Origin of the sequence: Nocardia yamanashiensis NBRC 100130 (assembly GCF_001613325.1) — a bacterium.
Taxonomy (GTDB): Bacteria; Actinomycetota; Actinomycetes; order Mycobacteriales; family Mycobacteriaceae; genus Nocardia; species Nocardia yamanashiensis.
This window is the reverse complement of the sequence record NZ_BDCD01000020.1, coordinates 227046-280970: the sequence shown is the minus strand read 5'-3', so window position 1 is coordinate 280970 and position 53925 is coordinate 227046. Positions and strand designations below refer to the sequence as shown.

The window sequence follows — 53925 nt, the reverse complement described above, 5'->3', positions numbered from 1 at the left end:
AAACGCCCGGTCCCATTCCGAACCCGGAAGCTAAGGCCACCTGCGCCGATGGTACTGCACTCGACAGGGTGTGGGAGAGTAGGACACCGCCGGAACATCATTCGAAAAGGCCCCCAGCCAACGCTGGGGGCCTTTTTCGTTTCTCCTGCAATGATATTCACGTGCGAACGCTCCTCGTAATCCTCCTGGTCCTCACCGGCCTAGCAGTAGCAGCCGACTTCGGCGCCGCGGCCTACGCCGAAAAAGCCGCATCCGAATCCATGCGCAACACAGCCAACCTCGGCTCCGACCCCTCCGTCGACATCAAGGGCTTCCCAGTCCTCCTCCAAGCCGCCCAAGGCAAATACGACGAGGTAGTCGTCAAAGCCAACCACGTAGGCACCGAAAAGTTCGGATTCATAGACGTCGAAGCAACCCTGCACGGCCTGGAGCTCCCCATCAGCGACCTGGCCGAGCGTCAGCTCCACAAGATCCCAGTCGACCGCCTCGAAGCAACCGCCCGCTTCAACGCCCTACGCCCCATGGTCCTACTCGACGTAGCCGGCCTCCTCCCATTCGGCGTGGTCCCCACCGGAATCCGCATGGAAGGCACCACCGTCGTCGTAACCGGAAGCGGCACCAACGTCCTCGTCGACATCGACTCCCTGAAGGGCAAGTCCTGACCGTCGCTCAGGTATGCCGCGCCGCGGCCAGTATCCGATGTTCGGAAAGGTGAGCCAGGACTGACTGATTCGCCTCCCACCCATCAGGGAATTTGACCGCCACACCGAGATGAACAGGTTCGGTGGACGGATGTGCGTCGAGGAGTTCGGGGATGCCAGCGCGACCCACGACTATGCAGGCATGACGGTGGCGAGAGGTGAGAACGCAGAGACGACCGGTCTCCAGATGGAAGGCGGTGGCATCCCGGCGGCCCGAAAGCGGATGCAGGACCAGGGTTACGTCGTACTCGCGGCCTTGGAGCCGGTTGGCGGTATCGACTGTGACTGACTCCGCGACAGTGCCCTGAAGAGCGGTGCGGATGGCGGCGGCCTGGTCGCGGTGAGCGGTGCCGACGGCGACGCGGTCGGCGGTTACCGGATTGGAGCCGCGTTCGGAGTGGACTACGGCGCCGCGCTCCAGCAACCGAATGGTCAGGGCGGCAACGGCCGCCACCGCTTCGCTGTCGGTGCGAATGGTGTGCCGGGCGGGTAGTTCGTACCAAGCCCATCCGCTGAGTGCGGCTTCGTCGAGCGCGCTGTCCAGCGGTCCGCCCCATCCACCCGCGGTGGTGAATTCCATTCGGCGCTGGTCGGGTTCGGTGCCGGCGCGGAATTCGGTGAAGGGGTAGAAGGCTTTCGAGACGACGGCCGCCGCGGAGGCGGGTAGTCGCCAGGAGACGGGGAGGCGGTGGACGGGGATGTCGGGGTTGTGGGCGAGCAGGACGCTGACGGCGCTCATGGTGGGGTCCCAGGAGAGGCCGGCCCAGCGGGCGGTGTCGACCGTCGCGAAGGGGTCCAATTGGCCCGGGTCGCCGACGAAGAGGGCGCGTTCGAAGCGGCTGGAGATGCGTAGGAGCATGTCCGAGCGCATTTGGTACGCCTCGTCGACGATGGCCCAGGACCAGTTGCCGTCTTGTACGGTGGCCCATTTGGCGGCGGTGCCGATGAGGATGACGCGGTCGGTGAGATCGGCCGGACTCTTGGCGATCTTCACGTTGGCGTGGGCGAGGATGCGTTCGGCCGGCTCGTACGTCCCGGCGGAGACCCGCCCGATCAGCATCTCGGGATCTTCGCTCGCGAGCCGATCGATAAGGTCGTCGACCTGTTCGTTGGTCTGCGCCACGATGATCCGCTGATCGCCATCCTTGGTCAGATGCCGCGCCGCCCGCACCACCAGCGTGGACTTGCCCGCTCCAGGTGGCGAATCCACCACGACGGCCCGGTCGGCATTCCGGTCGAGATCCGCCAGCACCTCATTGACGACCTGATCGGCGGTCTTCACGCCCATTCCTCCTGCGGCTCAGCATTTTCCGGGGTCCATTCCGGTGGGGGACCGCCATGCGTCCACGGAGTCTCTTCGCGCGCAGGCAGTTTCGGCGGCGCCTGATAGTCGTCACCGAACGCGGCGAAGCACACCCGGTCGCCGGCCTCGGGGACGGACCCCGCTTCGGGAATCAGCTTGCGCCCCATACCACCCGACAGCTCGAGCGTGATCGCACCGTCCTCCACCGACACCACGGTGCCCTTTTGATTCCGCCGCTCGACACTGCACAGCTTGACCCCGGGCTCGGCCGTGAACGGATCCTCGGTCTCGACCACGATCCGCGGCCGCAACGTAGGCCGCTTCCCGCTGCTGTCAACGCGATTCGGATCGCTCATCACCACAACCCCGCGAAAAGCCTCCCCGTTCAACCGCCGCTCCGCCATCACCCGCGGATCGTCATACGCCCGTTGAGCTTCCAGCGCGTCAAGGGCCTGCTCCCGATCGAGCAACCGCCGCACCGCACTCACCGCGTGATCCCGCCGAGCCTGTGGCACCCCTTCTTCGATGCTGTCCATGAACCGCGAGAAACTCGCCCGATCCCGATCCCACCGCTTGCCCACGCTCGCACCCTCCGGCAACGTGCGCAGCAATTCCAGCCCCCGCCACATCAGGTGCCAAGTCGGCTCCACCTGCTGCCGCACCGAATGCTCGAGCCGCTCGATCGCCACCGTGAAGGAAGCCTCGTCGGCGGCATCGTTGAACGCCGAAATCAGCGGCGCCAGTTCCTCATTGTCGTATCCGGGGTCGGTAGCGGGCCCGGCCGGCGGCGACCGCAACGGATCTTCCGCAATGGCCGCCGCCTGCTGCCCGGTAAGCCCGTCGGGCGGATCGATCCACCCGAGCAACGCCGCCAGATTCCCATCCTCCAACGACGACTGCCCCGAAGCCCAATGCCCCGACAGCACACTGGTCATCGCGCAAAGCACCGAAGACCCAGGATGTTCGGCCCGATCCCCGAACCACGTCAACCACCGCCCCAGCAAAGGCACACTCTCCGGCAACGGATTCGGCCCATCCGCCTTCAAGAACCGCAGCCTGCGCCCCAGCTTCTGCAGCAGCGCGACTCCACCCGCATTCGGCACCCACACCTGCGGCGCATCGAGACACCGCCGAAAGGTCTCCCCGTCCTTCCCGACGATCTCCTCGGTATCCGCCAGAAACGACGAAAGATAAGGCAGCAGAACATCACTCAGCTCAGCCGCGAACTTCAACTGCAACACCCGGTCCCGAGGCTGCGGCACGAACAACAGCTTCGGCTCCGCCTCATCGAACCCCAGCATCACCGCCAACGGCGCCGCCGTCTCCCCGGCCATCCGCAATGGCACCATCACCAACGGCTGCAATGCCGAATGACAATGCCGCACATCGGCAATCCGTTGCGCCCGCCCCGCCCGCGTAGCCTCCAACCGCGCCAACGCAGTCAGCACGCTCACCCGGCAACCTCCTGCCGCAGCCGATGCGCATTCCGCAGCACCCGAGCGATATCCGCATGCTCCGGCCCGGCCGCCACCGACCCATCCGCCAGCCCGAGCACCGTTCCGATACTGTCGATCCCCCCGAGCTGATCACAAACACTGCGCCCCAGCATGTCCACCGACCCGCAAGCCCGCGCCTCATCCCGGCAGAAGAACGCCAGTTCACAACTCTGCATGCACTCCGGCGCATACCGCCCCTGCACCGCCCGCATGGCCTCACCCAGCCCCGCCCCGACGGTGAACGTCATCCCCTCCGGCAGCACACTGACGAGATCCTTGATCGAAGTAAGCCTCGATAGCTGACGCGAGATGACCGCCAACTGCTTCCGCACATCCACCAATTCCGCCGTAGGCCGGTTGGTGAAGTCCTTCGTGCAAACCAGAATCACATTGTGCGACACCCGATCCGGTGATTCCCCCAACTCCTCGACCAGCTGCCGCAAAGCCAGCACATACACCGCGGACTGCCGCGCCGCAGCCGCCACCTGAGCAGGATCCGCCTGCCCATCGATCACCGCGAACGCCTTGATCTCGACAATATGAAACTGCCCCTCGATCTGCACCGCCACCAGATCCGGCTCCAAGAACGCCGGCGCCCCCGCGATCTCCACCCGCAGCATCGGATGATCGAACATGGTCCCCTCACCCGTCCGCAACGCCCGCCCCACCAGCTGCCGAGTCCGCTGAAACCGCACACTGTTCCCGGTGTTCTCACCCACCGAGTTGAGATCGTCATAAGCGACTTCAGGAATCGTCAGCCCTAGTCGATCCCGCAACAACGCCACCAGCTCAGCACACCCGTTTGCCTTCACCATGGCCTCGAACGCATTCCCACGCGTAATCGCGAACTGCGACTGCCCAAACTGCGCCGGAAACCCGAGTCCCTGCGCCATAGCAGCCTTATCCACCCCCGCCGCATCCATCACAGCCCGCCGAGCACACCCCGGATTACTGGTCAACGCCGCGATAGTCCGCGCGTTGTGCCGGCAAGCCGGTGCGCCACCACGCAATTCATCCAGCCGCGCCAGCAGATCGTTCATCCCGCCGAGCCTCCTGCCCGCTTCTTCGCCGTCATACCGAACCGTGTGCCGAACAATTGCGCAGCGGGGTCGCTCAACTGGTTCGCTGCTCGCTGTGCAGCATCCCACCGCTGTACGACATCCGCGTCCCGATGCACCGCCAACTCGTTGCCGGCCGCTTCGATTACGGCGTCGGTATCGACTTCGAGACTGGTGTTCCGGACCCCCGGAATGGTCGATGACAACTGCCGAAGCACTCGATGCCCGGACGGACCGACCTTCCCGACCGCCGAAATATGTTCCGCTAGACGGATAACCCCCGTTAACAGATCGACCCGTGCACTCAGCGGTCCAACAACCCGCCGCTCCAATGGCCACGTGCTCAATGCCAGCAGCCCACGTGCGGGAGCGAGCAGATCGACTGTCAACGCTGAACAGACGTAATAGGGCCGCCCGAAAGGCGCCGCCCGAAAGGACCGTTCCTCATCCCGCCTCAGGCTCGTCAACCGCGCGGCCACCAGTTCGCCGGAGAAGAAGCCCTCGTGCACGGTGAGTACCAGCCGAGGCGCGGCGGGCACCGACAGCAGCGTGAGCGCCCGATGCACATGCTCACGTACCGGAACGGATGGTGAGGAACCGAATTCCTCCTCAGTCAGATCGTCGACGGTGCCGAGAACAGCTGCTTCCCAATCACTTTCAGCCTGGCGGAGTTGGGCTCGCACTTGTCGGGCCATCGTGCGATTCCCGCCGGATACAGCCCGCCGGACCGCGGCACGCAGCTCGGATATTCGCTCTTCCAATGCATCCGGTGAATCACTCACCGCGCTGACGATAGCTGGTCGTTCCAGTGTTTGCCAGTATTCTCCTGGGTTTACCTGTGACCGGCCGCTGCCACGGAAGCTGTTGGAGGACGGTGGTTCACTGCAGGCTTTCTGCTCGTCCATGGTCCAATTGATCTTGACGGCCCGCCGGGCACCGAGACCATCTCGTTGTTGCCCCCAACCCGTGCACGAATCCGGTTTGGGTAGGCGGGGGTATGTAGATGGCGTTAATGCGTGGAAGTGTGCGACAACTGCTGGAAATGGCAAGGTTCAACCGCTTGCCGGTGCAACTGCTGAAACTGGCGACGTCGGAGTGGGAGCAGGCCGTCGGGATGGGAGAGGTCCGCTCGTGGCGGAACAGCTTGAGTAGATTCCTCGACGAACTGGATCGGGCAGGCTTCGGCGATATCGAAGTACTGCTCGAACACAAGCTGCCGCACAGCCCGAAGCGGGTCGATGCGATCCTCTGCGGAGTCCGTCCGGGTACCGGGGCGCCAAGCTACGTGCTGGTGGAACTGAAGCAGTGGTCGAAGGCCGAACTGGTCGCCCGGGATCTGGTAAAGGTGCCCTACTACGCGGATTTGGTCCTGCATCCGGTCGCGCAGATTCGTGAGTATTGCCGCTATCTCATGGACTTCACGCCCGATCTCGAGCGGCGGCCTGACGTTCTTCGTGGCATCGCCTACATGCATAATGCCTCGTTCGCGGAGGTTGGCTCGCTGCTCGAATTCGAGCAGGGCGATTTCGGACAGCTGTTCTTGGCGGACGACGAGCCGCGTCTGCGAGACTTCCTCGCTTCGGTCCTGAACCGCGAGGCGAGCCGAGAATCGGCCTACGAAGCCGCCGATCAATTCCTGAGCTTCCCGAACCGGCCGACGAAGAAGCTTCTCGACCTAGCGGCCGAGGAGATAGCGCGGCGCGAGCGGTTCGTCCTGTTGGATGAGCAACGAGTCGCTTACGAGACGGTCGCGCTGGCGGTCAATCGTGCATGGAAGGCATACCGCGGGTGCGGAAGCGGTGCTCCGGAGAACCATCAGCAGACGGTGGTCGTAGTCGTCGGTGGCCCTGGTTCCGGCAAGAGCGTGATCGCCCTCAGTCTCATGGGACACCTCGCCCGGCGCGGAGCGAAGGTCAACCATGCGACCGGCTCGAGCGCCTTCACGAAAACGATGCAGAAGGTGGTGGGCACCGAGGATTCCCGAAGCGCGTCACTCTTCAAATATTTCAACAGCTATTCCGGATCGCGGGCGGACGAGCTCGAAGTGCTGATCTGTGACGAGGCGCATCGGATCCGGACGGTCGGCTCGTCGGCTCCGACGGGACAGAGCGGCGAGAGGCGTCGTCGGAGCCAATTGGAAGAGCTGATCGACGTTGCGATGGTTCCGGTCTTGTTCCTCGATGACAACCAGGTGGTCCGGCCCGGGGAAGCCGGTTCGCTCGCCGCGATCAGAGCGGGTGCCGAAGCTGTCGGCTGCCGCGTCGATGTGGTCCACTTGAGCAGTCAATTCCGTTGTGGTGGTTCAGATCTCTTCGAGGAATGGGTCGACCGACTACTCGGTCTCAGTTCGGAGCCGTCGATCGCTTGGTCTGAACTATCCGCGGACGTCGAGGATGAGTTCGTGGTCGCGGCCGCCGCAACGCCCCGTGCGCTGGAAGCATGGGTTCACGATCGTCACGACCGGACCGGCGGCACCGCTCGGCTGTCCGCTGGGTTCTGCTGGAAGTGGAGTGACAAACCGACAGGCTCCAACGCCGACAGGAGACTGGCGTCCGACGTCCGGATCGGGGACTGGAGCCGGCCGTGGAACGCGCCCCCGGGGTCGCACCTCACGGGCGTGCCCGATTCGTACTATTGGGCGTTCGAAGAAGGGGGTATCGGGCAGGTCGGCTGCATATACACCGCGCAAGGTTTCGAATATGACTGGGCCGGGGTGATTTTCGGTGACGATCTCGTTCGCCGTGGCGATCGTTGGCTGGCACAGCGAGAGCGTTCTCAGGACAGCGCGGTGCGGAAGGCCGATGACTCCACCTTCGCGGCGCTGATCCGGAATACCTACAAGGTGCTGGTTACCCGGGGCATGCGTGGCGCGTGTATCTATTCAGCCGACGCCGAGACTCAGAACTTCTTCGAGCGGATGGTCGGTGTCGTTCGCTAACCTCGACGTCGCGGCCCGCCGGGCACCGAGGACCACTTCGTTGTTGCCCCCACCCGCACGTCGGTTTCGCGCGCCCAGGTGGGGAAGGCAAAGTGGCTCTGGTTCGTGGAAGTGCAAAGTACCTGCTCGTCGAAGCCCAGGCGGATCGTTTGCCTGAGCTGTTGAGTGAGCAGGCCAAGTATCAGTGGGAGCACAGGGTAGGGCAGGGCGAAGTGTTGTCCTGGATGCGGAGCCTTCCACCGCTGCTGGCTCGGTTGGTCGATGCGGGTCTCGGGGATATCGAGGTGCTGCTCGAACACAAGCTCCCGCACAGCCCCAAGCGCGTCGACGCCATTCTCTGCGGGGTAGACCCCCGTGGCGGCGAGGTCAGCTACGTGCTGGTAGAGCTGAAACAATGGTCCAAGGTGGAACTTGTTGCCGCAGAACTGGTTTCGCTCGCCGCATATCCGAACCCTGTCCTGCATCCGGTGGAGCAGGTACGCGGCTACTGCCAATACCTCGTGGACTCCACACCGGCGCTTGCGGATCTACCGCATTCGGTGCACGGCCTGGCGTACCTGCACAACGCGAGTTCCAGCCAGATTCCCACGTTGATGAAGTATCGGCAGGACCGGTTCGGCCGTATGTTCACTCAGGATACCGAGGCCGAGTTGGTGGATCATCTTCGTTCGGTGCTCGACGTGGATGGCGGGCGTGACCGAGCACAGGAGTCGGCGGATCGCCTGCTGCGATTCGCTCATGGTCCGAGCAAACCGCTGTTGCGTCTGGCCGCCAAGGAGATTCAGGATCGCGAGCAGTTCGTGCTGCTCGATGAGCAGCGGGTCGCGTACAAACTGGTTGAGCAGGCTGTTGCGCGAGCTCGTGCCGAGCGCACCCAAACCGTGGTCGTGGTGCTCGGCGGACCCGGTTCGGGCAAGAGCGTGATCGCGCTCAGTCTGCTCGGCGAGCTGTCGCGGCAGGGGCGAAAAGTTCACCACGCCACAGGATCCAGCGCATTCACCAACACGATGCGCAAGGTCGCGGGTAGCCGCAACACCCGCGTCAAGACGATGTTCAAGTACTTCAACAACTATGTCGGCGCGGCACCGCGCGAACTCGATGTGCTCATCTGCGACGAGGCGCACCGCGTCCGGGAGAACAGTGTCAATCGGTGGACCGGAAAGGAAGCCCGGGCGTTGGCTCGTCGGCAGATCGACGAGCTGATCGATGTCGCGTGGGTGCCGGTGTTTCTGCTGGACGAGAATCAGATTGTGCGTCCCGGTGAGATGGGATCGCTAGGCGAGATCACGGCGGCGGCGATCGCGGCCGGCTGCAAGCTGGAAGAAGTACGCTTGGACGGCCAATTCCGCTGTGGCGGTTCGGATGCGTTCGACGAATGGGTACGCCGGCTGCTCGGCCTGGATCCACTGCCTCCGATCAGCTGGAGCCGATTGACGGCAGGCACCGACGACGACTATTCGGTCGCCAGCGCGGCAACACCGGACGCGCTGGAGGCATGGATCTCACGCCAGCGCGAAGAGCACAGCGGCACAGCGAGATTGACGGCCGGATACTGCTGGCCGTGGAGTGATCCCGTCGGTTCATCGGATACAACTCACCTGGTCGACGATGTCGCGATCGGTGATTGGAAACGGCCATGGAACGCCAAGCCGGGCAAGCGCATACCCAACGCGCCCGAGTCGTACTACTGGGCATCCGATGATCGAGGGTTCGGTCAGGTCGGCTGCATCTATACCGCCCAGGGATTCGAATACGACTGGTCGGGAGTGATCTTCGGTCCTGACTTCGTGCGGCGCGGCGATCGCTGGGTTGCGCGTCGCGAATTCTCCGAGGACCCAGCCGTCAAGAAGGCCGAGGAGGCGCACTTCGGTGCACTCATCCGCAACACCTACAAGGTGCTTCTCACGCGCGGCATGGAAGGAACCTGTCTCTACTCGACAGACTCCGAAACTCAGCGGTTCTTGGAGGATATGAGCCGCTAGCCGCGGACCGGCTCGGGTCGCGCCCCGCGCTACCCGAGTTCGGAGTACTTAGCTGCCCGTCCCCGCGCCAGATCCGCCGGATATCGGGCTTCGTTGAACTCCAGCTTTTTCGTCACCGCGGCGGCCAGGTCGATATCCAGCACGGTCGCAAGCCTCATCAGATAGATCAGCACATCGGCGACTTCATGCTCGACCTTGGTGCGGTCTTGTTCGTTTTCGCAGAGCGCCGCGCTTTCATCCGGGGTCAGCCATTGGAAGAGCTCTGCGAGTTCACCGACCTCGCCAGTCAGCGCCAATACCAAGTTCTTCGGAGTATGGAAGCGCTCCCAGTCGCGACGCCGGGAGAAGTCTGTCACCAGGTCCTGCAGCTCGTCGAGGGTCATGTGCATTGTCTACCAGGCGGGATTGGGCGCGGGCAGGTCGACTGGAAACCGCCGATCGCCGCTTGTCGCTCCGGGCGCGAGTCTGGCACCCACGAGTCTCGTGCACGAGCCGGTTTCGAATCTCGTCGACTGACCGACTCGATCGGCCACACGGAACGTGCTGAGCTCGGCGGGGGCCCGATGCGGTCCAGGCTGATAACGCCCCGATGCCGGCGCCGATGAACCAGCAGACAATTTCGCTGATCATCTCTCCTCCTTCCAGATTCGGCTAGCGAGCGGACCAGATGTTCCATGTCGAGCGGCCGTGTTCAGGTAAGGAACCAGCGCAGTGAAGTAGCGTTTTGCTTCGCAGTCGTCGGCGCAGTCACGGTGTCGGTTCAAACCATGCTGCGCCGCTTCGAGGTTGAGGATCGGGTAGTCCGGTACTTGATGGAAGATCGGGTTGTCGGCCATGGTTCAGCTCCCGATGTGCGGTGTGTCGGCTGGCACCAGCTTCCCCGCTGCAATCAGCAGTTGCTTGGCCTGCGCCTTGGCCGCGCAGACGGAGATCGGACAGTGCTTGTGGTGCTGCATGATTCGATGTGCGCGCGTGACCGTCAGTGACGATCGAGGTACAGCGTCGTGGCTGGCCGGCGGGAGGGAGAACATTTTCCGTCACCCTTCGATGAAACCCGATGTCGGGGAGGTGGTTTAGATGACGGATTCAGTAGACGCCGAGCGCCGGGCTGTAGGAAGATTCCAGAACCACAGCTTTCGGTTTTCCTTCTCATCTTCCAGAACTCAGGAAGAAATCATTCCAAAATGATGTAGCACCGATAGTGAGGCTAACGGAATGACTGGATCGACCGTTCCACGTCGGATGTTGGGTCGTCAACTCCGTCGTCTGCGCGAATCAGCGGGAGTCAGTGTGGCTCGGGCCTGTAAGGCCATTGAGGTTTCGCCACAGACGATGTGGCGAATGGAGGGTGGTCAGTCGGTCAAGTTGAAGGCGATCTACATCGAGGCGCTCTGCAGGCTCTACGAAGCATCCGATGACGACACCGCAGCGTTGCTCGGGTTGATCGAGGAAGCGCAGCGTTCGGGGTGGTGGCACTCCTACGGTGATTCTGTCCCAGCACATTTCGATCTCTATCTGGGGCTGGAGGAAGCGGCTCGGCGGCTCACGACCTGGCAGCTGACCTTGCTGCCGGGTTTGCTTCAGACTCCGGAGTATCGTCGCGCGATGCTTTGGACGGTGTTCCCGGGTACGCCGACGGCGGCGATCGAGCATCGTGTCGAAATGACAGTCAAGCGGCAGGAAAGGTTGCGGGACAAGGATTTCACGCTCGCGGCCATGGTCTCGGAGGCTGTGCTCCATCACCAGATCGGCGGAGCTGCCGTCATGGCTGATCAGCTCAGGCACTTGGCAGCGGTGGGGGAGGCGCGCAACATCTCGATTCGAGTCGTACCGCAGCAGGTCGGTTCGCATCTCGGATTGCAGACGGGACCGTTCGTCCTGTTGGAGTTCCCGGCGCACGCATCTCCTGACTCGCGGCTGAAGTGGATCGAACCGCCTGTCGTCTATGTCGAAGGTTTCACCGGTGCGCTCTACCTCGAGAAGGCCGGCGAGATCGACCGATACCGCGGCGCTCTTGTGGAAATCAGGCGACTTGCGTTGGATGAAACGGACACTCGGGACATGCTGGTTCGAGCAGCGAAGGAGTACGCCGTATGAGCAGCGGGTACGGTGCGAAGTGGTTCAAGAGCAGCCGGTCTGCGCAGCAGGACGCGTGCGTGGAAGTTGCGCACTTCGAGGACGGAACGGGTGTTCGTGACTCGAAATGTCCGGGAGGCCCCGAACTGATCTTCGGGGCTGAGGAGTGGGTCAACTTCAACGAAGCCGTCAAGGCTGGAGCGTTCGACCGGCCTTAGTGGTCGCATGCCGCCGGCACCTCTCGACGAACTCCGCCGCGCTGGTCGGTTCGTGCATGAACCGCCCGAAGGTCGACTGGTCGATCTCGAAGAACTTTTCGTAGTCCACGATCCCGGCACTAACGGGAATCGACAGGTAGTACGTTCCTGCGGTTCTTTCGATGCCCAGGGAGAACTGGAGCTCTCGGGAGAAATACCTGTCTTCGAACCTCAAGGTGTCGCCTTGACGTAGGGGAGGAAAAGCTTCGCCAGGTCGACACCGTGGGCGCAATTGTCGGCTGACCAATCAGTAGCGAAGAGCCCCTCCATCTTCAGCGTGCCTCCGGGTACGCCGATGAGAATCATGCAGGAGCGTCCCTCCAGGTCGCTTACATCCGCGAGCCTTCCATCGAAGGAGTTCGAGAGTGCTGTTCTGTCGGTCTTGGCCATGCCTGAGTATTGGTTCCGAACCCACTCGATGTTCCGATTTGTAACGGCCATACTGAAGGACTTGCCTCGTGCCGAGAGTTCCACCCAACACCCATTCGATGACGAATTGGGCAGTGTCTGATCATTGTCCGGATAGAGGGATACGGATTCCGGTTTCAGTCCTTGCTGCGCGAAGAGATCGGCGGGGATCGCATCACAGGGATTCCTCAACGCCACGCGCGAGTACGCCTCAGCCGCCGTTGTTGTCGTGCTCGGGCCATCTGAGCCGTCCGTCGCACTGCAAGCGCTCAGCGCACCCGCTATCGCCGCGCTCGTCAGCACAGTGCGAATGGCACGTATCGAAGGCGCCACGCCATGTCGGCGAGTCTGAGCCATCACCGGGATGTGACAGCGAGGTAAGGGAGGAATGTCCTCGCCAAATCCAGTGCGCGATCGCAATTCTTGACGGACGGGTCGGTGGTGAAGCGACCGTCCATCTTGAGAGTGCCGCCGGGGATTTCCACCGCGATCAGGCACCAATCTGGGCTCTGTTCGTTGACGATGGCCTTCTTGCCATCGAGTACGAGCTCTGGGTTCGGGCTGCCGGTTTTCGTGTTCTGCTGGTAGACGTGCTCAACCCAGGCGAAGTCTCGATTGGTGACCCCGAGATCGAAGTGTTGTGGCTGGCCGGGTGTCAGGAACTGCATCGAGCAGCCGTTCGATGACGAGTCGGGCAAGCTGGAATCCTTATCCGGATACAGCGTGGTCGGTTCTGATTGTATTTGCTGTTGTGCCAGCACCGCGGGTGGTATGGAGTCGCACGGATTCGCCAATGCCGCACGGACATACGGAGAGGCGCTGGTCGAGGTAACAGTGGGGCTTTCTGGTGACGATGTGGTGCCGCAGGCGCTTGCGACGCTCACCGCAACGGCAGTCACCAGCAGAGTGCGAACCGTGTTTGTCATCCTCGCCCTTCGAGCTATTTGGTTGGTTCGACGCCGCCGGTGAACCAGGACTTCAGTTTGTCCGTGTTCGTCACCAGACTGCTGCCGACCGTGTCGTTGTAGGCACCGCCGTAATCACCGACATATCCGTCCACTCTGGCGTCGGGCACGTTGGCGTGGCTCAGGTATTCCTTAAAGTTCTGATTCGCGGTCGCCTGAGAAGCGTACTGGAGTTTGTACCCTGCCGTCGTTCCGCCAGCACTGGTTCACAGACGTAGTGCAGGCTGGAATCCTCGACGTGCATTAGGGGGAGAGAACTCAGTCATCGACGCAAGGAGACGATGACGTCATGGTGAATTGGACGCCGACGGGGTAGTCGTCTCGATGGGCAGCGACGCTGAAGCCGCGGCCGTCGTGGTAGACGCGATTTACCGGGTCGTCGCCGGGGATCGGGTTGGGGGTGAGGGTGAAGCCGCGGGTCGTCATTGAATCCAGTTGGGCCAGAGCCCGTTCGACGAATTCAGGCGATGGGTTGGTGACGGTCTTCTCGTAGAGCGGCGTCCAGGGCGGGCCCTCACTCTTCAGCGTTTCGGGATTGGTGCGGCAACCATTGCCGCGGTTGACCATTGTCGTATCCACCTGAACCGGGTCCGGCCAGATGTGTTCGAAATTCTCGACGACAATCCGGGACGCTTCGGCGTAGTTCATGCTGGTGGACTCCTTGATGGAACCGTGGTCGTCAGCGGGTGACGACTGGTTGCAGGCGGCCAGAAGCGATACGGCTGCCAGCGTGGCGAGAGCGAGGACTTTTTTCATCGCACCTTGATCGTCGGGCCGAGCTGTGGATTGTCGGTGATGTGTGGGTTCGCGTACGGATTGATATGTGCGTAGGGGATTCTCGAGGCCGCGAAGCCTTCCGCGAAGTTGAATGTCTCCTTCGCGCCGTCACCGTCATCGCCCAAACCCACGTCGACGGCGGAGGACTCGATGCCGCGTTCAACATACTCGGTGACCTCGGTGCCGGCGATGACCCCCACGATGTTCTTGAAGGCCGTCGACTTCGGGTCGTCCCAGTATTTGCCATGCCCGTCGGGGCCGAAAACGACGTCACCAGGCTTGTGACCGTCTCTCTCGGAGCCGTAGAAGCCGGTGTCGAGTCGCGTTACGCCGGGGATCTCGTCGGGATCGCCATTCAAGGGATTGCCCGCGTGCGGATTTCCGGGGAGATGGAGGCCCGAGACGGTTAGCCCGTCTCGAGGGTAGGACTGCGCGATGCCGATGGGATCTGCGGGCGCGGTCATCGAAAACCGCTGCACAGCGGCATTCGGATCGTGCCATTCGGTGCTGTAGATGCCGGTGCCGGCCGATGACGCGAACAGGATCCGATCCGCACGCAGGCCGAGCTGTTCGGCGGTGCCGACGGTCGACCCACCATACGAATGCCCGACGTACGAGACCGGCGTCCCCGGGGCCTGTGCGGCAACTGCTCGATCTACCTCGTGCCCGAAATCCACCAGCCGCGGCGCCATATCAGCGGCGAATCGTGGGCTGGGCGCGCCATTGCCGAGATCGGATAGGCCCTGCGGGAAGTCGCCGTCCATATAGAGGAAGATCGGGCCGCCGGTTTTGTCCGCGAGATTCCACGTCGAATCATGGTTGGAGCCCGAACCGTTCAACGTCGTATTGGTGCCGGGAACGATCACGCCGACTCCGGGCACACCGGGCTTCAGCTCACCGATCATCTCGATCATGCGGCCATTGCCGGCGGGGTCGAACAGGACGAACTTCCGGTCGACCATATTGGTGCCCGGGGTCGCACCCGGACCGACCGACACCGGCTTCGTATCGGGGTTGTCGGTGACCGCGGGATCGGGCATGGGTGCGAGCATCGCCTCGAGTTGTTTGATGCGTGCCGGGTCCGGGGTCGGCTTCTGCTGCTCATCGAACAAAGCGGTCCGAATATTGATCTCGTTTGCCGAGATCCGCATGTCGAACGGAACACCGTTCATATTCCCGAGCTTTTCGGGCGCGGCGATCACCAATTGCCGCTGATCATCGGCACTGAGTCCGGCCAGGAATTCGGCCCGCTGGTCCGGAGTCATGGCGGCCAACCGAGTTACCACGGCATCGGGATCCAGGTGGCTGCCGTCGGGAAGGGCAATGTCCTGCTGGCCATCTCGGATGGCGGCCAAGTCGGACTGGGTATCCCGGAGGCTGTTGCCGAATGTCGTGTCCACTCGTTCGGCTTCGTCGAGGCCGCTTCCGATACTCAGCTGGAATACGGCAGCTTCGTCGGCCTTCTCCGAATCGTCGGACGAGACACTGCCGTCGTCGCCGACAGTGAATCCCTGGCCTTCCGCGAGCTTCTTCTGCTGAAGCACGTAGTCACGGGCATGTTGCAGGCCTTTGTACGCGTCATCCGCGTCGTCGGCCAACCGCAGCAACAGATTGCGGACCTCATAGCCGTGGTCCACCTCTTCGTCGATCCGCCGCGTCGCGGCGTCGCGGGTACGACCTCGCCAGTCTTGGGCGGCGGACAGGGCACGCGAGCAGTCGCTGACCGAGCTGTACAGGGCTCCGGCGTTATCGCGTGCCGCCGATGCGGCCTTACTCAACCCCTCCAGCTGCCAGCCCTCGAGCTGTGAAATCGACGGTCGCATCAGCGGGGACTCAGCCCGTCGATCGCACCGCCGATCTCGGCGTCCTTCTCCTGAATATCGGTGGCGAACCTGTCCACCAGGTCGGCGAGGGTGTTGAAGCGTGTCACTATCGACCCCATCGCCTGCGCTGCGGGGTCGGCCGAGTCTCGTACCGCGGCGAGCACGGCACTGCCCTCACCGGTAGCTTCCGCTAGCGCTGTCCACACCAGGTTGCCGATCTCGTCGGACTCTCTCCGCCACGTCGCAGTCATTCCCGTCAGCTGTGCTGGAAGTACACCGAGTATCGGAGCGCCGGTGGGGCAGGAGGTTGGCTGTGTGATTGTCGGTGGTGAAGACGGATCCGGACTCACTATTTCCCCTGTTGGATGCCTTCTCCGGCAAGATTCCGACCCGAAGGTACGTGCTGGAGCGAAGTAGCCAAAGGGTAGCCAAATAGCTGCGAAGATGCCAGCGGCCGTGGTTCTCGGCACAGCTCGAGACGCCGAGGATCAGCGTTCCAGCGACGCGGTCGATGGACTCGAAGCGGCGCTAATCGGAGCGGTGACGGGCGGGTCTGCTCAGCCCTGCACCCGGCACTCCCACACGTAATCCCGTGCCCGGCTCCGGGCCACCATGATCTGCCGCGCAGCCAGTTCCGGGTCGTCGGGAAGGGCGGATTCGCGGACTATGTGGAAGACGGCCGCGAAATCCATGCCCTTGGCTCGGTGGACGGTGCCTACTTTGATCCGGGTGTCGTCCGTGCCGTCGTAGTGCTCCAGGGACAGGGTGCGGAAGCGTTGGCGGGTCAGGAAGTCGCGGATGTGTTTCGCGTCGCGGTGGTTGGTGATGATGGCGATGTCGCCGGGGGCGAAGCCGCAGGTTCGGATTCGGTGGAGGAGGGCGGCTTCCAGGTCTTTGGCGGGGAGGGATTCGAGGGTGGCGGTGCCTTCGGGGAGGACGGCTTCGCTGTCGCGGAGGGTGTAGGCGGGGGAGCCGTCGAGGTCGTCGACGGTGTCGGTGGCGTTGATTTGCTGGGCGAAGGTGAGGATGGCCTCGCGGTTGCGGTAGTTGATGCGGAGTTTGGCGCCGCGGCCGACGATGGGGATGCCGGCGTCGCGCATGCGCCAGCCGCCGGGGTAGACCTGCTGTTGGCCGTCGCCTACGAGGAGCAAGGGGGAATCGGGGGTGCCGCCGGCGATTTGGTGGACCAGGCGTAGTTCTACGAAGGTGAAGTCTTGGACCTCGTCTACTACTACCAGGCCGTAGGGGTCGTCCAGCGGGGCGGCGCGGAGTTCTTCGGTGGCGGTGGTGATGAGGTCGTTGTAGTCGGAGAGGCCGCGGGCGGACAGGAGGGCTTGGTAAGGCTCGTACAGTTCGTGCCAGACGATTTCCTTGCGGCGGCCATCGAGGGTGATGCCGTGGCGGCTGGTGCGGTCTACGCGTTTGTATTCGGCCAGGGTGGTCAGGCCGAGTCCCTTGATGATGCGGTCGATTTCGTCTTGCCAGTAGGAGGGGCTGGGATGGATGGGGGTCAGCAGGTCGCGGGCGCCCCACCGCCAGATGTCGGCGAAAGCGGTCCTGAACTTGCCTTCCTCGGGATTGAGCGGCTTGCCGCGCTCTTTGAGGAATTCTCTTGCCCAGGAGTGCAATCCGATGAAGGTCGCGCGGTCCGCGGCGTGCGGAGCCAGTTGGGCGAACCCTGATCGATGGTAGGTCGGCAGGGTTTTCACGAAGCTGGTGAAGAGCAGGCGGCCGGGGTTGCGCTTCGCGAAATGCGCCATACGGTGCACGGCGACCACGGATTTGCCGGTGCCGGCGGGGCCGCTGAAGCGGGCCGGGCCGTTGAACTTCCGGTACACCAGGTCGAGCTGCTGGGGGTCGAGGAAGGTCATCCAGTCCTTGAACGGGCGGGTCAGCATGCGGTGGCGTTCGCTGTCGCGCAGGTCCGTGGAGTCGAAAAGCCCTTCGGTGACCGTTGTTTCGGCGCTCGGCGCGTCGTCGGCCGAGAGCAGTTCGAAATGGTCGGATCGGGCTGCCACTTCGAAGGCGATATCGCGGGCGCGCTGGCGCGTCAGTTGTGCGGCCTGGCTGAACAGGTGCTTCGGCAGGCTGGTCGGATCCAGGACGGTGTAGGAGCCGGAATCGGCTGGAGCGGCGGGTCGCTCGGACAGCACCAGCAGTTCGATCATGTGCGGCACGTACCGGTGTTGTCCCGCGGTCACATTCGCGAACAGCTCTTCGGCTTTCACCCGAATTCGCGTCAGGTGTTCACGTTCCGGGACGTGATCGGCGAAGACGAACGCGAACACCCCGGGCGGGCCGATCGCGAACGCTCCGGCCCGGCCTGTGGGCGGGAAGGTCTCGCCGCGGTGGACGAGCACATGCCATCCGCTCTGCATGAGCGGCGCGGACAGGAACAGCCGATGCGTGCGGGACAATGCCCGGAACGTGCCCAGCTGTTCCTCGACCCACTGCCGCCGCTTCTCGCGCCGCATGTCAACCATCGGATCAACCCCTCGATACCTTCGCGGCCCCCTGCGCCGCGAATCGAGTATGAGTGAGATGTCCGCAGAAAGACTGTGGTTCAAGGAGATTGGCGGGCTCGGCGCTGGCCGTTTAGTGCGAGCGGAGGCTCAGAGGACGTTGCGGAAGGGCTGCCAGGTGGCGTCGGAGGAGACGAACAGCTGGACGTTGGAGTCCGGGATGTTGGGGAGGGCTTTGGTGCCGGGGAACTCCGCGCGGCGCAGGGTGAGGCCGACTATGACGGGTTGCCAGGTGCGGTTCAGGGAGCGCATGTGCTTCTCGATCTCGGTGAGGGTGCCGATATCGCCGAAGACGTCATAGCTGATGCCGTCTTTCAGGGCCTTCCACTGCGTGAGAATGATCGGGTAGCTGTTCACGTCGGCTTCGGTCGCCGTGTTGTAGGCGATGTCGTAGCGGCGGCCGGGGGCGTTCCATTCGCGTTCGAAGTTCAGGCCCTGAGCGGCATTGCCTTGATGGAGTTGCCAGCGCAGGAACTGGACGACGCACCATTGTTCCCAGCCGCCGTTCTTGGAGAAGCTGACTACCTCGTTGAGGGCGACCGCTTCGGCGGCGGCCCATTGGGTGAGATCACTGAAGAGATTGTCGATCGTAAGTTTCCGCATCGTGTCCTCCGCGGTGCTCGTGTCCCCGAAATCATGGTAGGGCGGATGAAATTCGCAGGGACGCGGTTCATCTGACGGATCGTGCCATCCTTGGGCACGTCGGCGAGCCGGGTGGTCGGTCCGGTTATGTGTCCCAGCCGAGCCGGGCCGGGGGCCGTTCCGAATATCAGGTCATGAATGATCAGCCGTTGATTCCGGTGGGGGACATCTGGCGCATGACGGACGCGTTCGGCACCCGGATCGCGATCATCGCCGGATTCGGGCTCGGTGAGGAACAATCGGTGTATTGCCTCGATGTCGATGTGTGCGCTGAACCCGAGATATTGGGTGCGGGCGAGTTCGCCGCTCTCGAAGATGCCGTGCAGGCATGGCGATTCACCGTGGGCGATACCGCGGCCGACTCCCGCGCGGATGTCGTGAGTGATCCGCAGTGGCTGACAGGTGTACTCGAATACGCCGCAACAGATCTCGACAATGATGCCGACCGTGATGTATCAGATAGGGCTCAAGCGCTCACGCGGAGATGGCGGGACGAAGGCGTGCAGCCGAAATCGGATGAACCGCTGTCATTGTCGGACACTTCGCAGATCGTGGACGTCTTCATCCGATGGCATCGCGAACGCTTCAAAACCGCGGTCGACGTCTCCGCCGCTGTCGCCCTCGCCTGGCATTGGCACACGGTCGCGATTCGCGGCACCTGGGGCCGGATTTCACCCCACCGTGCCGCTCACCTCCGAGCCGTCATCCACGGCTGGGATCACAACGAGATGGTCCGCGCGGCAGCCCTCAAACTACTGCCGCGCTGGGTCCTTTTCCTCGGCGAATGCGGTAAATTGCCACCGTCACTGGTGCAGTCGGCCGTCGATGCGGCAGCCAAGGACGCCTGCGCGTCGTGTGCGCATCAGTGCTGCGACGACACCGAAGTCACGCCGACACCGAGTCCGGCCCTTCCAGAATCACCTTCCGAATCGCCTGCAACACAACGGCCCGATGCGGAATGACCAGATGTCCCGGCTTCGGCTCGCTGACCCAATGCCAATCCGCGGGATGATCCGAACTCGGCAACATCACCCGAGACCCGCGTGCCGGGAACGTAACCCCGTAGGCGGTAAGCAAACTCCGCATACGCACCGGCACCCCGTGATACGGCGTCGGCGCCGCCACCAGAAACGCCCATCGCCGATCCCGTGGATCAGCCACCGCCGGCGTCGCGGGCAATTCCGCGAGCCGATCTCGCACCTGCGCCCCCATTCCCGCCGGAATCTCGATCGCCTCCACCTGTTCCCCGCTGGTGAGATATAGGCGAGCGGCGAACATCTCCACGGGTAGCCCGAAGCGGGAATGCAACAGGTGTGCGGATTCGTGTGGCGAGCAGCATGATTCGAACATCGGAACCTCCGGAAGACGGTGTGGTGTGCACCCGGCGGCGGGGACGCGGCGGATATTTGCATGGACCGGACGCGAAGGCTGGAGAACTTCGCGTCGGATCCGCGGCGTGGGGCCCGAATGCGGAGGGTTGGGGCCCTTCGACCCGGCGCCGGGTGCAGAAATATTGTGCGCCCGGATGTTTGCCATCGGAGTGACGTCCTGATGGCTATCCGATGACCGGCTGTAACGTCGCGGTAGCCGAACGTGCCAGAGTGGCTGTGAGTTGATTCACCGTACTGGACGGCCTTGTTTTTAGTGTGAACCGCATTGGCACGTAACCGATTTGGTTGTCGGTGGGGTGCTCTACGGTGAATGCGGTCGATGCGTCGAACGGCATTGGAGCGGAATGAGCAACGCTGTCCTGTCCCTCGTGGTGGTGCTGAACAAAGTCGAGGATCGTCTTGCGGTGTGGCATGTGAATGTCGGGCGGCCGATCGGGCTATCGCGATTGTCCGGAGCTTGGGTGCTGGGGGCGGAACGGGAAGAGGTGGCGTCGTTGACCGCGGGGTATCGGGCGTTCGATTGCGGGGAAGGCTCGCTCGACGGGCTCGAAGTCGCCGGGGTGATCGATTTGGATGCCACCGTCGCGGCGGCCCGGGCGGAGGTTGCCGCGGTGGATGAGGCGTTCACCGCGCATCAGGAGCTAGGGAACAAGCTGGTTCGGCCGCAATGGCCGGAGATCGGTCATCCGCTCGAGACTCGGTTGCCTTCGAGCGAAATCGATGAGGCGGTGCGCCCGGTGCTGGCTGCCGCTCGGGGGATCGCGGACTTGGCGGATGCGTGGGCGGCGTTCGAGTCATTGCGGACGGCTCGATCGTTTCTCGCGGATCTGGGCGGGAAGGTTGCCCGGCCATTGCCACTCACGGTTCGGTGAGCCGATCGGCGGCGTAGTGGTCAGTCGGTGGGATACGAGTGGAAGGGGCGGGACCGATAAGCTCTGACGGGTGACCGACGAGAAGCTGCTGCAGGGACCCATTCATAACGTCCACGTTGAGTTGGGCGCCACCTTCGCACCGTTCGGGGGGTGGGAGATGCCGGTTTCCTATGCGGGGACCGTGGGGGAGCACACTGCCGTGCGCACCAATGTGGGACTTTTCGATGTCAGCCATTTGGGGAAGGCGACCGTCAAGGGCGCGGGGGCCGCGGCGTTCGTTAACTCGGCGCTGAGCAACGACCTGAATCGGATTCGCCCCGGGAAGGCGCAGTACACGCTGTGCTGCACGCCCGAGGGCGGGGTCATCGATGACTTGATCGCCTATTACGTGAGTGACGACGAGATTTTCCTCGTGCCCAACGCGGCGAATACCGCCACCGTGGTGGCCGAGCTGGTGAAGGCCGCGCCCGAGGGCATCACGGTGACCGATGAGCATCGGGAGTACGCGGTGTTCGCGGTGCAGGGGCCCAAGTCGGCGGAGGTGCTCGAGAAGCTGGGGCTGCCGACCGAGATGGAGTACATGGCGTACGCCGACGCCGAGTGGGAAGGGCGACCGGTTCGGGTTTGCCGGACGGGCTACACCGGCGAGCACGGGTACGAGTTGCTGCCGCGGTGGGCGGGTGCCGAGGCGGTGTTCCGGGGGATCCTGGCCCAGGTCGAGGCCGCCGGGGGACAGGCTGCCGGTCTGGGCGCCCGGGACACCCTGCGGACCGAGATGGGTTACCCGCTGCACGGACATGAACTGTCCGTTGATATTTCGCCGCTGGAAGCGCGCACCGGGTGGGCCGTCGGCTGGAAGAAGGACGAGTTCTGGGGCAAGGCCGCGCTGGAGCAGGAGAAGGCCGCAGGACCGAAGCGGATTCTGCTGGGGCTCAAGGCGATCGACAAGGGCGTGCTGCGGCAGGGCCAGACCGTGATGAAGGGGGACGCGAAGGTCGGGGAGACCACGTCCGGGACCTTCTCGCCCTCGCTGAAGATCGGTATCGCGCTCGCGCTGCTGGATACCGCGGCGGGGATCGAGCCCGGCGACGAGGTCGAGGTGGATGTGCGCGGCCGGCGCTTGCGCTGCGAGGTCATCCGCCCGCCGTTCGTTCAGGCCAAGACGGCGTAATCACTGAGATCGCCCGCCTGCCAGGGGTTTTCGGACCGGCGGGCGGGCGATCGTCGTTTCAGCACCAGGTGCCGACCACCGAATCGTCCTGCTTGCACTCGGCCTGCGAGAGATTCGCCGGACGCAGGGTCATGAACATCTGCCGCATGGTGTCCGCGGTGGCGGCGTCGGAGACGTCCTGGTCGGCATAGATCACCATCACAACCGACTGACCGTTATTCGCTGCGATGGCCACCGCGTGCAGCACCGCGCTGGCGGTGTTCTTGCAGTCGTAGGGCGCCGCATTGGCGATGGTCGCGGTGACATGCGCGGCCGGTCGGCCCTGGATGGTGAGCTCCTCGGTGCCGCTCAAGCTGATCTGACCGGCCACTTTGCCTTCATCGGAAGCCGCCACCTTGGCCCAGTTGTCGGCGACGGCGCGCGCCGCATCAGCCGGAATGCCCAGCCGGGAACCGGTCACCCCGGCGATAGCGCGCGGACTGTAATCGCCGCACGCCTTCTCCCTGAAGTTCGACGCCCCACTCATGACCACCCGATTCCCGCCGTCCTCGAACCCCACGATGGTGGTCGGCGTCCGGACATTCCAGTCGGCGGGCACATCGTACGCGGCATTGCGCGAGATCGAATACGCGGTCTGCCAGCCCGGGACCACGGCGGGGATGACCGCCTTGGGCGCGGTCGTCGTGGTCGGCGTGGTGGTTTTCGGTGCATGGGTCGCCGTGTCCTGCGGCCCGTAATTGTCTGCGGGAAGCGCGTTTCCATTGACCACATGATCAGGTTGCAACGCCGCCACGGCCAGCACCGCGATCAACGCCACCACCGACACCAGGATCAACGCGAGCAGCCACGGCCGGGTCGACCGGGGCGGTTCGGGTGTGGCGGCGTATTCGGTAGGCGGCTGCTGATACACGCCGTCAACCCTATCGGCGTGCCGACCGCCCGGCTCGATTCCCGGGTTTGCCGCCGGGTGCGGCGCGGCCCGGGATACCGGCTCCCACCTCGCGTGCCCGGCGATTTAGACTCCAAGCCATGACTGTTGCCGCGAAGTTCAGCCGTGTCTCGCATCCCGCACCGAGTTCTGCGGAGCGGCGGCAGGAGATTCTCGCGGCGCCCGGCTTCGGGCGGTTCTTCACCGACCACATGGTGTCCATCGATTACGTGGACGGGCAGTGGGTGAACCCGACCGTCGAGCCGTACGCGCCGATCTCCATGGACCCGGCGACGATGGTGTTCCACTACGGTCAGGCCATTTTCGAGGGGCTGAAGGCGTACCGGCAGGCGGACGGCAGCATCGCCACCTTCCGCGTCGACGCCAATGCCGCGCGCTTCCGCCGCTCGGCCGCCCGCATGGCGATGGCCGAGCTGCCCGACGAGCTGTTCATCGAATCCGTGCGCCAGCTGCTCGAGGCCGACGCCGACTGGGTGCCCGCCGCCGGCGGCGAGGACGCGCTGTACCTGCGGCCGTTCATGTTCTCCACCGAGGTCGGCCTGGGCGTCAAGCCCGCCTCCGGCTACAAGTACCTGCTGATGGGCTCCCCGGCCGGCGCCTACTTCGCGGGCGGGCTGAAGCCGGTCAAGGTGTGGCTGTCCACCGAATACGTGCGCGCCGCTCCGGGCGGTACCGGCGAGGCGAAGGTGGCGGGCAACTACGCCGCGTCGCTGCTCGCCCAGCGCCAGGCCGCCGAGAAGGGCTGCGATCAGGTGGTGTGGCTGGATGCCTGCGAGCACCGGTACGTCGAGGAAATGGGCACCAACAACCTGTTCTTCGTCTTCGGCAGCGGCTCCGACGCGCGCCTGGTGACGCCGGAACTGTCCGGTTCGCTGCTACCCGGCATCACCCGCGATTCGCTCATCACCCTCGCCGCCGACGCCGGCTACGCGGTCGAAGAGCGCAAGATCTCCGTCGACGAATGGCGCAAGGGCGTCGAATCCGGTGAGATCACCGAGGTTTTCGGCTGCGGCACCGCCGCCGTCGTCATCCCGGTCGGCTCGGTCCGCTCCGCCGAAGGTGAATTCACCATCGGCAACAATGGCGAACCGGGCGAGGTCACCATGGCCCTGCGCGACACCCTCACCGGCATCCAGCGCGGCACCTTCGCCGACACCCACGGGTGGATGCGCACGCTCGCCTGAGCTGACAGCAGAACGAAATCCGCCCGCCCCGAAAGTATTCGGGGCGGGCGGATTGCTGTGCGGGATGTGGGCGTACGGCTCGGCGTGCACCGCTGTCCAATTGGTCAGCTGGGCATGAACATCTGCCACTGTTCGAGGGTCTGTGGGCGCATCACGTAGTTGTGATCGCGGATGTGCGAGAGGGCGGCGGACGGTTCGTCGGAGTACCAGTGGCCGGGGTATACGACCGGATCTCCTTGCAGCCCAGCCAGATAGCGCAGGCTGCGGAACATGTCGTCGGAATTGCCGCCGGGGAAATCGGTGCGTCCGCAGCCGTCCACGAACAACGTGTCGCCGGCGATCAACCGGTTCTCGAACAGGAAGCACTGGCTGCCGGGGGTATGGCCGGGCGTGTGCAGCAGTTCGATCTCGAAGCCGCCGACCTTCACCTTGTCGCCGTGGGCGTGGCCGGTCAGCTCACTGGGGGCGATGCCGGTCACATTGGCGACCCACGGCAGCTCTTCGGCGTTCACGTGCACCGCCACATCGGTCTTCTCCAGCAGCTCCTTGACCCCGCGCAGCGTGAAGCCCAGCATGGTGCCGCCGACATGATCGGGGTGGTGGTGCGTGGCCAGCACCCCGGTCAGCCGCATATCGTCCGCGGCCGCGATATCGACCAGCTGGCTCGCCTCGTACGCCGGATCCACCACGACGGCTTCGCCGGTTTCGCGATCGCCGATCAGGTACGCGAAGTTCCGCATCTGCGTGGCGATCGGATCGCCGACTGCCCAGTCGCGCCCGGAGAGCAGCTGTCGAAAATACAAACGGTCGGAAGCCATGCGGTAAGAGTAGCTAGGCGGCAAGTTGCGTCCCCGCAGTACACCGCTCAGTGACCGTGCGCAGCCAATTGGCAAAGAACAGGCGGGAGTGGGCGGACCAGTCGGCGGCGATCTCGGTGTAGTCGGCGGGCAGCGGCAGCTCGTCGAGCAGGCTCGGGTCACGCTGGGTGCGAACCAGTTCGGCGTGCGCGGTCAGCCGGGCATACACGTCGGCGGGGAAATAGCCGCGCGGAATGTCGGGGAATGACAATGTGGGATCGGCCAGCCAGCGCCGCAGATCGCGCCGGTATTCGCGAGCCATGGTGTCGCACAGGTACTCGGGATGACCCTGGATGAACAGCATCCCGTCGGGGCCGGCGGCGAGCTGCCATTCGGCTTCGGCGGAATCCAGCAGGATGGGCACCCCGGCGGCGCGCAGGTCCGCGGAAAGCATTGCGTTCCAGCGGGAATGGGGCACGAACACGGTCTCGGGCAGATCCGCGGTCAAGGGATCGGCCACCACCCGATGCTCGAAACACCCGTGCTGCCGCCGCGTCAACCGCTGCCGCTCCAGCCCGTACAGCAGATGCAGGGCGGCGTGCGCGGACTGGCAGGAGAACAGCAGGGACGCCCCGGCGCACTCGCGCAGCATGGCGTCGATGATCCGCAGGCACGGTTCGTCCGCGATATCGGCGGTGGTGGGTTCGCTGCCGCTGACGATCAGCGCGTCCATGGCGGCCAGCCCGGCCCAATCCACATCCTCGACCGGTCCGCGCGGATCCACCCCGAAAACCGTTGTCTCGAAATGGAATCCACCGGGGCCTAAATACTGGGCGGCCCCTTCCAGAGCCTCCAGGAATACCCGGCGAGTCATGCTCTCGGGTCGCAGCGAGATCAAGTCGACAATGCCGACCCGCACCACCATCATCAGGTCCTTCGAAATAAAAGAGTGTGCGCGCAGAAAACCGCACGCTGATCAACGAGGATCAGCGTGCGGGATGAACTTTTCAGGCAGGTGTCAGCGAAGAATACTTTCGATCTCGGCCGCCGCCTCCGAACCGTACGCTTCGCGCAGGCGCTTCAGAGCGACGTCGTGATCGAGGGTCCATTCCTGGGTGCCGACGGTTTCCAGGATGTGCACGGCGATGAGCGAACCCAGCTGCGCCGAACGCTCCAGCGACAGGCCGGCGGTGTGGCCGGTGAGGAAGCCGGCGCGGAAACCGTCGCCGACGCCGGTCGGATCGACCTTGGCGGTGTCGGGGACCACGTCCACGTGCAGCTCGGTGCCGTCGCGGTCGACGATCTTCGCGCCCTTGGAGCCGAGGGTGGTGACCCGGATGCCCACGCGCTCAGCTACTTCGGCTTCGGTGAGGCCGGTCTTGGACAGCAGCAGGCCCCACTCGTATTCGTTGGTGAACAGGTAGGCGGCGCCGTCGATGAGCTTCAGCGCCTGCTCGCCGTCGAGGCGGGCCAGCTGCTGGGAGGGGTCGGCGGCGAAGGGGATGCCGGCGGCGCGGCACTGCTCGGTGTGCAGGACCATCGCGTCGGGGTCGTTGGCGCCGACCAGAACCAGGGAGATCTCACGGTCCGCGGCGAGATCACCGATATTGATGTCGCGGGCCTCGCTCATCGCGCCCGGGTAGAAGGAAGCGATCTGGGCCATGGACTCGTCGGTGGTGCAGACGAAGCGCGCGGTGTGGGCTTCGGTGGAGACCTTGACGGCCGAGCAGTCGACGCCGTTGTCCTGCAACCAGTTCCGGTAGTCGGCGAAGTCGGGGCCGACCGCGCCGACCAGCAGCGGGGTCTGGCCGAGCAGGCCCATGGCGTAGGCGATGTTGCCCGCCACGCCGCCGCGACGGATGACCAGGTCGTCGACGAGGAAGCTCAACGAGACGTGCTGCAGCTGGTCGGCCAGCAGCACATCGGAGAATTTCCCGGGGAATCGCATCAGATGGTCGGTCGCGATGGAGGCGGACACGGCGATGGTCACGGCTGTGGATCCTTCGGTGACATGCGCGCACACCAACATTCGACGTGCGGACGCGGGGGCCGGGTAGGGGAGGGCAGCCGAGAGTGGCCGCACTTAGAAAATACAACGCCCGTTCCCGGAAAAGAACTGTCCGGGACGGTTTGTGTTCAACTCTCGAAGGTTGGTTCAACTCTCGAGACTCTCAGGGGCTTCGCCCCCGAACCCCCAGGGGCATGCTCCGGGGGTTCGCTCTCGAGCCTCCAGGGGCATGCTCCGGGGGTTCGCTCTCCGAGCCTCCAGGGGCAGGCTCCGCGGGCTCGCCCCGGGAAACCCCGGGCCGGAGCGCTGGAGGTTGCGGCTGGCGCCGCTGAGCACGAGTGGGCGTTGGACACACAACAGCGCGGAACCTCCGAAGGGATGTTCCGCGCTGGATGCGTTATGTCAGTTGAAGCTGTCGCCGCAGGCGCAGGAGCCGGTGGCGTTCGGGTTGTCGATGGTGAAACCCTGCTTCTCGATGGTGTCGACGAAGTCGATCGAGGCGCCCTGGATGTAGGGGGCGCTCATGCGGTCGACGGCCAGCTTGACGCCGCCGAACTCGACGACCAGGTCGCCGTCGAGCGAACGATCGTCGAAGAAGAGCTGGTAGCGCAGGCCCGCACAGCCACCCGGCTGGACGGCGATGCGCAGCGCCAGATCGTCGCGGCCCTCCTGGTCGAGCAGCGCCTTAGCCTTGGCCGCGGCAGCATCGGTCAGAGTTGCACCGTGAGTGGTGGGCTCGTTCTGCACAGTCATGGACTCTCCTAAAAGGACCTGTTTTCAACCCGTGAAATGCGCACGGCTCGGTGGCTGTCAACGCCGCTTCGCGGGCGACTATTCCCAATCCTACGCGGGAGTGATTCGGCAGGAAGGACCAGGGATTGCGGTCGCCACGCGATAGCCGGTGGGGTGGGCGACACAACAATCGGACGGACCAGGTTTTTCCGGCGGGCGTGCCATCGAATAGCCTGGTCGGCGTGAAGTTCTTGCGCCGCGAGTCCAATCCCGCATCCGAGTCCGTCAGTGCCGACGCCGGTGGTGCCGCGACGGTCGCGGACAAGCCGGTCACCCTCGGTAAAGGGCGGCCGACCCCGAAGCGCCGCGAGGCCGAGGGCCGCCGTCGTGGCCCGGTCGCGCCCGCGCCCAAGACCTCGAAGGAGGCGCGTGACCGCCGCAAGGCGCTACGTGGGTCCAAGGAGGATCGCAAGGCCGCGTCGGCCGAGCGCAAGGCGAGCATGCAGGATCGCCGCGCTCGCATGCTCGCCGGTGAGGAGCAGTTCCTGCTGCCCCGCGACAAGGGCCCGGTGAAGGGCTACGTGCGCGATATCGTCGACGCCCGCCGCAATCTGCTCGGCCTGTTCATGCCGCTGGCGCTGGTGCTCATCGTGAGCATGATCCTGTCGCCGGCGCTGCAGGCTATCGTCACGCTGGCCATGCTGGTCATGATGCTGTTCATGATCATCGAGGGCTTCGTGCTCGGGCGCATCGTGAATCGCCGGGTGCGCGAGCGCTTCCCCGAGCACACCGATTCCAGCTTCTCGCTCGGCTGGTACGCCTTCGTGCGCGCCTCGCAGGTGCGCCGGATGCGCGCGCCCAAGCCGCGGGTCAGTGCTGGCGACAGCGTCTAGTCCCCAGGACAGCCGGAGGCCGGGTGAGCGGAGTTGCTCACCCGGCCTTCGTGTTTCCCGGACCTCATTGGGGGATGAGGGTGTTCTGGCGGGCGGCGGTGTACCAGCGGCCGTCCTGCTTGACCAGCACGTAGAGCGCGATCATGGCGGGATCCTGGTCGATGAGCTCGCCGGTCGGCGTCGTCGCTCGCGCCACCTTGTGCGCGATCGCCACATCCGGGCGCAGGAAGGTGAGGTCCTGGATGTCGTAGCGGACGTACTCGTCCTTCAGGAACCCCGCCAGCCCCGCGGTATTCGCCGCCAGCAGCGCGTCGTAACCGGTCATGAGCGTGCCGACGGCATTGACGACGCCCGCGTTGGCGGTGAAGTCGGCGGTCATCAGCTCGGGATCGTTGGTGTTGTAACCGGTTTCGACATTGGCGATGATCTGCCGGATGGCGGCGATATCCGCCTCGTGATCGACGGTGGCGTCGGCGACGATCGGTGCCTGAATGTTCGCTGTGCTCATGACATTCAGGATTGATCCTCAACCATTATTGAGGTCAATGCCTTTCGCTGTGCGGCCGGTCACGTGCCGGTTCAGCCGTGCTCGCGCATCCCGGCGATTGCCCGGATGTCGTGTGCCGCGCGTTCGCGGTCCCGATCCTGGAAATTGGTGGAACCGGCCAGGTCCCAGCTGCTTTCGCGGTGGAAGGGGACCGCGCGGCCGGCGGCGGCGAACAGGGCGGTGAGGCGTGCGAGCCTGGCGTTGATGCGCGAGAACATGGCGGGTACATGCGATTCGGTAGTGGCGATGCGGAATTCGCGATTGCCGGAGAGGGTTGTCATGGCTACACCTCGAGGTCGTCGGTGGGGTGGGATTCGCCGCCGGCCATGGCGGCGCAGGTCAGAAAGCCCAGGGCGCTCATTGCGGTGCCGGCGGTGACGATTGCGGTCAGTGCGTCCATGGCAGTAAGTTTTCTCCAAGGAACTTTCTGCCAACAGTGGCTGTAATGACATTGTTCGCAAAAATCCAGCCAGGTAGGGTGGAGCCCATGCTGTCGAAGGTCGCCGTCGTACTCAACGACCGCCTCGCCATGTTCGAATTCGGCGTCGTCTGCGAAGTATTCGGCCTGGACCGGACTGCCGACGGACTGCCGGCATTCGACTTCCGGGTCTGCGGCGCCGAACCGGGCAAGCCGCTGACCACCAGTTCACCGGGGATCGCGGTGACACCGCAATACAGTCTCGCGGAATTGCGCGACGCGGATCTGGTGGCGATTCCGGCGTTCCCGTTCTCCGCGCAGATTCCCCTGGATCCGCGGGTGGTGGAAGCCGTGCGCGATGCCTCCGAGAACGGGGCCACCGTGCTGACCGTGTGCTCCGGGGCGTTCCTGGCGGGTGAGGCCGGGCTGCTGGACGGTCGCAAATGCACCACGCACTGGCGGTATGTCGAGCAACTGGCGGAACGGTTTCCGCACGCCACCGTGGACCCGGACGTGCTTTTCGTGGACGAGGGGAACCTGATCACCAGTGCGGGGACGGCGGCCGGGATCGACGCCTGCCTGCATCTGGTGCGGCGCGAACTGGGCAGCAGCGTGGCCAATGCCATCGCGCGGCGCATGGTGGTGCCGCCGCAGCGGGACGGCGGGCAGCGGCAGTTCATCGAACGGCCGGTGGTGGATTGCAGCTCCGATTCGCTCAGCGACACCCTGCACTGGATGGGGGAGCATCTCGAAATGCCGCACACCATCGATTCATTGGCGGCGCGCACCGCCATGTCCACCCGCACCTTCGCGCGCAAGTTCGCCGCCGAGACCGGGACCACGCCGGTGAAATGGCTGACCGGGCAACGGATTCTGCTGGCCAAACAGCTGCTCGAGGAGACCGATCTGGATCTGGAATCGCTCGCGGCGCGCTGCGGATTCGGGTCGGGGGCTTTGCTGCGGCACCACTTTCAGCGGCTGGTCGGCATCGCGCCGGTGGAATACCGGCGCCGATTCGGGGCGCGGGTGTCGTAGGGGGCGGTTAGCGTGTGGGGGATGAGTATCGAGTTTCTGCTGACGACGCTCGTGATCGTGGCGACGCCGGGCACGGGGGTGTTGTTCACGCTCGCGGCCGGGCTCTCGCGCGGGGTGAAAGCCAGTGTGATCGCGGCCTTCGGGTGCACGCTCGGCATCGTGCCGCACATGATCGCCGCCGTCACCGGGCTGGCGGCGCTGTTGAACGCGAGTGCCGTCGCTTTCCAGACGTTGAAGTACCTAGGTGTGGCGTATCTGCTCTACATGGCGTGGAACACCTTGCGGGACAAGGGCGCGCTGGCCGTGCCGGAGGAGACCACCGAAGCCGCGCCGTCCGCCGGTCGGGTCATCGCGTCCGCGATCCTGCTGAACGTGCTCAACCCGAAGCTGACCATCTTCTTCTTCGCGTTCCTGCCCCAGTTCGTGCCCACCGGATCGGCCGACGCGCTACCCCGCATGCTCGAACTGAGCGGGCTGTTCATGCTCGCCACCTTCGTGGTGTTCGCCGTCTACGGCGCGTGCGCGGCCGCCGTCCGCAGCCACATCATCTCGCGCCCGGTGGTGGTGGCCTGGATGCGCCGGGTCTTCGGGGTCTCGTTCATCGCCCTGGCCGGACGGCTGGCGGTGCAGAACCAGTAGGCATCGCCCGGGCCGGATCCGGGCCGCGGGACAGCCGTTTCGGGCGCGGTCCCGCGTCGCCGGGTGTCCGCGGTCCGGTCGTTTCGCGGCTGGATCACCGCTGCGGCCGTGCCGACTCCGCCGCCGTCCGGCTCCGGTTGATACCGTGCTGACGTGTCGCACACTGCTCAAACATCCGATCGGCCGCTCCGGACGCTGGTGCTCGGTGGAGCCCGCTCCGGAAAGTCGGCTTTCGCGGAACAGTTGGTCGCCTCGGAAGCGGTGCGGTACATCGCCACCGCCGTCCCCGACCCCTCCGACACCGACTTCGCGGAACGGATCGCGGCCCACCGCACCCGCCGCCCCGCCGACTGGACCGTCATCGAAGGCGATGCGGCCGCCGCCCTGACCGAGATCACCGCGCGCACCAGCGCCCAGGTCGCGGCAGCGCCGGCCGACGGCACGCAGCCCTCCGACTCGATCCCCGCAACACTGATCGACGACCTCGGCACCTGGCTCGCCGCCCGCATCGACGCCCGCGCCGCCTGGGAATCCCCCCGCGGCACCGTGGCCCCCGACGTCGACGCCCTCGTCGCCGCGGTCACCTCCTACGAGCACCGCCTCGTCCTCGTCAGCCCCGAAACCGGCCTCGGCGTCATCCCCGCCACACCCGTCGGCCGCCTGTTCCGCGACGAACTCGGCACCATCAACCAGCGCCTGGCCGCCGTCTGCGACGAGGTCTACCTCGTAGTCGCCGGCCAAGCCCTCCAGATCAAGCCCGACCGCGCCACCACCTCGGCCGCCCTCTCCGACGCCGTAGCCACCGCCTCCCTCGGCGCCCTCACCCAGATCCCGGCAGACGCCGCAGTAGCTCCCGCAACGCTCGATTCGACTCCGGCACGAGTCACCGGGGACGCGTCGGCGACGGCAAGTGCCGTGGCGGCAGCTGGTGCAACGGCGGCCGTCGGCACCGTCTCCGGCGGTGCCTCCGCCGATGTGGAAGCAGGCGGCGACTCGGCCTTCGCGGGTGCAGCGCGTACCGAATCGACTTCGGGCACGGGTGATTCGACCACGGCTCCCGGTCCGTACGGCGTTGCCGTGCCGCCGGCTTTCACGGCGGAGGCGGGCACCGGGGGAGCAGCGGCTGCCGACGGTGAGGTCGCTGCCGGCGGTGCGACTGTGGCCGGCGAGTTCGGATCTTCCAGCGCGACACCAGCAGTCGGCGAGGGCGCAGGTTCCGGCGCGACCCCGGTGGCAGGTTCGGTGGCCGGGGGTGTGGCTGCGAATCTCTCGAAGGGGCCTGCGGTGCGGGTGCGGTTCGGGCCGGTGGATGGGCCGGACGCGGTGGTGCGTAAGGGGGCGGAGGAGCGGCAGGGGCAGTTGACCAAGCCGGCGGGGGCGTTGGGAAGGTTGGAGGCGCTGGGGAATTGGGTGGCGGCGTGTCAGGGGGTGGTGCCGCCCAAGCAGTTCGAGCGGGCTCGGGTGGTGGTGTTCGCGGGGGATCATGGGGTCGCGAAGCATGGGGTGTCGGCGTATCCGAGTGAGGTGACCGGGCAGATGGTCGCCAACTTCCGGAACGGCGGCGCGGCGGTGAATGTGCTGGCGCGGCTGGCCGATGCCACGGTGCGGGTGGAAGACATTGCGGTCGAAGGGGATACGGCTGCCGAGATTTCGCGGTTCAAGGTGCGGCGCTCGAGTGGGTCGATCGATCGCGAGGATGCGCTGAGCGAGACCGAGGTGCAGGCGGCGCTCGCCGCGGGCGCGGCCATCGCGGATGAGGAGATCGATTCCGGGGCGGATCTGCTCATCGCGGGTGAGATGGGAATCGGGAATACGACCCCGGCGACCGTGCTGATCGCCACCCTCACCGATACCGAACCGGTGGTCGCCGTCGGCCGCGGCACCGGCGTCGACGATGCCGGCTGGATCCGCAAGACCGCCGCCATCCGCGACGCCATGTGGCGCGCCCGCCCGCACGTCAAGGATCCGGTCGCCTTGCTGCGCACCGCATCCGGCGCGGATCTCGCCGCCATGGCGGGCTTCCTCGCCCGTGCGGCCGCCCGCCGCACCCCGGTCATCCTCGACGGCGTCGTGGTCACCGCCGCCGCCCTGGTCGCCGACCTGCTCGCGCCCGGCGCCCGCGACTGGTGGATCGCCGGTCACCGCTCCAGCGAACCGGCCCACACCATCGCCCTCACCCGGCTGAACCAGGAACCGCTGCTGGACATGGAAATGCGCCTCGGCGAAGGCTCCGGCGCCCTCACCGCGCTCCCCATCCTCCGCGCCGCCGTCGCCACCCTCGCCGATATGGCGACCTTCGCCGAAGCGGGCGTCAGCACCGCCGAACCGGGTGCGACAGCCGAGGAGGCCAGCACTGCCGACGTCGGTGCGTGATGGCACACGGGTCCGCGCCGGCTCCAGGACGATGACGGCGCGGCCCGAGGCATGTTCGCGCCGAGACGCAAGTCGGCGATTTCCGTCGGCAGGCCGGCAGCTCGCGAGGGTGCGGTTGGTACGCATGGCTTATCAGCAGCTCGGCAGCAGGTCGGCAGGAGCGTCGAACTTCCAGAAGCGTTCGTGTCGGGCGATATTCGATGGTGAAGGACTCGACAGCGCGGCGGGAATCCACGTCATCGTGCGGTCCACGTTGCTGCTCGGTCATAGCGTCGCAGCAGGCGGGCGGGTGGCCCGCTTGGGAACAGCGGAATGCCCGCACCGAGCAATCAAGGGGAATCGTGGGACCGGTGGCAACCTGAGCGGGCGATCGGCTGGATCGGCCCGGGCGAGGGCGCGCTCGCTGTGGTTCGTCTCGAGGGAGTTGCGGTCATGAACGGTGTGCGGCTGGCTGTTTCGTGGTTGACCGTATTGCCGGTGCGCGGGCCCGACGAGGTGGACCGGAAGGCGGCCGGGCGGGCTATCGGCTGGGCGCCCGTGGTCGGGGTACTGCTGGGGTTGGGTGCGGCCGCGGTTCTCTGGGCGGTCGGTGCCGCCGGCGGTTCCTGGCTGCTGGCTGGGTTCGTCGCGGTGGCCGGGCTGGCGTTGATCACGCGCGGCATGCATATCGACGGCCTGGCCGACACGATGGACGGGCTGGGAAGTTACGGGCCGCCGGAACGGGCTCGGGAGATCATGAAAAGTGGTGGGGCAGGGCCGTTCGGGGTGGCTGCGCTGATCTTCGTGATCGGGATTCAAGCGGTGTCGTTCGCCGTGCTGGCGGAGGCCGGGCGGTGGGTTGCGGTGGTGCTGGCGGTGGCCGTCGGCCGGGCGGCCGTTGTGCTGGCTTGCCGGAAGGGGATTGCGGCGGCCCCCGGGGCGGGGTTCGGGGCGTTGGTCGCGGGGACGCAATCTCTGGCCGCGGGAGCGCTTTGGACTGTGGCAGCGGTCGCCGCTGGTGTCTGGGCTACCGGCGACTGGCGAGGCCCGCTGGGTGTGGTTGCGGCTTTGGGAATTTCGGCGCTGCTCGTGCGGCATTGTGTGCGCCGGTTCGGTGGATTGAACGGCGACGTGCTGGGCGCGGCGCTGGAGGTCGCGGTCACGGTGTCGGTTGGGATTGCTTCGCTCGCGGTGTGAGCTGCGGGTGCGGTGGAGTTTTGCTCCACTTTTGGCGCCCTGAATCAGTTTCCCGACGAATCAGCCCGAAAGTGGAGCAAAAGTCTCATGATCACTTTGGCACCAGTTGGCCGACCGCCGCTTGCACGAACTCGAGCAGGCGCTCGAGCGGGAAACGTTCCGGGTCGGTGAGTGCGGAGCGCAGCAGCTGCTCGCCGACCGCGAGCAGGGCGATGGCCAGGATTTCCGGGTCCAGGCCGCGCGGGCCGTCGGAGCGTTCGGCGGCCCAGGCGATGAGGGCGCGCAGGTTCGACAGGGCGAATTCGCGGGCGCGGGCGGTGTATTCGCGGACTTCGGCGGGGGCGTCGTCGGCGGGAAGGATCAGCAAGCTCGCCGAATCGCGGTGATGGGTGGCGGCGCGGAGCATATTGGCGGCGGCGGTGGCCAGGGTGGTGGCGAAGTCGGTGCGGTCTGCGGGGGCGGGCATAGCGGTGTCGAGTTGGGAGAGGACTCGGCGTTGCTCGCGTTCCAGCAGGGCCAGCAGAAGCGGGCCGCGGCCCGGGTATGCCGCATAGACACGCGGTTTCGCGAGCTGGACTTCCCGGGCGATGGCCTCCATGGTGGTGGCCGCGTAGCCGTCGCGGGTGACCAGGCGCAAGGTGGCGTCGAGGATCTGTTCGCGGCGGACCTCGAGATCCATGCGGGGCTGGCGGGGGCGGCGTTCGGCGGGCACGGGTTTCACGCTAGGGGACCGGCGTTGTGCCCCGCCGAGCGGATGGGGCCGAAATTCGATTGCTGGGTGGGGTGGGAGTTTCTAGGGTGGGCGGCATGTCATGTACCTGTTTCATGCGTTTGCGGCTGCGCCGGGCTCTGGCCCGCTAGCGGACGCAGGCGTCTGAATACGCGCGTCCGCAGGCGCGCCCAGGGCCCTTCGAGTGTTCCATTCCTCGAAGACCCGGAAGGGCAACTGCTGTGGCGCAGAACTTTTCATTTCAGGACAAGGTCGGGGTCGGTGGGCGGAGCCCACGGGATCGGGCCAGGCGGGAGTTGTCCCAGAATCTCCTCGTCGATGGCGAGGCGGTGGAATCGCTGCTGGCGGTAGCGGATCCGGGCGGGCGGGTGCTCGAACCGGGTGCTGGTGACGGGGCGCTGACCCGGGCGCTCGCGGCGCGTGGGGCGGCGGTCACCGCGTACGAGATCGATCCGGTGATGGCCAGGAAGCTGGCGGCGCGTACCCGCGCGGAGGCCGGAATCACGGTCGTGCGAGGCGATTTCACCAAGGCGCGGCCGCCGGGCGAACCGTTCGCAGTGGTCGGGAACATTCCGTTCTCGGCGACGGCGGCGATCGTGGATTGGTGTGTGCGGGCGCCCGCGCTCACCTCGGCGACCTTGCTCACCCAGCTGGAGTACGCCCGCAAACGCACCGGCGATTACGGGCGGTGGAGCCTGGTCACCGCGCGCAGCTGGCCGTGGTTCAGCTGGGAACTGGCCGGTCGGGTGGATCGGAGCAGTTTCCGGCCGATTCCGTCGGTCGATGCCGGCATCCTGCGGATCGACCGGCGCGCGAAACCGCTGGTGCGAGACCGGCGTAGCTACACCGAGCTGGTGGAGCTCGGGTTCTCCGGTGTCGGTGGTTCGGTGCGCGCGTCGCTGCGGACCCGGTATCGGGCCGTGGACGACGCGTTGGCGGCGGCCGGGATCGCGCCTGACACTCTGGTCGGATACGTGCATCCGGACCAATGGGTCAGATTGCATCACGAGCTCGCGTACCTGTCGTAATCAGCTGCGACAGTCCGTATCCGCGGTCGGCGTACCTGTTGTGATCAGCTGCGACAGTGCGCATCCGCGATCGTCCTATCTGGCAGCGCGGCGGCCGATCAGTACAGATCCGTGCTGCCCAGCCGGGGCGGAGTGAGCTGGATCGGTCCATTGGCGAGCCAGGCCCCGGCGGGCGGGCAGACGGGCGCGAGTCGCGCGGCGAGCGTGCGGCGGCGGCGCACGGCGGGATCGGTGGCGCGCATGATGCGGAGCGCCCGGGAGGACACATCGCGATTGTGTAGCCCCCAGGCGCGCCGGTCGGCGGCGCAGCGGGTGATGACCCGGTGCGCCTCCGCGCGGTCGGCTGAATGCACTGCGGCGGCAATGGCTTTCGCCGCATCGGTAGCGTCCAGCGCCCCGGAATTGAGCCCCCGCCCACCCCACGGCGCGAAGAGGTGCGCGGCCTCGCCAGCCAGCAGGACGCGGCGGTGCGGATCGGTGTAGGTGTCCGCGACGACCTGATGGAAGCGGTAGGTGGACACCCAGGTGATGTGGTCGGCGTACCAGGGCGAGACGATCGGCGCGGTCCAGTCCCGGATGCCGTCGCGGGTAGCGAGCTGTTCGGCATCGTCGCCGGGCAGGCATTGCAGGTCGATGCGCATGCCGCCGCGGAACGGCATGTGCATGACATTGCGGCCGTTCAGCTCGGGATGCCGATAGTGGAAGTGACCGGGCGTATTCGATGTCGAACCGTCGGGCAGTTCTTCGACGTCGACGATGATGAAGGGGGTGTCATCGGTATGGCCGATCATGGTCGCGCCGATGGCCTTGCGCACGACGGACCGGGCACCGTCCGCGCCGATCACATAGTCCGCGTCGAGAACACCCCCGGATCGCAAGGCGACACGCACCCCATCGGGATGGGATTCCAGGCCGGAAACGCCGCTCTCCCAGTGGAATTCCACCCCGGCTCGAACGCAGGCCTCGTACAGGTGCCGCTCGGTGACGCGCTGCGGCAAGCTGGTGACCAGCCGGTCGGCGCGCGCCACCCGGCCCAGCACTCCACTCCCGCTGCGGTAGTGAAAGATTCGCCGCCCCTCGTAATACGCGTCGTACCCGGTCACCCCGATGCCGTCCGCCGCGATGGCGCGCCCCAACCCGGGCAGCACCGATTCGAACCGCCGCAATGTCGGCCAAGCCAGCGCGATCGCCCGGCTGCCGGGCCGAATCCGTTGCAGCGGTTCCGATTCCAGCACCAGCGTGGGCAGTCCGCGCCGGGCCAGCCCGAGGGCGGCGATGAGCCCGACCGGCCCCGCGCCCACGACTACGCAAGGGTCTCCGGTGGATCGAATGTGCGGATTCATGACGTCCTCTCGCGCGGGCACCGCCGGACGGGCTCGATCATGAGCGGACCGCGGTGGCAATATCCGTACGGTAGCGTAACTACGACACCGTAACTAGCCTTCGGCCGAATCCCGCCGCACCCCAACACACCTGCGACGCGCCGCACGGAAACCTCCCGCGTAACAGATTGTTTGCGCTTCGCAATCCGACCGCCCCGTGGCAGCGAATACCTTCCGATCGAATCTGCCCGGGTCTGGAGATGGAGTCGCGCTATGGCTTTGCGTATGGGCGTGCTCGTGTTGTTCGCGGTCGTCGCGGTGGTGGTGTTCCTCGTCGGCGACAAGCTGCGGCCCAAATCGTGGCGGCATTCCGATGACGAGGCGTCCAGCACGATGGTGCTGGATCTGGTCAATATGTTCTTCGCGGCCATCGTCGCGTTCGTGGTGGTCATTCTGTGGCAGCAGTACGACACCGCGCACGCGCACACCGTGTCCGAGGCCAAAGGGCTGGTGACGGTATACGAAGCGGCCAATGATCTGCCCGACGACTACCGCATCCAGATCCAGGGATTGACGCGGGAGTACACCAAGCAGGTGGTCGGGGACGAGTGGGACGTGATGGATTCCGAGCGGCGGCTGAGCCCGGACGCGCAGGACACCTTCGACGATCTGCGGTCCACCGTGTCGGCGATTCCCGGCACCGATCCGGATGTGAAAGCGTTGCAGGACAAGGCGGATACCGCGCTGGACGCGGTCGCGGAGGCGCGCTACGACCGGGCGCTCGACGCCGAGTACAAGCTGCCGGGGTTCCTGTACGTCGCGCTCTGGTTCGGCACCGGCATGCTGCTGCTGGGCACCGTGCTGTCCGGGGTGATGGTCACCAAGCGCAGCGTGCTCATGACCGCGCTGTTCGGACTGGTGATCGGCGGCGTGATCGTGGCGATCTACCAGCTCGACCAGCCGTTCGCGGGCGGCAACACCGTGTCCAAAGAGGCCTACGAGCTGGCGATGTCGCGCTTCCAGCAGATCACGTCCTCCAGTACCGTCGGCGCGCTGCTGCCGCGCTGAGAATCGCACGCACGGAGGGATCCGCCCATGGCGCCCGCAACCAGGGATGGCCGAAACCGCAAGGCCGCGAAGGGAATCGCGATGGCAACGGCGGTGCCGATCGCCGCCGCCCTCATCGCCACCGGCCCCGCCACCGCCGACCCGGACCTGCCCGAACTACCCTTCCTCGGTGAAATCGTCACCGGCAGTGGGGGTTCGGACGGACCGGGAGCAGTGGCCGCACCATCCGGCAGCGGACTGGGACTGGGAACCGGCAGTTCCTACTCCGGCAGTGGAGACGGCGGAGCCAACAGCGGAAGCTCGCTGGGCCTCGGCCCGAGCGGTGCGGCGGCCGGCACCGGCAGTTCGATGGGCAACCCCGGGCAGGTCGCCGGAAACGGCAGTGGCAGTGCCGGGAATCCGGTGGCAGTACCCGCGACAGGCAGCGCTCTTGGCCTCGGACCGAGTGCGGCGGATATCGAAGGCGGGGCGTACATCAAAACCGGCAGCAGCTTGACCGGTAGCTCCGGCACCGAGGCGGGCGGCAAGCTCGGTCGCGACTTCGGCGGTACCCCCGTGGCCGGTCCGAGCACGCTGGGCGAACTGCTGGGCCTCGAATCCGGCAGTGTGCTCACCGCTTGCGCGGGTAGCGCGGTAGTTGGCGTCGGCGCGATTCTGCTCGGCCTCGCCACCGGCAGCGGCTTCGGATCCGGTCTGATCGGACCGGGATTCGTTCCCGGATCCAGCGGCCTGGTCGGCCCCGGCTCCTCCGGCGCGGGCAGTGTGGTGGTCGGCAGCGCGGTCACCGGCAGCGCCCTGATCACCTGCCTTCTCCTCATCCCCGTCCCACCCACCCCCGAACCCGGCATCCCCCTGGAGATTCCGACCGCCGTCGCCCCGGCCGCCGCGCCCATAGCCCCGGTGCCCGCTCCGGAAGTGGCGCCCCCGGCGCCCGTTGTCGTCCCGCCGCCCCCGCCCCCACACGTGTATCCCATTGCCGCCGCGCCACTTCCGGAAGAACCCACCAACTGGACCGCGCTCCAGATGATGACCGTCATCGTCATCACCATCATCGCCGCCGCCCGCGTCAAGACCAGCCGCGGCCGCGACTGAGCGATGCCGCCGGCGGCGTATCGCCCAGCGCCAGACCTGGTGCTCCGCAGGGCGAGCGGGTGGTTGACCCACCGTGGAGAGTCGCGATCCGGCGATGGCATTCGCAAGGTTCGGCTGCGGTTGTTCTTCGCGTTCATAGGGCCGCGCGGAACCGGCCGAACAACCCGAAGCCGTCCGGGTACTCGCCTTCCGCGCCGCGGCATGCCGTCGACGTTTCGCCTCGCTCGCTCGGTCGGTGGCGTTGATGCGAACCTGTTGGCGGCCGGCTGGGATCGGCAGGTTCGTGCACGTCGGCCACGACCGGGGATCTTCTGAACGTAGTATGGCGGCGACGCAGGTGACCGTTGGGCGAGGGTGTGAGGTGGATGGTGGGCGACCGAGAGGACGGGACGGAGGTTCCGACGCGGACGCTGGTCGAGAGCATGATTCGCGAGGATTCCACCATCGATGCGGGGGAGTTGTATGCCGTGGGCAATGCCCTCGGGATGAGTGATCAGCAGGTGCGGTTGTGTGTGCGGCGACTGGTCGCGGATGGGCAGTTCACGCAGGAGGGGCGCGGGCGGAAAGCGGTGCTGCGGGCCGGCGACAAGATGCGGCGGTCGATCGAGCCGGAGCTGGAATACCTGCGGTACATGTATGCGCAGGATCGGGGGGACGCGCCGTGGGACGGCGTGTGGCATGTGGTGGCGTTCGCGGTGCCGGAGACCGAGCGGCAGGGGCGCGATGCCATGCGGGATGCGATCGGGTACTTGGGCGGGGCCGCGATTCAGGGTGGGCTGTATGTGTCGCCGAATGCGTGGGAAGCCCGGATCGCCGATGCCGCAGGGGAATTCGGGGTCGGGGAGTACATCAGCACCATGACGACCACGGATCTGCGGATCGGCGGGACGGACGGGGCGCGGGAACTGGCCGCGCGGCTGTGGCCGCTGGATCGGCTGGCGGCCGAGCACAATCGATTGCTGCGGTTCGCACGGCGGCAACTGGATCGGCTCCACGATGTGCAGGCGCTGACGGACACCGAACGCACCACTATCGCGGTCGAGCTGGCCGCCGAATTCAGCCGGGTCATGGATCCCGACCCCCTGCTCCCGCCCGAACTGCTGCCTGCCCCGTGGATCGGAGCCGAGGCGAGAGCCGTTGTGGCCCAATGCTGGTCGGAACTGCTGCGCGCCGAACAGCCCGGCGCGATCCGCTTGTTCCGCGTGTACTCCGACGTGTTGCGCGAAGCCGCCGCGCGCTGACCCGTCATGCGCGCGGTGCCGACGTGCCGTATACCTGGCCCCGGCTCAACCAATCCGCACCTGGTTTCGTAGATCCGTCCCGCTCCCGCTCGTAGCTCTGGCCTGCTCCCGGTCGTAGCTCTGGCCTGCTCCCGCTTGTAGCCCGGGTCCGCCGCCACCTACCGCCCGCCGCCCGTGGCTCGGCCCGCCCGCTGCCGACAGCTGTCCTCCGCGGCGTATGCCCACCGCGAAATCTCTCAGCACGATTTCAGAATCGTTCAGCTACGATTCGATCGTAGAAGAAATGAACGATTTGATCGATCGGAGGCTGTAATGAGGGTGCTGGCACTGGGTGGAGCCGGGGCGATGGGGGCGGCGGCGGTGCGGGTCGCGGCGGACTTTCCGGATGTGGACGAGATCGTCATCGCGGATCGGGATATCGGTGCGGCGCGGGTGTTGGCGGCGGAATTGTCCGATGCCACGGTGCCGCTGCGGGCGGCGCAGGTCGATGTCACCGATGCGGATGGCCTGCGTGAGGCGCTGGAAGAGGCCGATGTGGTGCTCAATACCGTTGGGCCGTACTACGAATTCGGGCTCACCGTGCTGCGGGCCGCCATCGAGACCGGCACCGACTACCTCGACATCTGCGATGACTGGGAGCCGACCCTGGACATGCTGGCCCTGGACGCGGCGGCGCGGGCGGCCGGGGTGTGCGCCATCGTCGGGATGGGGGCGAGCCCCGGGGTGAGCAATCTGCTCGCCTGGTCGGCGGCCCGCGATCTGGATTCGGTGCGCGATGTCTACACCGCGTGGCCGGTGGATGCGGCTGGGGCGGACGATGATCGCGCCCAGTTGCTCGGCCCGGACGGCCGCCCCTCCGCGGCGGCCGTGCACTGGATGCAGCAGATCAGCGGCACCATCGCCACGGTCGGAGACGGCCGGCTGGTACGGCAGCGCCCGCTGCGGCCGGTGCGGATGCTGCTGCCCGGAGACCGGCGCGGCACCGCCTACACCGTCGGCCATCCCGAGCCGGTGACCTTGCATCGCAGCCTCGAAATCACCGGCGACGCAGTCAATCTCATGGTGATCAAGGCCGCCACCGTCGCCTATCTGGACGACCTGCGGCGGGATATCGATGCCGGTGCGTTGAGCAACCAGCGGGCCGCCGCCCTGCTCGCCGAACCCGGCGCGTGGCGCGGCATCCGCTCACTCCTCGCGGCACCCCTTTTCCGATCGCCGGGCACGCTGCCGCCGTTCTTCGCCGTCGCGACCGGAACGCGCGCCGGACGTCCCGAGACCGTGCTGGCGCGCTTGTCCGGCGGCCTGGAGAGTTTCGCGATCTCCACCGATATGGCCACCGCCACCGGAATTCCCTTGGCGCTCGGCTTATCTCAGCTCGTGGCAGGCCGGATCCGGCGACCGGGCGTACACCCACCCGAGACGATCATCGACCCCGATCGCTTCTTCACCGGCCTGCTCGCCCACCTCGGCGACGCCGACGCCGAATCCGGCATTGTCCTCGAACGATCCCCCCTCGCCCCGGTCACCGACCGCTGACCCGTCTGGAAGAGGAAATCATGCGATCAACTCGTACCGCCGAGTTCGCGGTCGTCGCCACCGTCGCCGGCCTTGCCACCGGGGCCGCCGCCTGGCTCGCCGCCACCGCGCCGGAGCTGACCTCCGCGGTCGTCCAGGTGGCCGTATCGACCCCGGTGCGCGCACCGAGCCCGGCCGCGACCTGGACGTCACTACGAATCATGGCCGGTGACAACGGAATCCGGCTGGTGGGAAACGACGCCGACGCGCACCTGGATCCACGCCCGAACGGTGAGCGGTACGACCGGCATCGCAATCACCACGGGCCGGGCCGCACCAACTCCGACGGGAACGGCGATCAGCCGCGCTGGACCGTCCAACCCCGCCCCGACGGCAGAGGCTGGACGGTTTGCCGTCCGCACGCCGCCTCCTGCTGAATGTCACTCGCCGGGATGACGAGTGATCGATTCCGCCGCTACTTGCGGAACTTGGCTTCGAGTTCGGTAGCGGTCGCCTGGAGGTCGGCAGGGGTGTTGGTCTTGAAGATGCCGTCGTAGCCCGCTTCGGCTCGGATGGCCGCCTCGACTTCCGGATCGTGGTAGAGCTGAGCCAGTTTCAGGTAGGTGGGGTTGTCCTTGTCGGCGGCTCGGGCGGCGAAGATGTTGATGTATTGCTTGAGGTCGGCGCGGTTGGGGTCGTCGGTGTAGATGGTTTCCTTCTTGGTCAGGCCGGCGGGGATGGCGAAGGTGTCATCCACGAATGCCGCGTCCACGCTTTCCAGCGATTGGGCGGTGAGCGTCGGATCGATCGGGGTCAGCCGGACCTTGGAGGCCGACTTGTCGACGTCCTCGAGTTTGGAATCCCAGCTCGCGCCGCCCTTGAGCGTGATCAGGCCGGCCGCGGCGAGGCTGAGCAGCGGGCGGACTTGGTTCGCCGGATTGTTGCTCAGGGTGATTTCGCTGCCCTGCGGGATATCGGCGACGGCCTTGTGCTTTTTGGAGTACAGGGTCAAGGCAAAGATCTCGGTCGCGCCGATGGGCACCAGCGTGTCGTTGTTGCGGGCGTTGTAGTTGGCCAGGTAGCGCACGTGCTGGAACTTGTTGAGGTCCACGCGGCCCTGCGACAACGCCGGATTGGGCTGGTTGTAATCGGTGAAATTGGTGAATTCGACCGTGATGCCCGCTTCGGCGGCCTTGCGCTTGTACACGTCCCAGTGTGGGAGAGCGAGATCGTTCACACCGATGCGCACCACATCGGCGGGGTGGTCCTTGCCACAGGCAGCGGCGGTGAACAGCGCTAACAGGAGAGGAATCACCAGCAGACGGCGCATTTTTCGCATTTCACGCAAGATAGGCGGCCGACCGGCCGCCGGGCGAGCCTTTCACTCCGCCGGATCGCAACCATTGCCGGTGGATTGCCGCAACGGTTCCATTGCCGGGTTCTGTTTCGACGAATCATGCGGGAGCACGAGTGAAATTCCATCGGGTACTGGCGATCCCGGTCCTGGTAGCGGCAGTCGCGGGCCTCACCCTCACGGCCACGGCGTGCGGCAAGAACGAGAGTACCGACGCGAACACGGTGCGCATCGGCACCACCGAGAGCGACCCGCAGTGGGACGTCTTCGCGGAGAAGGCCAAGGAGCAGGGGATCACGCTGAAGATCACCCACTACTCGGACTACTCGCAGCCGAACACGGCGCTGGCGCAGCAGCAGATCGATGTGAATCTGTTCCAGCACCTGCAGTTCCTGGGTCAATACAACGTGGCCAACAATCAGGACTTGACGCCGATCGGGGCGACGCAGGTGGTGCCGCTGGGGCTGTACTCCAAGAAGCACAAGTCGGTGGCCGAGATTCCGCAGGGCGGTGAGATCGCCATTCCGAACGATCCGACCAACCAGGCGCGGGCGCTGTTCGTGCTGCAGGCCGCCGGACTGCTGAAGCTGTCCTCCGCCGATGTCCGCCAGCCCACCGCGGCCGATATCGACAAGGGCGCGTCCAAGGTCAAGGTCACCACGGTGGACGCCGCGCAGACCGCGCTGTCGCTGGAATCGGTGGACGGATCCGTCGTCAACAACACCTTCCTGCAGAAATCCGGCATCGACCCGAAATCCGCGCTGTTCAAGGATGATCCGAAGAGCCCGGGCGCGGAACCGTACATCAACGCGTTCGTCACCCGCGCGGCCGACAAGACCAATCCGACCTATCTGAAGCTGGTCGAGATCTGGCACAGCGCCGAGGTGCAGAAGGCGGTCCAGGAGAACACCAAGGGCACCGCGGTCGAGGTGCAGCGCGCCGGGCCGGAACTGGAGACCATTCTGGCCAAGGTGCAGCAGACCCTGCGCGAGAAGAAGTGAGCGACGAAAGCGCGGCGGTCGAATTCCGTTCGGTCACCAAGGTTTTCGAAGCCGGCAAGCAGCGGCACACCGCACTGTCGGAGATCGATCTGCGCATCGAGCGCGGGGAGATCTTCGGCGTGATCGGCTACTCCGGGGCGGGCAAGAGCACGCTCGTGCGGCTCATCAACGCCCTGGAGAAGCCGTCGTCGGGCACGGTGCTCATCGGCGGCGAGCCCATCACCGGGGTGCCGGAATCGCGGGTGCGGCAGCTGCGCCGCGATATCGGGATGGTGTTCCAGCAGTTCAACCTGTTCCGATCCCGCACCGCCGCAGGCAATATCGAGTATCCGCTCAAGGTGGCGGGCTGGCCGCGCGCTCGGCGCAAGGAGCGCGTGGCCGAACTGCTGGAGTTCGTGGGCCTGACCGACAAGGCGCGCAGCTATCCGGATCAGCTGTCCGGCGGGCAGAAACAGCGGGTGGGCATCGCGCGAGCGCTGGCCACCTCGCCGTCGCTGCTGCTGGCCGACGAGGCGACCTCGGCGCTGGACCCGGAGACCACCGGGGAGGTGCTGCGGCTGCTGAAGAAGGTGAACCGGGAACTCGGGGTCACCATCGTGGTGATCACGCACGAAATGGATGTGATCCGGTCGGTGGCCGATCGGGTCGCGGTGCTGGCCGAGGGCCGGATCGTGGAATTGGCAAAGACTTTCGACGTTTTCGCCGCGCCGCAGGCCGCGCCCACGCGCTCGTTCGTGGAGACGGTGCTGCACAATCGCCCGACCGCCGAGGAACTGCGCAGGCTGCGGGAGCGGCATGCCGGGCGATTGGTGACGGTGGATATCGGCGACGAACGGGGCGTGGGTGCGGTGCTGGCCACCGCCGCTCGCGCCGGGGTCGGCTTCGAGATCGTGTTCGGCGGCGTGAGTTCGTTGCAGGACAAGACCTTCGGGAGTATCACGGTGGCGCTGGACGGGCCGGAAGAGGCCGTGGAGCAGGTCGCGGCGGAGCTGGCGGCGTACGGTGGCGGGCGGGCGGACTCCGCCCCGGATGCCGTCGCGGACGACGCGGTGCGAAGTGACGCGGTCGAGTCCGAGCGGAGGTCCGCGTGAATATCGCAGCCGTGCAAACGGATTGGGACAAGCTCCGGCCGGTCTTGAGCGAGGCCGTCGGCACCACCGTCTACCTGGTGCTGCTCACCTTCGTGGTGGGCGGGCTCATCGGCCTCGGCCTGGGCACCCTGCTCTACACCACCCGCAAGGGCGGTCTGCTCGCCAACGCGCCCATCAACCTGGTGCTGAACTTCCTGGTGAACGTGGTGCGCCCGATCCCGTTCATCATCCTGCTGGCGGCGCTCGGCCCGATCACGCTGGAGGTCGTCGGCACCACCATCGGCACCGATGCGGCGGCCTTCGTCATGATCGTCGCGGCCTCGTTCGGCATCGCGCGCATCGTGGAGCAGAACCTGGTCACCGTCGATCCGGGCGTGATCGAGGCGGCGCGGTCCATGGGCGCGGGCCCGCTGCGCATCATCCTGACCCTGCTCATCCCGGAAGCCCTGGGCCCCTTGGTGCTCGGCTACACCTTCGTGGTGATCGCCATCGTCGACATGTCGGCCATGGCGGGCACGGTCGGCGGCGGCGGGCTCGGCGATTTCGCGCTGGTGTACGGCTACCAGCGTTTCGACTGGCAGGTCACCCTGGTGGCGACGCTGATCATCATCGCCGGGGTGCAGGTGATCCAGTTCGTCGGCAACTATCTGGCCCGGAAGGTGTTGCGGCGCTGATGGTTCAGTCGGTGTTGTCGGCGGATGCGGTGGCGGGGGCCCGCATCAGCACGGCCACGCCGGCTGCCGCGAGCAGCATGAGCACGGTGGTGACGGCCATTGCGACGGTGAAGCCGTGGAAGTAGGCGGTGGAGGTGCCGCGCGGGGCGCTTCCCGGGAACGCGCCGATGATCGGTGTCATCGCACCCAGCCCCAGCCCGAAACCCAGTTGTCCCACCACGGTTTTCACCGCGCCGACCGACCCCACCATGCCGGGCGGGGCGGCGGACATGATCACCGCGGACTGCGGATTCTGCGCGCACATGACGCCGAAACCGATGAAACCGCCCGCGAGCGCGTAGTAGTCCAGGCCGGTGTGCGGAGTGACCAGGCACAGCAGGAGGGTGCCGAGGGCGCAGCAGAGCAGACCGGCGACGAACAGCGTGCGCGGGGCGGTGCCCTGCTGCTGAGCGCGGCCGGCCAGCACCGCACCGGCGATCATGCCGAAACACGCTGGGATGGTGACCAGTACGACCGTGAACGCGGATTTGCCGAGATAGTTCTCCAGCAGGGCCGCGGTCTGCAGGATGACGGCGGCGTGGCCGAAATTGAACACGACGCCGGTGAGGCAGGCGGCGCTGAACGCGGGGGAGCGGAACAGCGCGACCGGGAAACCCGGCTCGGGCGTGTGCTGCTCCCACCAGTAGAAGCCGGCCAGCAACACCACGGCGACGATCACCCCGCCGAGCACCAGCGGACTGCCCCAGCCGCGGGCGGACGCCTGCCCGATGCCGCCGATCAGGGTCACCAGGGCGGCCGCCGCCAGCAGTACGCCGATCAGGTCGAAGCGGCGGGCCCGCGCGGCGCGGGAATCCGGGATGACGAACCAGCCCGCCGCGGCGACCGCCAGCGCCGCGGCCGCGGTCAGCAGATAGCCTGCGCGCCAGCCGAATTCGGTGATCAGCAGACCGCCGCCCAGATCCGCTGCCAGCAGGATCACCGACTGCACGCCCAGCCACAATCCGAAGGCCCTGGGCAGTTCGCGCGGGAAGAACAGGGTCGGCAGCAATGCCAGGCTCATACCGAAGCCGGCCGCCGTGCCCGCCCCGGTCAGCGCCCGGCCGAGCAGGAAGACGGCGGTGTTCGGGGCGGCGGCGGTGAGCAGGCAGCCCAGCGCCGTGCCCAGGGTGCCGTAGAGCAGGACCCGGCGGCGGCCGGTGTGATCGCCGAGCATGCCCGTGCCGAGCATGCACGCCGCCATCAGCAGGGTGCCGACACTGGCCGCGAGCGCCAGCGCGCCATCGCTCATGCCCAGGTCGGCGCCCGCCAGAGGCATTGCCAGGGAATGGATCGCGAGGTCGATGCCCTGCGGGCACGACAGCAGGGCGGCGGCCCACAGCGCCCGGCCGCGACGATCGGCCCGGGCCGCCACGGCCGCCGGCCACGCCTGGGCGATGGGAGTGTCGGAGGGAACGGACGTTTCGGTCATCGGTGGCCGAACCCGGTGACGTTCGGGGTGGATCCGGACAGAACGGTCAAGACCTGCACGCAACACCGCCTCACGAGATCGCCGCATTGTGACTCGCTAGAGATTAGCGAATCATCAGCTATTCAGCGGGTGTCGCATATTCTGAGCCATACCGCCGGTCGGCGCGGTCGATTCCCGGATTGTGAGTTATGGCCGGAAGGTCCGGGCGGAAGCGCGGAGGCGGTTACCCGGTCCGGATCGATTACGCCCGAAAAGTTCGCGGATCTAGTTGTCTTGGATAACGATCCGCGTCGCGCGGACCCGGATACGTGGTACGACATCGGTATACACACCACCTACCTCGCGGGGCAGCCGACCTATCAGGCGTGATTCGGAACGGCCCGCACTCTCATGAGGGGGAGTGCGGGCCGTTCGCTCTCTCGCACTAGGCGGGCCGGGCCTCGTGCTCGATGCCCGCGTGCTCCGCTCCGCGCCGGAAGCGCAAGAGGCGCAGGGCGTTCGCCACCACGATCAGTGTCGAGCCCTCGTGGACGAAGACCGCCGGGCCGATGGGCAGGCCCAGCAGGGTGGCGGGGACCAGGATGGACACGATCACCAGGGCGAAGGCGAGGTTCTGGCGGATGATGCGCGCGGTCCGGCGGCTCAGGGCTACCGCGAAGGGGAGGCGGCCGATGTCGTCGCTCATCAGGGCCACGTCGGCGGTTTCCAGGGCGACGGCGGAACCGCCTGTGCCCATGGCGATTCCGACCGAGGAGTTGACCATGGCGGGGGCATCGTTGACGCCGTCGCCGACCATGGCGGTGCCGCCGCGGGCAGTCAGGCAGCCGATCATGGTGACCTTGTCCTCGGGCAGCAGGTTGCCGTGCGCGGCGTCCAGGCCGAGGCCGTCGGCGACCGCGTCGGCCACCCGCTGATGATCGCCGGAGATCACCACCATGTCGGTGATGCCGAGTTCACGCAGCCGGGCGATGACGGGTGCGGCCTCGGCGCGCGGGGCATCCATGACGCCGATGACCCCGAGATAGATCCCGGCGCGGCGCACGATCATGGTGGTGCGGCCGCGGGCGTGCAGGTCGTCCACCGCCGCGACGATCGGCGCGGGCAGGCCGTCCGGATCGAGTTCGGTGAACATGGTGACATTGCCGATCTCGGTGGGCTGACCGGAGACCAGGGCGGTCACGCCGCGTCCGGTCACCGAATTCACCTCGGTCGCTTCGGTTTCGGTGCCGGCGGGCACCTGCTGGGCCAGATCGCGGGTGATGGCGGCGGCCAGCGGGTGGTCGCTGTAGGACTCGACCGCGAACACCGTCTCGATCAGCTCGTCGCGCACGTCCTCGAGGACCGGCACGATATCGGTGACGCGAGGGCGGCCCCAGGTGAGAGTGCCGGTCTTGTCGAAGGCGATGGCCTTGACCCGGCCCAGTGATTCGAGCGGCCCGCCGCCCTTGGCCAGCACCCCGGCCTGCGCGGCGCGCGCGATACCCGCCAGCACGGCGCTGGGCGTGGCGATGGCCAGCGCGCAGGGGCTGGCCGCCACCAGCACCACCATGCCGCGATAGAAGCTGTCGCCGAAGGGCTCGTTCAGCAGCAGCACGCCGAAGCCGACGACGGCCAGCACGCCGGCGAGAACCGCTGGGACATAGAAGACTTGGAAGCGGTCGATGAAGCGCTGGGTGGGGGACTTGGTGGCATCGGCATCGCGCACCATGGCGATGACCCGCGCCAGGGTCGAGTCCTCGGCCCGGCTGGTCACCATAACCTCCAGCGCGCCGGAGCCGTTCAGCGTGCCCGCGAACACCCGGTGTTCCTCGGGCACCACCCGTGCCCCGGTCAGTGCGGCCGGATCAGCGGCGGCCCGCTTCTCGACCGGGATGCTCTCACCGGTGACCGAGGATTCGTCCAGCGCGCTGCTGCCCGCGATCACGATGCCGTCCGCGGCGGGCCGCGAATTCGGCAGCACCACAACCACATCGCCGACCTCGAGCTCGTCGACCGGCACCTCCGCGACCGGACCGCTGCCGCGCCGCACCAGCGCGGTGCGCGGGGCCAGCTCGCCGAGGGCCTCGATGGACCGCTGCGCCCGGCTCATGGCGTACTCCTCGAGCGCGTGCCCGAGGCTGAACAGGAACAGCAGCACCGAGCCCTCGGCCCATTTGCCGACCGCCGCCGCGCCGGCCGCCGCGACCAGCATCAGGAAGTCCACCTCGAACCGCGCGCGCCGGATCGACTCGTAGGCCGCGCGCACGGTGAAGAAGCCGCCGAAGAAACAGGTCGCCACGAACAGCGCCGTCGACACCGCCCCCGGGGCGTGCACCACGTACCGCGCGATCATGCCCGCCGCATAGGTGACGCCGGAGGTGATGGCGAACCCCATCTCCATGCGCGCGCCCGAGAGCGGGCCGCCGTGTGCGTGATCGTCCCGCGTGCGCTCTTTCGCCTTGGTCTCCATACCTCCGAGAATACATCAACACATGCGTATCTATGCATGTGTTATGCCTGAGGAAACGGCGACCGCCCCCTGACCTGGGGGTTGCCGCCGTTCTCTGTAACTAGAGACTGACCGGGTAGACCGGTTCCTGGATTTCGGGCTTGATGCGGTGCTCGACGAAGATGCCGTGCCACACCATGAAGCAGATCAGCGTCCACAACCGGCGGCTGTGGTCGATCGGGCCGGTGCGGTGCGCCTCCAGCATGGCCAGGATCGCGGGCTTGTCGAGGAGGTGATCGGTGCCGGACTCGGTGATCTGGGTACGCGCCCAGTCGAAGAGCTCCGGTCCGCGCAGCCAGTGCCGCAGCGGCACCGGGAAACCCAGCTTGGCGCGGTGCAGGACGTGCCCGGGCACGATGCCCTCCAGCGCCTGCCGCAGCGCGTACTTGGTGGTCTCCTTGGTGATCTTCTGGTCGTAGGGCAGCTTCTCGGCCACCTTGAAGACCTCGGCATCCAGGAACGGCACCCGCAGTTCCAGGGAATTGGCCATGGTCACCTTGTCGGCCTTGACCAGGATGTCGCCGCGCAGCCAGGTGAACAGGTCCAGATGCTGCATGCGGGTCACCGGATCCCAGTGATAGCCCTGCATGCCGTAGATGGGACCGGTCACGTCCTGATGCGTCCACTCCGGGCGGAATTCCCGCAGCACCGAACGCAATTGGGCGTCGTTGAAGCTGCGCGCATTGCCGTAGTAGCGCTCTTCCAGGGTCATCGAACCGCGATTGAGCAGGCTCTTGCCGCGGGTGCCCTCCGGAATGCGCTCGGACAGCTTGCCCGCCAGCTTGCGCACCCGCTTGGGCAGGTATTCGAAAGGCTTGAGCGACAGCGGTTCCCGGTAGATGGTGTAGCCGCCGAACAGCTCGTCCGCGCCCTCGCCCGACAGCACCACCTTGACGTGCTTGCGGGCTTCCTTGGCCACGAAGTACAGCGGCACCAGCGCCGGGTCGGCGACCGGATCGTCCAGGTACCAGATGATCTCGGGGATCGAGGCCGCGAACTCCTCCGGGCCCACCACGCGCACCACGTGCCGGGCGCCGATGGCCGCCGCGGACTCGGCCGCCACGTCCACCTCCGAGTAGCCCTCGCGCTCGAAACCGGTGGTGAAGGTGATCAGGTTCGGGTTGTGCCGCATGGCCAGGGCCGCGATCGCCGTGGAGTCGATGCCGCCGGACAGGAAGGAGCCGACGGTGACATCGGCGCGCATGTGCTTGGCGACCGAGTCCTCGAGCGCCTCGGCGATCTCCTTGTACCGATTGGCCGGGGTGTTCGGGCGCTGTGCGGCCGGACGCGGGCGGGTGGTCGGCGCGTGCACGGTCACGTCGTCGGGCTTGCCGAACGGGACGATGCGGAACTGCGGGTTGAAGTAGCGGGTGACGCGGGGCGCCTCGCCGGGCTCGACCCAGGCGTAGCAGCCGGATTCGAGGCGGCGGATGTCCTTGTGCAGGGTTTCCGGCTCGGGCACGTACTGCAGCACCGTGTAGTGCTCGAGGGCGCGCGGGTCCAGGTCGTGGGTGAGCTGCAGGTCGTCCAGCAGCTCCAGGATCGACTTCTTCTCCGAGGAGAAGGCGGTGCCGCCGGGGCCGGTGGCCAGGAACAGCGGCTTGATGCCGAACGGGTCGCGGGCGATGAAGAGCTTGTTCAGCTCGGTGTCCCACACCGCGAAGGCGAACATGCCGCGCAGCCGGCTCGCGGCCTTGGCGCCCCAGTAGTGGAACGCGGCGACGATGGTCTCCGAGTCGCCCTCGGTCCGGAACATGGGCTGATCGCCGAACTCGGCCCCGTGCTCGGCCTGCAACTCCTCGCGCAGTTCCAGGTAGTTGTAGATCTCGCCGTTGAAGGTGAGCGCGTACCGCTCGGGATTCTCCGGTGGGCCCCAGCGCAGCGGCTGATGCGAGTGCTCGATATCGATGATCGACAGGCGATTGAATCCGAAGATCATCCGCTCGTCGTTCCAGGTGCCCTTCTCATCCGGGCCACGATGGCGCTGGCAGTGCAGCGCCTCGTACACCTGCGCCGCGGTGGTTTCCACCGTCCGTCCATCCGGAGTTGAAGCCGTCTGTGCTGTCAGAAATCCGAGCAGGCCACACACTGCGCCGAGAACCTCGTTTCCGGAGTCGGGGATGGTCGCGCCGCGTCACGGGCGTGAGCGGGGCGTGGGGGACGCGAAACGTACTGTCCGAGTATGCCGCACGCGGGTGGATCTCGCCGCGAGAGGCTCTGTCCTCTGTGTATGCGATTGCCGGAGTGTCGAAAGCGACCCCGGCACAACGTGGCCGGGGGTTTGGTCTACGCTGCGTAGTACTTGGGAAACTCTCAGGGTCGGTTGTGCGTTCGCGTACGGCCTTCTCAGAATTCCCAGAACGTGCTGTAGTTGCGTCGCCCGGCGGTAGGGAGTCCGGGCGATGCCGAGTCGGATAGACGACCAGGAAGGCGTTGAGCGTGGCGCACAAGGCGAGCGAGGCGATAGGGGCACGACCCGCCCAGGGTCGGCGAGGCCGTATCCTTCGGCGGGCCGGGCTGGCGGTGTCCTTGGGGATGACCGCGATGCTCGTCTCCGGTTGCTCGATCGACAACCCGTGGCTTCGGTTCGGTTGGCCCTCGGGCGTCACGCCGCAGGCCACCCGGATGCGTGAACTGTGGACCTGGTCCGTCATCGCCGCGCTGGCGATGGGCGTGCTGGTGTGGGGTCTGACCTTCTGGACCATCGCGTTCCACCGCAA

The 53925-nt window shown here is 66.3% G+C and carries 51 protein-coding genes, 1 rRNA gene and 1 pseudogene (1 of these 53 cut by a window edge); 26 read left to right on the top strand and 27 right to left on the bottom strand.

What is annotated here, in order from left to right; genetic code table 11:
* A 5S ribosomal RNA gene (gene rrf / locus NY1_RS24330) occupies positions 1–95 on the top strand; the annotation flags it as partial.
* Between the two features lie 66 nt (positions 96–161).
* Entirely contained in the window at positions 162–662 is a 501-nt protein-coding gene (locus tag NY1_RS24325; RefSeq protein ID WP_067717682.1) for an LmeA family phospholipid-binding protein, read from the top strand.
* 7 nt (positions 663–669) lie between these two features.
* Here the strand turns inward: NY1_RS24325 and NY1_RS24320 are convergent, their stop codons facing one another.
* The 4 genes from NY1_RS24320 to NY1_RS24305 all read right to left on the bottom strand — a co-directional run bounded on the left by NY1_RS24320 (position 670) and on the right by NY1_RS24305 (position 5463).
* Positions 670–1983, bottom strand: coding sequence for an AAA domain-containing protein (locus tag NY1_RS24320; protein WP_157762459.1), 1314 nt, complete (start codon positions 1981–1983; stop codon positions 670–672).
* Positions 1980–3458 carry a hypothetical protein gene (locus NY1_RS24315; protein ID WP_067717677.1) on the bottom strand — a complete coding sequence of 493 codons (1479 nt, stop codon included), beginning with the start codon at positions 3456–3458 and terminating at the stop codon, positions 1980–1982. Before NY1_RS24315 ends, NY1_RS24320 begins: the two co-directional genes overlap by 4 nt.
* Entirely contained in the window at positions 3455–4315 is an 861-nt protein-coding gene (locus NY1_RS24310) for a hypothetical protein (protein WP_233434456.1), read from the bottom strand. The genes NY1_RS24315 and NY1_RS24310 overlap by 4 nt, the downstream gene beginning before the upstream one ends.
* Before the next feature lie 221 nt (positions 4316–4536).
* Positions 4537–5463 (bottom strand): hypothetical protein, encoded by a 927-nt coding sequence (locus NY1_RS24305; protein ID WP_233434455.1) that lies wholly within the window; start codon positions 5461–5463, stop codon positions 4537–4539.
* A 119-nt stretch (positions 5464–5582) separates the two neighbouring features.
* Between NY1_RS24305 and NY1_RS24300 the strand changes: the two genes are divergently transcribed.
* A complete protein-coding gene (locus tag NY1_RS24300; protein WP_233434454.1) occupies positions 5583–7496 on the top strand; it encodes a DNA/RNA helicase domain-containing protein in 1914 nt (637 codons plus the stop codon).
* Positions 7497–7588: 92 nt separating this feature from the next.
* Positions 7589–9478, top strand: coding sequence for a DUF2075 domain-containing protein (locus NY1_RS24295; protein ID WP_067717665.1), 1890 nt, complete (start codon positions 7589–7591; stop codon positions 9476–9478).
* Between the two features lie 29 nt (positions 9479–9507).
* On the opposite strand, the gene NY1_RS24290 is transcribed toward NY1_RS24295, so the two are convergent.
* A complete protein-coding gene (locus tag NY1_RS24290) occupies positions 9508–9861 on the bottom strand; it encodes a nucleotide pyrophosphohydrolase (RefSeq protein ID WP_067717662.1) in 354 nt (117 codons plus the stop codon).
* Positions 9862–10104: 243 nt separating this feature from the next.
* Complete coding sequence (locus tag NY1_RS43130) at positions 10105–10314, bottom strand: hypothetical protein (RefSeq protein WP_157762458.1); 210 nt, start codon at positions 10312–10314, stop codon at positions 10105–10107.
* Positions 10315–10693: 379 nt separating this feature from the next.
* On the opposite strand from NY1_RS43130, the gene NY1_RS24285 reads away from it, so the two are divergent.
* Positions 10694–11575 carry a helix-turn-helix domain-containing protein gene (locus NY1_RS24285; RefSeq protein ID WP_067717658.1) on the top strand — a complete coding sequence of 294 codons (882 nt, stop codon included), beginning with the start codon at positions 10694–10696 and terminating at the stop codon, positions 11573–11575.
* Positions 11572–11772, top strand: coding sequence for a DUF397 domain-containing protein (locus NY1_RS42160; RefSeq protein ID WP_084535268.1), 201 nt, complete (start codon positions 11572–11574; stop codon positions 11770–11772). The genes NY1_RS24285 and NY1_RS42160 overlap by 4 nt, the downstream gene beginning before the upstream one ends.
* Here the strand turns inward: NY1_RS42160 and NY1_RS24280 are convergent.
* From NY1_RS24280 to NY1_RS24245, 8 genes are all read right to left on the bottom strand, one after another.
* A complete protein-coding gene (locus NY1_RS24280; RefSeq protein WP_067717655.1) occupies positions 11744–11986 on the bottom strand; it encodes a hypothetical protein in 243 nt (80 codons plus the stop codon). The genes NY1_RS42160 and NY1_RS24280 overlap by 29 nt on opposite strands.
* A complete protein-coding gene (locus tag NY1_RS43125) occupies positions 11983–12522 on the bottom strand; it encodes a DUF3558 family protein (protein ID WP_169815393.1) in 540 nt (179 codons plus the stop codon). Before NY1_RS43125 ends, NY1_RS24280 begins: the two co-directional genes overlap by 4 nt.
* 53 nt (positions 12523–12575) lie before the next feature.
* Positions 12576–13145 carry a DUF3558 family protein gene (locus NY1_RS42155; RefSeq protein ID WP_084535267.1) on the bottom strand — a complete coding sequence of 190 codons (570 nt, stop codon included), beginning with the start codon at positions 13143–13145 and terminating at the stop codon, positions 12576–12578.
* A gap of 14 nt (positions 13146–13159) precedes the next feature.
* On the bottom strand, positions 13160–13294 hold the full coding sequence (locus tag NY1_RS45155) for a hypothetical protein (RefSeq protein ID WP_267888437.1): 135 nt from the start codon (positions 13292–13294) through the stop codon (positions 13160–13162).
* A 148-nt stretch (positions 13295–13442) separates the two neighbouring features.
* Positions 13443–13940 (bottom strand): YajG family lipoprotein, encoded by a 498-nt coding sequence (locus NY1_RS24265; RefSeq protein WP_067717648.1) that lies wholly within the window; start codon positions 13938–13940, stop codon positions 13443–13445.
* A complete protein-coding gene (locus NY1_RS24260; RefSeq protein WP_067717645.1) occupies positions 13937–15784 on the bottom strand; it encodes an alpha/beta hydrolase in 1848 nt (615 codons plus the stop codon). The genes NY1_RS24265 and NY1_RS24260 overlap by 4 nt, the downstream gene beginning before the upstream one ends.
* A 557-nt stretch (positions 15785–16341) precedes the next feature.
* Positions 16342–18267: a UvrD-helicase domain-containing protein gene (locus NY1_RS24250; RefSeq protein WP_067717641.1), complete on the bottom strand. Its 1926-nt coding sequence runs from the start codon at positions 18265–18267 to the stop codon at positions 16342–16344.
* Between the two features lie 129 nt (positions 18268–18396).
* A complete protein-coding gene (locus tag NY1_RS24245) occupies positions 18397–18909 on the bottom strand; it encodes a hypothetical protein (protein WP_067717637.1) in 513 nt (170 codons plus the stop codon).
* Positions 18910–19082: 173 nt separating this feature from the next.
* On the opposite strand from NY1_RS24245, the gene NY1_RS24240 reads away from it, so the two are divergent.
* From NY1_RS24240 to gcvT, 3 genes are all read left to right on the top strand, one after another.
* Positions 19083–19910, top strand: coding sequence for a hypothetical protein (locus NY1_RS24240; protein WP_067717634.1), 828 nt, complete (start codon positions 19083–19085; stop codon positions 19908–19910).
* A gap of 773 nt (positions 19911–20683) precedes the next feature.
* On the top strand, positions 20684–21211 hold the full coding sequence (locus tag NY1_RS24235; protein WP_067717631.1) for a hypothetical protein: 528 nt from the start codon (positions 20684–20686) through the stop codon (positions 21209–21211).
* A 70-nt stretch (positions 21212–21281) separates the two neighbouring features.
* Positions 21282–22382: a glycine cleavage system aminomethyltransferase GcvT gene (gene gcvT, locus NY1_RS24230; protein WP_067717629.1), complete on the top strand. Its 1101-nt coding sequence runs from the start codon at positions 21282–21284 to the stop codon at positions 22380–22382.
* A 58-nt stretch (positions 22383–22440) separates the two neighbouring features.
* Here gcvT and NY1_RS24225 read toward each other — a convergent pair whose 3' ends face one another.
* Complete coding sequence (locus NY1_RS24225) at positions 22441–23292, bottom strand: DUF8017 domain-containing protein (protein WP_067717625.1); 852 nt, start codon at positions 23290–23292, stop codon at positions 22441–22443.
* Positions 23293–23411: 119 nt separating this feature from the next.
* Between NY1_RS24225 and NY1_RS24220 the strand changes: the two genes are divergently transcribed.
* Complete coding sequence (locus tag NY1_RS24220) at positions 23412–24515, top strand: branched-chain amino acid aminotransferase (protein ID WP_067717622.1); 1104 nt, start codon at positions 23412–23414, stop codon at positions 24513–24515.
* A 104-nt stretch (positions 24516–24619) separates the two neighbouring features.
* Here the strand turns inward: NY1_RS24220 and NY1_RS24215 are convergent, their stop codons facing one another.
* The 4 genes from NY1_RS24215 to NY1_RS24200 all read right to left on the bottom strand — a co-directional run bounded on the left by NY1_RS24215 (position 24620) and on the right by NY1_RS24200 (position 28073).
* Positions 24620–25333 carry an MBL fold metallo-hydrolase gene (locus tag NY1_RS24215; protein WP_067717613.1) on the bottom strand — a complete coding sequence of 238 codons (714 nt, stop codon included), beginning with the start codon at positions 25331–25333 and terminating at the stop codon, positions 24620–24622.
* A gap of 13 nt (positions 25334–25346) precedes the next feature.
* Positions 25347–26237, bottom strand: a complete 891-nt coding sequence (locus NY1_RS24210) for a homoserine O-acetyltransferase/O-succinyltransferase family protein (protein ID WP_169815392.1) — start codon at positions 26235–26237, stop codon at positions 25347–25349.
* 93 nt (positions 26238–26330) lie between these two features.
* Entirely contained in the window at positions 26331–27302 is a 972-nt protein-coding gene (locus NY1_RS24205; protein WP_067717804.1) for a carbohydrate kinase family protein, read from the bottom strand.
* 420 nt (positions 27303–27722) lie between these two features.
* Positions 27723–28073, bottom strand: coding sequence for a HesB/IscA family protein (locus tag NY1_RS24200; protein ID WP_067717607.1), 351 nt, complete (start codon positions 28071–28073; stop codon positions 27723–27725).
* Positions 28074–28294: 221 nt separating this feature from the next.
* On the opposite strand from NY1_RS24200, the gene NY1_RS24195 reads away from it, so the two are divergent.
* A complete protein-coding gene (locus NY1_RS24195; protein ID WP_067717604.1) occupies positions 28295–28945 on the top strand; it encodes a DUF3043 domain-containing protein in 651 nt (216 codons plus the stop codon).
* Between the two features lie 64 nt (positions 28946–29009).
* On the opposite strand, the gene NY1_RS24190 is transcribed toward NY1_RS24195, so the two are convergent.
* Together NY1_RS24190 and NY1_RS24185 are read right to left on the bottom strand one after the other, a co-directional pair.
* Complete coding sequence (locus NY1_RS24190) at positions 29010–29453, bottom strand: SgcJ/EcaC family oxidoreductase (protein ID WP_067717601.1); 444 nt, start codon at positions 29451–29453, stop codon at positions 29010–29012.
* A 71-nt stretch (positions 29454–29524) separates the two neighbouring features.
* A complete protein-coding gene (locus tag NY1_RS24185) occupies positions 29525–29773 on the bottom strand; it encodes a hypothetical protein (protein WP_067717595.1) in 249 nt (82 codons plus the stop codon).
* A 206-nt stretch (positions 29774–29979) separates the two neighbouring features.
* Here NY1_RS24185 and NY1_RS24180 point away from each other — a divergent pair, with 206 nt between their 5' ends.
* The 5 genes and pseudogenes from NY1_RS24180 (at position 29980) to NY1_RS24165 (ending at position 35133) form a co-directional block, all read left to right on the top strand.
* Positions 29980–30945 carry a helix-turn-helix domain-containing protein gene (locus NY1_RS24180; RefSeq protein WP_067717582.1) on the top strand — a complete coding sequence of 322 codons (966 nt, stop codon included), beginning with the start codon at positions 29980–29982 and terminating at the stop codon, positions 30943–30945.
* Positions 30946–30966: 21 nt separating this feature from the next.
* Positions 30967–31584, top strand: coding sequence for a LysE family translocator (locus NY1_RS24175; RefSeq protein ID WP_067717579.1), 618 nt, complete (start codon positions 30967–30969; stop codon positions 31582–31584).
* Between the two features lie 153 nt (positions 31585–31737).
* Positions 31738–32325: pseudogene (locus tag NY1_RS44705) on the top strand (bifunctional adenosylcobinamide kinase/adenosylcobinamide-phosphate guanylyltransferase); the annotation flags it as partial.
* A gap of 543 nt (positions 32326–32868) precedes the next feature.
* On the top strand, positions 32869–33957 hold the full coding sequence (gene cobT / locus NY1_RS44700) for a nicotinate-nucleotide--dimethylbenzimidazole phosphoribosyltransferase (protein WP_233434460.1): 1089 nt from the start codon (positions 32869–32871) through the stop codon (positions 33955–33957).
* A 432-nt stretch (positions 33958–34389) separates the two neighbouring features.
* Complete coding sequence (locus tag NY1_RS24165) at positions 34390–35133, top strand: adenosylcobinamide-GDP ribazoletransferase (protein ID WP_067717576.1); 744 nt, start codon at positions 34390–34392, stop codon at positions 35131–35133.
* Between the two features lie 91 nt (positions 35134–35224).
* Here the strand turns inward: NY1_RS24165 and NY1_RS24160 are convergent, their stop codons facing one another.
* The gene (locus NY1_RS24160; protein WP_157762455.1) at positions 35225–35845 is read right to left on the bottom strand and encodes a TetR/AcrR family transcriptional regulator; all 621 of its coding nucleotides are present in this window, start codon (positions 35843–35845) and stop codon (positions 35225–35227) included.
* Between the two features lie 239 nt (positions 35846–36084).
* On the opposite strand from NY1_RS24160, the gene erm reads away from it, so the two are divergent.
* Entirely contained in the window at positions 36085–36891 is an 807-nt protein-coding gene (gene erm / locus NY1_RS24155) for an ErmE/ErmH/ErmO/ErmR family 23S rRNA (adenine(2058)-N(6))-methyltransferase (protein ID WP_067717564.1), read from the top strand.
* A gap of 98 nt (positions 36892–36989) precedes the next feature.
* Here the strand turns inward: erm and NY1_RS24150 are convergent, their stop codons facing one another.
* A complete protein-coding gene (locus tag NY1_RS24150) occupies positions 36990–38234 on the bottom strand; it encodes an FAD-dependent oxidoreductase (protein ID WP_067717562.1) in 1245 nt (414 codons plus the stop codon).
* Between the two features lie 252 nt (positions 38235–38486).
* On the opposite strand from NY1_RS24150, the gene NY1_RS24145 reads away from it, so the two are divergent.
* The 5 genes from NY1_RS24145 to NY1_RS24125 all read left to right on the top strand — a co-directional run bounded on the left by NY1_RS24145 (position 38487) and on the right by NY1_RS24125 (position 43566).
* Positions 38487–39281, top strand: coding sequence for a bestrophin-like domain (locus tag NY1_RS24145; protein WP_067717561.1), 795 nt, complete (start codon positions 38487–38489; stop codon positions 39279–39281).
* An 81-nt stretch (positions 39282–39362) separates the two neighbouring features.
* Positions 39363–40373 carry a hypothetical protein gene (locus tag NY1_RS24140; RefSeq protein WP_067717559.1) on the top strand — a complete coding sequence of 337 codons (1011 nt, stop codon included), beginning with the start codon at positions 39363–39365 and terminating at the stop codon, positions 40371–40373.
* Between the two features lie 365 nt (positions 40374–40738).
* Entirely contained in the window at positions 40739–41614 is an 876-nt protein-coding gene (locus NY1_RS24135) for a DNA-binding transcriptional regulator (protein ID WP_067717557.1), read from the top strand.
* A 312-nt stretch (positions 41615–41926) separates the two neighbouring features.
* Entirely contained in the window at positions 41927–43150 is a 1224-nt protein-coding gene (locus NY1_RS24130; RefSeq protein ID WP_067717554.1) for a saccharopine dehydrogenase family protein, read from the top strand.
* A gap of 20 nt (positions 43151–43170) precedes the next feature.
* The gene (locus NY1_RS24125) at positions 43171–43566 is read left to right on the top strand and encodes a hypothetical protein (protein ID WP_067717552.1); all 396 of its coding nucleotides are present in this window, start codon (positions 43171–43173) and stop codon (positions 43564–43566) included.
* A 38-nt stretch (positions 43567–43604) separates the two neighbouring features.
* On the opposite strand, the gene NY1_RS24120 is transcribed toward NY1_RS24125, so the two are convergent.
* Positions 43605–44468, bottom strand: coding sequence for a MetQ/NlpA family ABC transporter substrate-binding protein (locus NY1_RS24120; RefSeq protein ID WP_067717549.1), 864 nt, complete (start codon positions 44466–44468; stop codon positions 43605–43607).
* 131 nt (positions 44469–44599) lie between these two features.
* On the opposite strand from NY1_RS24120, the gene NY1_RS24115 reads away from it, so the two are divergent.
* Genes NY1_RS24115 through NY1_RS24105 form a run of 3 tightly spaced genes read left to right on the top strand, consistent with a single transcriptional unit; the run spans position 44600 to position 47249 of the window.
* Positions 44600–45484 (top strand): MetQ/NlpA family ABC transporter substrate-binding protein, encoded by an 885-nt coding sequence (locus tag NY1_RS24115; RefSeq protein ID WP_084535265.1) that lies wholly within the window; start codon positions 44600–44602, stop codon positions 45482–45484.
* Positions 45481–46575 (top strand): methionine ABC transporter ATP-binding protein, encoded by a 1095-nt coding sequence (locus NY1_RS24110; protein WP_084535264.1) that lies wholly within the window; start codon positions 45481–45483, stop codon positions 46573–46575. Before NY1_RS24115 ends, NY1_RS24110 begins: the two co-directional genes overlap by 4 nt.
* On the top strand, positions 46572–47249 hold the full coding sequence (locus NY1_RS24105; RefSeq protein ID WP_439956035.1) for a methionine ABC transporter permease: 678 nt from the start codon (positions 46572–46574) through the stop codon (positions 47247–47249). Before NY1_RS24110 ends, NY1_RS24105 begins: the two co-directional genes overlap by 4 nt.
* A gap of 4 nt (positions 47250–47253) precedes the next feature.
* On the opposite strand, the gene NY1_RS24100 is transcribed toward NY1_RS24105, so the two are convergent.
* The 3 genes from NY1_RS24100 to asnB form a co-directional block, all read right to left on the bottom strand.
* Positions 47254–48717 carry an MFS transporter gene (locus tag NY1_RS24100; RefSeq protein ID WP_067717546.1) on the bottom strand — a complete coding sequence of 488 codons (1464 nt, stop codon included), beginning with the start codon at positions 48715–48717 and terminating at the stop codon, positions 47254–47256.
* A gap of 424 nt (positions 48718–49141) precedes the next feature.
* Positions 49142–51166, bottom strand: a complete 2025-nt coding sequence (locus NY1_RS24095; RefSeq protein ID WP_067717543.1) for a heavy metal translocating P-type ATPase — start codon at positions 51164–51166, stop codon at positions 49142–49144.
* Positions 51167–51266: 100 nt separating this feature from the next.
* Complete coding sequence (asnB, locus tag NY1_RS24090) at positions 51267–53294, bottom strand: asparagine synthase (glutamine-hydrolyzing) (RefSeq protein ID WP_067717541.1); 2028 nt, start codon at positions 53292–53294, stop codon at positions 51267–51269.
* A gap of 446 nt (positions 53295–53740) precedes the next feature.
* Between asnB and ctaC the strand changes: the two genes are divergently transcribed.
* Positions 53741–53925, top strand: partial view of an aa3-type cytochrome oxidase subunit II gene (gene ctaC, locus NY1_RS24085; protein ID WP_084535262.1) — the 5' end (the start) only. 811 nt of this gene lie beyond the right edge of the window; 185 of the gene's 996 nt are visible here — the first part of the coding sequence; it begins with the start codon at positions 53741–53743; its stop codon lies off the right edge, out of view.

Bases quoted from the DNA above. Each gene is read 5' to 3' on its own strand.
- NY1_RS24310 (WP_233434456.1), bottom strand. From the start codon at position 4,315: ATGGTGAAGGCAAACGGGTGTGCTGAGCTGGTGGCGTTGTTGCGGGAT.
- NY1_RS24305 (WP_233434455.1), bottom strand. From the start codon at position 5,463: ATGGACGAGCAGAAAGCCTGCAGTGAACCACCGTCCTCCAACAGCTTC.
- NY1_RS24290 (WP_067717662.1), bottom strand. From the start codon at position 9,861: ATGACCCTCGACGAGCTGCAGGACCTGGTGACAGACTTCTCCCGGCGT.
- NY1_RS43130 (WP_157762458.1), bottom strand. From the start codon at position 10,314: ATGGCCGACAACCCGATCTTCCATCAAGTACCGGACTACCCGATCCTC.
- NY1_RS24285 (WP_067717658.1), top strand. From the start codon at position 10,694: ATGACTGGATCGACCGTTCCACGTCGGATGTTGGGTCGTCAACTCCGT.
- NY1_RS42160 (WP_084535268.1), top strand. From the start codon at position 11,572: ATGAGCAGCGGGTACGGTGCGAAGTGGTTCAAGAGCAGCCGGTCTGCG.
- NY1_RS42155 (WP_084535267.1), bottom strand. From the start codon at position 13,145: ATGACAAACACGGTTCGCACTCTGCTGGTGACTGCCGTTGCGGTGAGC.
- NY1_RS24265 (WP_067717648.1), bottom strand. From the start codon at position 13,940: ATGAAAAAAGTCCTCGCTCTCGCCACGCTGGCAGCCGTATCGCTTCTG.
- NY1_RS24260 (WP_067717645.1), bottom strand. From the start codon at position 15,784: ATGCGACCGTCGATTTCACAGCTCGAGGGCTGGCAGCTGGAGGGGTTG.
- NY1_RS24250 (WP_067717641.1), bottom strand. From the start codon at position 18,267: ATGGTTGACATGCGGCGCGAGAAGCGGCGGCAGTGGGTCGAGGAACAG.
- NY1_RS24245 (WP_067717637.1), bottom strand. From the start codon at position 18,909: ATGCGGAAACTTACGATCGACAATCTCTTCAGTGATCTCACCCAATGG.
- NY1_RS24240 (WP_067717634.1), top strand. From the start codon at position 19,083: ATGAATGATCAGCCGTTGATTCCGGTGGGGGACATCTGGCGCATGACG.
- NY1_RS24235 (WP_067717631.1), top strand. From the start codon at position 20,684: ATGAGCAACGCTGTCCTGTCCCTCGTGGTGGTGCTGAACAAAGTCGAG.
- NY1_RS24220 (WP_067717622.1), top strand. From the start codon at position 23,412: ATGACTGTTGCCGCGAAGTTCAGCCGTGTCTCGCATCCCGCACCGAGT.
- NY1_RS24215 (WP_067717613.1), bottom strand. From the start codon at position 25,333: ATGGCTTCCGACCGTTTGTATTTTCGACAGCTGCTCTCCGGGCGCGAC.
- NY1_RS24210 (WP_169815392.1), bottom strand. From the start codon at position 26,237: ATGGTGGTGCGGGTCGGCATTGTCGACTTGATCTCGCTGCGACCCGAG.
- NY1_RS24200 (WP_067717607.1), bottom strand. From the start codon at position 28,073: ATGACTGTGCAGAACGAGCCCACCACTCACGGTGCAACTCTGACCGAT.
- NY1_RS24190 (WP_067717601.1), bottom strand. From the start codon at position 29,453: ATGAGCACAGCGAACATTCAGGCACCGATCGTCGCCGACGCCACCGTC.
- NY1_RS24185 (WP_067717595.1), bottom strand. From the start codon at position 29,773: ATGACAACCCTCTCCGGCAATCGCGAATTCCGCATCGCCACTACCGAA.
- NY1_RS24180 (WP_067717582.1), top strand. From the start codon at position 29,980: ATGCTGTCGAAGGTCGCCGTCGTACTCAACGACCGCCTCGCCATGTTC.
- NY1_RS24175 (WP_067717579.1), top strand. From the start codon at position 30,967: ATGAGTATCGAGTTTCTGCTGACGACGCTCGTGATCGTGGCGACGCCG.
- NY1_RS24165 (WP_067717576.1), top strand. From the start codon at position 34,390: ATGAACGGTGTGCGGCTGGCTGTTTCGTGGTTGACCGTATTGCCGGTG.
- NY1_RS24150 (WP_067717562.1), bottom strand. From the start codon at position 38,234: ATGAATCCGCACATTCGATCCACCGGAGACCCTTGCGTAGTCGTGGGC.
- NY1_RS24145 (WP_067717561.1), top strand. From the start codon at position 38,487: ATGGCTTTGCGTATGGGCGTGCTCGTGTTGTTCGCGGTCGTCGCGGTG.
- NY1_RS24140 (WP_067717559.1), top strand. From the start codon at position 39,363: ATGGCAACGGCGGTGCCGATCGCCGCCGCCCTCATCGCCACCGGCCCC.
- NY1_RS24135 (WP_067717557.1), top strand. From the start codon at position 40,739: ATGGTGGGCGACCGAGAGGACGGGACGGAGGTTCCGACGCGGACGCTG.
- NY1_RS24130 (WP_067717554.1), top strand. From the start codon at position 41,927: ATGAGGGTGCTGGCACTGGGTGGAGCCGGGGCGATGGGGGCGGCGGCG.
- NY1_RS24125 (WP_067717552.1), top strand. From the start codon at position 43,171: ATGCGATCAACTCGTACCGCCGAGTTCGCGGTCGTCGCCACCGTCGCC.
- NY1_RS24120 (WP_067717549.1), bottom strand. From the start codon at position 44,468: ATGCGAAAAATGCGCCGTCTGCTGGTGATTCCTCTCCTGTTAGCGCTG.
- NY1_RS24100 (WP_067717546.1), bottom strand. From the start codon at position 48,717: ATGACCGAAACGTCCGTTCCCTCCGACACTCCCATCGCCCAGGCGTGG.
- NY1_RS24095 (WP_067717543.1), bottom strand. From the start codon at position 51,166: ATGGAGACCAAGGCGAAAGAGCGCACGCGGGACGATCACGCACACGGC.